This is a genomic window from Aquirufa originis, assembly GCF_042714495.1.
Classification (GTDB): Bacteria; Bacteroidota; Bacteroidia; order Cytophagales; family Spirosomataceae; genus Aquirufa; species Aquirufa originis.
The window spans coordinates 288,357-345,654 of the sequence record NZ_JBBKXY010000003.1 but is presented as its reverse complement, the minus strand read 5'-3'; the positions used below and the strand labels follow the sequence as shown (position 1 = coordinate 345,654).

Below are 57,298 nucleotides of genomic sequence, written 5' to 3'. Positions count from 1 at the left end.
CTGTGTTTCGAGGCTTTGCGTGTTAAACGCTAATTGCTTTATCCGATCCGACTCGAGCCAAAAAGCGGTTTCGATGTTTTGGGCCGGAACAGATATATAGTAATTCGTTAAATCTGGGGTGGTAAAGGCATTGTTCTCGCCGCCTACTTTTTGCAAGGGCGTATCGAAGGACGGAATGTTTTCAGATCCGCCGAACATCAAATGCTCAAACAAATGCGCAAAACCCGTCAAGTTTTCGTCCTCATCCCGGGAACCTACATTGTAGATCACATCTACCACCGCCTTCGTCGTGTCCGGATCTTCGTGCACAATGACTTTAAGGCCGTTAGCGAGGGTAAATTCTTCGAATGAAATCATGTCTTAGGGTTTATAAACAAAAGTAAAAAAATCGACCCAAAAACCACAGAGCTTAACTAAATTTGCAGGCTAAACATTTCACATGATTCGGGTTGCACTCTTACTTTTCCTTTTTCTTTCACTGAGATCGCAGGCCCAAATCCTACAAGATCCCACGGCTAAAGCTCAGATCACCGCTGGACTGACGAATTTATACCAATACGATTTCAAAGAATCCACGGCTATTTTCAATAGTCTCAAAGCCAAATACCCGCGTCATCCAGCCCCCTATTTATTGCTGGCGATGCAGTGGGAACAGCAATACTTTCCGTTAAAGGATCACCCTGCTCAAGGAAAAAACTATTTAGCTCACCTAGAAAAAGCATTTGAATTAGGAAAAGAGATGGCTGAGCGAGATGAGAATGATTTAGAAGCCTCTTTTTTTTGTACGGCTTCCCTTGGATTTCTGGCCGCCTATGAGGCAGATCAACACAACTTCATGCGTGTGGTCTCTTATGCTAAACAGGCTTATAGCTTTTTAAAAATTGGGCTTAAAAACACCGACAAACAACCCGAATTCCTGTATTCCACCGGGATGTATAATTATTACAGCGTCGCCTATCCAGAATTACACCCAGTCTTAAAACCATTTATGTTCTTGTTTCAAGATGGGAACAAACGGGTGGGATTGACTCAACTAGAAGCTGGCACTCGAAAAACCACCTTTGTTAAGAATGAATGTCTGTTCTATATGGGGTACGTGCAGAATAAATACGAGGGGAATCCTTTACGGGCTTTGGCCTATAACCAAATCCTCAGTGACAACTTCCCTAATAACCACTGGTATCTATTGCAAAGAGCTGAATTGCTGACGTTGACCGGAAAATTCGAAGAAGCGGAACCCTTCATTGAAAAAATGGAAGCGCTAAAAACGCCCTATTACACCGGCGCAGCTTATACGCTACGCGGAATGCGGGAAGAAGTAGAACGAAAAGATTTGAATAAGGCGGAGTTTTGGTATACAAAGTCTATCGCCTTCCCTTTTGAAGAGCGACTGACCAAAGACATACGAGGACTCGCCTATTTAGGTCTAACTCGCATTGCGTACCGCGAAAAGAAGCCTCATTTATTTAGAAAATACCTTCGTATCTCTGAAGATTTTATTGAATACAAAAATTCATTAATCGAACACAAACGACTATCCCATGGAAAGTAGAGAAGCTGGAATTGAACGCCTATATCCTAAAATCACGGGCCGCATGTCCGCGCGCTACTACTACCTGATCCAGTTGCGCAAGCAATTAGAACGCGTCATTGCCTTGTATGTCCGGAATTCTCCGCATCAATTGTTAGCGGATTATGGTTGTGGTAACAAACCCTACGAGCCACTTTTCACTCCTTTTGTGGAACAATATATCGGATTGGATTTAGCCTATAATACCAAAGCCGATGTGGTCGTAGACCCAGCTGGCATTATCGACATGCCTGAGGAAAGTGTGGGATTCGTTTTATCTACGCAAGTATTGGAACACGTAGAAGACCCGAAGGCCTATTTGAAAGAGGCGCATCGCATCTTAGAAAAAGAGGGCAAATTGATATTATCTACCCATGGCTATTGGATGTTTCACCCGGATCCGACGGATTTTTGGCGCTGGACTTCGACGGGCCTTCAGAAAATAGTACGCGAAGCGGGATTTGAGGTAGTTTATTTCGAGGGAATTTTAGGGCGCTCCGCGATGGGATTGCAATTATTCCAAGATGGCTTGTTGTTCAAATTGCCTAAGCCGCTACGTTTTTTATTGTCTTTAGTGCTGCAGCCTTTGATCATCTTTTTCGATAAGATTATCACGGCTAAATCGCGTAACGAGGATGCCTGCACTTTTGTGCTCGTGGCTAAGAAAGTCTAGCTTTTTCGTAAGTGATGGTGGCTTCTAAGGCTTGATCGAAGGAGGTAATATCCCAGTTCATTTTCGCCGCTAATTTCGAAGTATCTAAACAGATTCTCTGCACATCCGTCAGCTTCGCGTCTTTGTATTCGACTTGAAATGCGGGTAATTTCGCTTGAATGCGCTGAATAATGGTATTTAAGCTGAGTGATTCGCCTGAACCCACATTGATCGTTTCATTTTTTACACCTGCCTTGATCAAACCATCGATGGCTTGACCGATGTCAGCGGCGTAGATATAATCTTTGGCCTGCGAACCATCTCCCCAAACCGTCATCACCTCTCCTTTCAACGCCTTGCGAACGGCAATATTGATCACGCCCTGTTTAGGCGAGCGATGAAACTCCCCGAATGGATTCGACAAGCGCAAAATCAAGTAGTCGATCTGGTATAATTTCGCATATAATTCAATGTAATGCTCCACGGCTAGCTTGATAATTCCGTAAGATGAAATAGGCTTGCAGGGATAATCTTCTTTCACTTTTTCTTCCGTCACATTCCCGTAAACCGCCCCGCCGGTGGATAAATAAAGTAATTTTGACACCTGGTGCTTCTTCATCATCTCCATCAAACCGATGGTGGGCAACAAGTTAGACTCGATGTCTTGGCGAATGTTTTCGGATGAAATCGCAGGAATAATGGAAGAGGCAAAATGAAATACGCGATCAAAATGATGGGCACTAAATAAGTCGTCCAAAGCTGTCGCATCCGCATAATCCCCCACCACAAAAGTCACGAAAGAGGGAAATTCAACGCCAGCCGGTTTTTCGTGCGCGAAAACTACGACCTCGCTATCTGCACCGTGTTGCTGCAAATAAGCCAGCCAATTCAAGCCCAAAAAACCACTTCCTCCAACGACTAAATTTTTCTCCATGACGCGTATTTGCTGTAAAAATAGCCGAAAAATTTAGCTAATTTCGGTTTTGCATTAAAAATCAGCCCTGAATGCGTTTAATCATTGCCCGTTCTAATTTCTTTTCGTACTCCGAGACCTTTATCGAAGAGCAAATCAATCAATTAGAACCCATTCACGTCCTATACGAGGGCTGGCAACCGAGCCGATTAAAGGCAGGAGGATCCATCTATTCTTTTCCTTTTTCGATTCTTGCCGTTAGAGGTGTTTTACGCCGCATCATTCCTGGACTTTATCAAAAGATTTATACCCATTACCTTAGACGCTTTTTACGCGTCCATAAAGCAGACGCCTTCTTAGCGAATTACGGTCCTTTAGGCACAAATATCTACGAAGCTTGTTTGGCAGAAGGTATTCCTTATTCCGTTGTCTTTTTAGGCTTCGATGCAGCAGAGAAAAAGACGCTGGAGACTTATGGTGCGCGCTATGCGCTCAGTTTACCGCGCGCGAAAGCCATCATTTGTGTGGCTGAATCCATGCGAGCAACCCTAGAAGAAATCGCAGGTCCTTTACCGAATTTACATGTCATTCCTTGTGGTGTCGATACGTCTAGGTTCATCCCTGGTACTCCGAAAGATGGATTCAACGTTATTTCAGTAGCCCGTTTTGCAGAGAAAAAAGGATCCTTGAAAAGCATTCAAGCCTTTGAAATGTTGTTGCGTGATTTCCCTGATTCGCAATTACGCATGGTAGGTGATGGACCTCTTTGGGAAGAGGCGAAAGAATATGTTTCCGCACACGGATTGTCTGAAAGCATCCATTTCTTAGGGGCTATGGGTCAATCCGACTACTTGCCCTTGTTACAGGAATCTAACGTCTTCGTTCAGCATTCGGTCTTAACACCTAGTGGGGATTCCGAGGGAACGCCGGTGGCTATTTTAGAAGCCTCCGCTTGCGGATTAGCTATCTGTTCTACTAGACACGCTGGCATTCCGGATGCGGTCATCGAGGGGAAAACGGGACTTTTGGTAGATGAACATGATGTGGAGGGAATGGCTTCTGCGTTGAAAGAACTAGCTACAGATTCCGCGACGACGCGTGCCTATGGTGTCGCTGCACGCAAACACATGGAGGAAGCTTATGACGTGGTAAAGCTTTCCGCGAAAATCAAAGGTCTTCTCATATAAAGAATGCCCCGCAAAATCGTATTTTTGTAAATTACATTCAAAACAAGGCATGGGGATCGTCATTCGACAAAGTTTAAAGGGTTCAATCGTTACCTATTTGGGTACGGCGATCGGGACTTTTAACGTGATCTTCCTCTACAATAAGTTTCTTTCGCAGGAGCAGGTGGGCTTAATTGCCGGTGCTTTGGTTAGCATTCCCCTTATTTTTGCCTCTTTTACGCAGCTAGGAATTCCCCATATTGCGGTGCGTTTTTTCCCGCATTTCGATGATCCGGCAAATGGCCATAAAGGATTTTTCACCTTTCTGCTCGTCGCACCGCTGTTTGGTTTAGCGCTTTTTGTGTTGGGCTATTTAGCTTTAAAACCGCTGTTTTTTGAGGTATATAGTGCGAATTCACCCTTATTGCCGCAGTATTTCTACTACATTATTCCGCTGACGGCCAGTTACCTCTATATGAGTGTGTTAGAAGCCTATGCACGTGTTCATTTACGTATTGTGGTACCAGCGATTATTCGGGAATTGTATTTACGGGTTTCAAATGGGGTTTTAGTGATTGCGTTTGCTCTCGGCTATTTGACATTTAATCAATTGATTTTAGCGATTACGCTTTCCTATGTAGTCGCTGTAGCGGGTTTATTAGCCTACATTAAGCAGCTGAAGCGCTTTTATACGAAGGTAGATTTTTCCTTTTTACGCACACCGGTTTTCAAAGAAATGCTTTCGTATGGTGGCTGGGTGATTTTAGCGGGGGCGAGTTTTACCCTCATTCAACACATCGAAAAGATCATGTTGCCGGCCTATATGGGCGGATTGAGCACGACGGCGATTTTTGACATTAATTCCCGGATGGCGATTATGATTTCGATCCCTCGGAATGTGATTGCGGCGATTGCGGCGCCCATTTTAGCGCAGGCTTGGAGCCGAAATGATCGCGACAATATTCAGGATATTTACCAAAAATCCTCCCTGAATCTCCTCCTCATCGGCTGCGTTTTATTCCTGTTGATCTGGTGTAATTTGGACTTCATCTACACCATCATCCCTCGCCACGAAATCTATGAGGCAGGACGCTGGGTAGTTCTAATGGTGGGCTTAAGCAAGATCATCGATATGGGAACGGGCCTGAATTCAGAGGTATTGATTAACTCCAAATACTACCGTTACGACCTCATTTTCTACATCATTCTCGCGGTAGGTTTAGTGGTTGGTAATTTGATTCTGATTCCTATTTATTCGTATAACGGTGCGGCTTTAGCTTCCCTATTGGCTTTGGCGGGCTATAATGTATTGAAATTTGGCTTCATCTGGTGGAAACTAGACTTGCAACCGTTTGATTTTAGATCACTGGGGATCCTGATCGTTAGTGTATTAATCTACCTTGTTGTTTCCCAAATCCCGGTCATCGAAGGCAGCCCTTTGATTGCCTGGTTACTCAATGTGGGAATTCGAAGTGCAGCGATAGGTGGATTATTTATCCTAGCCGTCACGAAATTTAAGCTATCTCCTGACATCAGCGAGCTAGTTACTAATTGGTTTAAGAAATGAAAATAATGTCCCTGGCCGGTGGCCTGCCTCACTATTACAACCTAGTCCTAAACAAATTGCAACGCGATTATGGGGTGGAGGTTTGCGTGGTGGTGCCCACAGAAAAAGGGGCAACGCTGGGCGCTGGGGTATATACGTCGGACAAAGGCATCGAATTCAAGGTCTTTCGTCGTGAGGAATACACGACCTATTATGGAAAGAAGTTTTTCCGCGGGTTGAAAGAATTGATTTTGGCAGAAAAACCAGACGTCTTAATGGTCAACTGGCCCTACCAAGCCTCTTTTGTCTTTTATCCTGGCTGGTACCGCTTTCTGCGCAAAAACAATGTGGCGATTATTTCCAAAGAGATTCCTTTCCAAGTACCCCATTATGACAACGCCATCTCCTATTATTTACAAGGTGGCGGCGTAACCGAAAACAACCAAGCGCACCAGTCGAATCCCTCGCTTTTAGCGCGTTTAAAATTCTTCATCGTGCGCGAAACGAGAAAGCGTTTCTCTAATCTGGTAGACGCCCACATCAATTATTTAGATGAGGCGGTTGCTTTACACAGAAGCTATGACGTTCCAGCTGAGAAGGTATTTATCACGGCAAACTCACCGGATACAGATGCACTTTTAGCCACAGCTAACGAGTTGAAAGACGTTGCCGCCAATCCATTCCGACTCTTGCATATCGGACGTCTAGTCAAATGGAAACAAGTCGATTTATTGATCGAAGCGACTATCGCATTACGTGCGAAATACCCGCAGACCGAATTAAGTATTGTAGGTGACGGGCCGGAGCTCGAAGCTTTAAAAGCGCAGGCTTCAGGACATGATTTCATCCAGTTTCATGGCGGTATTTATGACCCAAAAGAACTAGGCAAAATCACCTGCGAATCGGGAATCTATGTCTTAGCCGGCATGGGTGGATTGTCTATTAATGAGGCGATGTGTTTCTCGAAACCCGTCGTATGTTCCGTGGCAGATGGCACCGAAAAACGCTTAGTGCGGGAAGGATATAATGGACATTACTTTGAATCGGGTTCATTAGAAAGTCTGCAGGAGGTAATTGAAAAATTATTCGCTCAACCAGAAAACATTGCCTTGATGGGACAACGTTCAAGAGAGATTATTGAGAAGGAGATTAATATTCATTCGGTGCTGGGGAATTATATGGAGGCGTTTCAGTGGGCAGTGGGCAGTCGCTAGCCGAGAGTAGAGATTATAGAGTATAGATAATAGAGAACAATATCTCTACTCTTTACTCTCTTATCTCTAATCTAAACTTTGTAAATTAGAATTTTAAATAGGTATAAATGAAAGTAATCCAAGTAGTCGGCGCTCGCCCTAATTTCATGAAAGTAGCACCGCTACATCGTGCGATCCAAAAATTAGCCGGATGGACATCGAAGATCGTTCATACGGGTCAGCATTTTGACGCTAAGATGAGTGATGTGTTTTTTACGCAACTGGAATTACCTACACCGGATTTCTTCCTAGGAATTGGGGGTGGAAGCCACACGGAAGTGACTGCCAAGATTATGGTCGCTTTTGAGAAAATTGTAGAAGCGGAACAACCAGACTTGATTATTGTGGTGGGAGATGTTACTTCGACTTTGGCCTGCACCTTAGTTGCCATCAAAATGGGAATCAAAGTGGCTCACGTAGAAGCGGGATTACGCAGCTTTGACCGGACGATGCCAGAGGAATTAAATCGTATCTTGACGGATAGCGTGGCGGATTATTTATTTGTGACAGAAGAAAGCGGATTGCAACACTTGAAAAATGAAGGCGTGGCAGATGAACGTGTATTTTTCTCCGGCAATGTGATGATTGACTCGCTGGTGCGTTACCAAGAGAAAGCGAAAACCACCACCATATTGGAAGACCTCGGACTAGCGACTAGTGACTCCCGACTATCGACTGCCGACTCCGGCCTAGCGACTGCCGACTCCCGACTATCGACTAACAACTACATCGTCATGACCATGCACCGCCCAGCGAATGTGGACACGAAAGAGGGTCTTGAATCCATTCTGGAATTAATTGAATTAAGCAGCAAGGATACGAAAATCATCTTCCCTATCCACCCGAGAACACGGGCGCATATGGAGAAATTTGGCTTAGCGGAACGATTAGATCAGGCGCAAAACTTGATTATGACCGAGCCTTTGGGCTATTTAGAATTCATTCAATTGATGTCCAATGCCACAGCGATATTAACCGATTCAGGCGGCATTCAAGAGGAAACGACCTACTTAGGAGTTCCATGCTTAACCTTCCGTGATTCGACGGAACGGCCGATCACGGTGACTTTAGGAACGAACCAATTATTATCGGATTTAGATCCGAAGAAAACCTATGCTGCCTTGCAAGAGATATTGGCGGGCAAGGTGAAGAAAGGAAGTATTCCTCCGCTTTGGGATGGAAAAGCAGCCGAAAGAATAGCCGCTCAACTAGCTGAAATTTTTGCTTAATGTCTTTTAAAAAGCTACATATCGTCCTCCTCTCCTACCACGACAGCAATGGCGGGGCTGGGATTGCAGCGGGTAGATTGAAAGTAGCTTTGGAAAAAGAAGGGCATCAAGTGGACTATATCGTTCGAGAAAAAGGGAGCACATCCAATGCCAAAAAATTCGGTAACGGCCTAATTTCTTGGTTGAAATTCATTGCAGAGCGCTTGTTCTTTCTGCGATTCGAAAAAGATAAATCGATTCGATTCCTATTCAATCCGGGTGTGTTTGGGAGTGATATTTCAAGACAACCGCTGATTCAACAGGCAGATATTGTGCATTTGCATTGGGTGAATTTTGGCTTTTTATCTGTGAGCGATATTGCTCAACTGACTAAGCTTAATAAACCTGTTTTCTGGACCCTGCACGATATGTGGGCCTTTACGGGAGGATGTCACCACAGTGGGAATTGCGAGCATTTTCAACAAAGCTGTGGAGATTGTAAATTCTTGAAAAATCCAAATCCGACTGATCTTTCGCACCGAATGTGGGAGGCTAAGAAAACGGGGTTTGCGGAGAAAAACCTACACATCATCACTTGCAGCGATTGGCTGGGAAATAGAGCGAGGCAAAGCAGCATTTTGGGAGGTCACTCGATTAAAACCATTCCAAACGCGATTGATACGGAATTCTTCTCACCTACTGCTACTAACTTAGGATTAAATCCGAACAAGAAATATGTCCTTTTCGTGGCGATGCGTGTGAATGCACCCGCTAAAGGGTTTCACTTATTGAAAGAAGCCTTGCAGTATTTAGATGCTGATACAACCGAACTACTCATCGTGGGTGGAGAGTTGACCGAGGAATTACCTTTGAAAGCTCATAATTTAGGGCAGATTTCAGACCCAGCGAAAATGCGCGACATCTATGCGGCGGCAGATGCATTTGTCACTCCCTCTTTGGAAGAAAATCTACCCAATACAATCATGGAAGCGATGGCCTGCGGCACGGCCTGCGTCGGATTCGAAGTGGGAGGAATCCCAGAGATGATTGAACACGAAGTGACAGGGTATGTGGCTCAGGCATTTGACCCAAAAGATTTGGCAAAAGGAATTCAGTGGAGTTTAAACAACAAAAAAGCGGGACCAAAATCCAGAGAACGCGCGCTACAATTATACGACCAAACCATCGTTGCCCAACAACACCTTGCTTATTATGCCCAAGCTTAGTATTATCACCATCACCTACCAGGCTGAGGCCTATATCGAACGTACGTTGAAAAGCGTCTTCGAACAGGGGTGTGCAGAGGAAATCGATTATATCGTGGTGGATGGGGCGTCGAAAGATCAAACGTTGTCCATCATTGAGGCGAATAAAACTCAGATAAACCAATTCATTTCTGAAAAAGACAAAGGGATTTACGATGCGATGAATAAAGGATTGACGTTGGCCAAAGGAGATTATATCCTGTTTTTGAATGCTGGGGATACTTTTGCATCGGCAACGACCTTGAAAAACCTATTGCACGAACTAGCCGGAAATCCCGATGTGTTGTATGGAGAAGCAGTTTTCGTGAATAATGAAGGACAGTCTTTGGGTCTTCGCAGTGAGGTGACGCCTCATCGATTGCCTGCTCAATTAAGCTGGAGAGATTTCAAGAATGGCATGCTTGTTTGCCACCAGGCCTTTATTGCGAAGCGTAGCATTGCTCCCTTCTTTAATCTTGAATATCGTTTAAGTTCAGACATCGATTGGGAGATTCAGGTATTGAAAAAAAGCAGTTCCGTCGTTAGATCCGCAGCTCCTATTTGCACCTATTTAATAGGAGGAGCTTCAGTTCAAAACCTCAAGAGATCCTGGGAGGAAAGATACCAAGTATTAAAATCGCATTTCGGATTTTTACCTAATTTAATCAACCACTTGGTAATCATTACCAGAGGATTGATTTTTGCCCTAAAAAAACAGGGGAAGTATTGGTAAATCTGCTATATTTGTTCCTATGAGATTTCGCTTTGTCCTTCTTTTTATCGCGATTACATTCGTCAGTTTTGGCCAAAAATTCCGCTTTAATTCGAGTGTGGGAACCTCATTCATTTCGTGGCATGAACAACAAATGACCTTAGATTTCGCGGCAGAAATCACGTTCCAAAACCCAGAAAAAAATCGCAAGACATTCATCGCAATGAAAACAATGGGGAATCTAACGGGTACAGCAATAGATCGCCAAACCTATACATTCATTGAACCTCCGATGAACAATTTCAACGAACCTATTCTACTTAATGAAGTATTACAGGCCGGATACCGAGGCGGAGAAGCGGAAGTGGGTCTGATGTGGAATACAAATAAACGCAAATCAAACGTTCATCTAACTCCTATTTTGAGTTTATATAGTAGATCTTTGGCTAGAAAAATTAGCTCTTTAAGGTCTGAATATATCGAGGAAGAAAAATATTCTTTGCACGGAATTAGTGGAGGACTGGGACTAGTTATCCCGGGAAAAACATCCATCCAATTTCAAGCCCAAGTATTTGAACCATTGTATGAGGAGGTAACCTTGTACGGCCGCTATGTGGGCGTTCCATACCAATCCTTAGTTTCTGACAAGCACTTGAATTTCAAGGCTAAAATCCAGGTTATTAAAGGTAAATTTGGCTGGACATTGAACCTTGAAACACTCAATCTAGGCGGTGCAGAAAATCCCAAATCAAAATCGATCAAAGCTTCTCAAGCAATCATTCCTTCTACCTTGCTAACTTATTTCTTCTAAGATGAAGAAATTCTTACTGCTCCTTTTTTGTCTTCCTGCTTTAGCTCAAAAAGATTCTACGAAAGTCCTCGATGAAGTAAAAGTCTATGTTTTTGAGCAAAAACGATCCGCTTTAATTACGCCGGATTCCTATATACGCTCTGCAGATTTGCAACGTTTTAGTTCCACCCAGTTTGTATCTACGCTTAATTCCATGGCAGGCGTTCGAATGGAAGAACGTTCCCCGGGCAGTTATCGAATTGCGATTCGGGGCAGTTCATTGCGTGCACCTTTTGGGGTACGTAATACCAAAGTCTATTGGAATCAAATTCCCTTTACGGATGCCGGAAATAATACTTACATTTCTCTGTTAGAACCGGCTTTATTTTCATCTCTCACGGTTACAAAAGGCCCATCGGCCGGAATTTACGGGGCAGGTACCGGAGGTGCGCTTTTATTTGAAAGTGAACCACGGGGAAAGGCTTTGAGCGCTGAGACGGTTTACCATTCTTTGGGGGGAATGAAAACGGCCATCGATTTATCCGCAGAAAACCACCGACTTTACGCCTCCTTTAACCTGCAAGAGGGTTATCGAGCACAATCTGCGATGAAGAAGCAATGGATCTCCTACGAATTCCACCACAGCTTTACGAAAGATCTTAACCTAGATCTAAGCACCTATTATGTGGATTTAGCGTACCAAACTCCGGGAGGTCTGACAAAAGCACAATTCCTCGCTAATCCTCAGCAAGCTCGACCTGCGGCTGGCGCTTTCAAGAGTGCGCAACAGCAAGGGGCGACCTTTAAAATAAAAAGCTATGGTTTAAGTGCTAGGGCATCTCAAGTGCTGAATAACCTTTGGGCTTGGGATTTGAGTCAGGCGATACAAGTGAATGATATCGAAAATCCGACGATACGGAATTATGAAGTTCGCCATGAACCCAATTATTCCATGCGAGGAGTGTTGCATAGAAAAGGGATTATTAGCAGCGACCTAGGATTTGAATACCAAGCGGGACAGATGAATAGCTCGACTTTTGGGAATCGAAACAGTGTAAAAGACACCTTGCAACTGACCCAAAATACCCATGTCCAGCAAGGAAGCCTTTTCTTACAAAATGAATATGCCGGGTTAACGAATTGGCTCTTTACTTTCTCTTGTAGCTTAAGCAGCTATTGGACAGAATATATAGGAAACGAAGCCATCTTCTCGCCTCGTTTGGCCATCTTACATAAATTAGGAGTACACCAAAGTATCGTCGCCAAAGTCGCCCATGGTTACTCACCTCCCAGCATTTCAGAAATGCGCCCATCCACAGGCGTGATAAACACCTCATTAAAGGCAGAGAAAGGCTGGAACCACGAAATAACTTACCGAGGCAAATACACGAAATTCAACTGGGATTTGAGCATATATCAATTTAACCTAGACGAAACTATTGTGGTTCGAAGAGCCGCTGATGGGTCAGACTATTTTACGAACGCTGGTTCTACGACCCAACAAGGTTTGGAATTAAGTAGTACCTGGATGCTCCACCCTACTTTGACAGTAGAACAATCGCATACCTGGCAAAACTTTCGATTTGCGAATGGGAATTTCTTAACGGGAACAACTCCTTACCAGCAGGCAACTACACTCGTTTGGCGACACCCATCAGGAATAAGTCTGGTGCAAAATTTTCAGTTTGTGGATTATCAATTCCTGAATGACTCAAATACGGAGCAAATGGGATCTTATCGACTTTGGAACACAAAAATAAGTTATGCGCAGAAACGCTGGACACTTTGGGCAGCGGCTGATAATATGGGTGATGAGCGTTATTCGTCAGGACCGGATTTAAACGCCACAGGAGGACGCTTTTACAACCCATCTCCCGGCAGAAACTTTCACATCGGCTTACAACTTAACCTAGCCTATTCGCGTTAAGTCGCTCCATTAATTCAGCTAAATGGGAATCACTCACTGCGATTTCGTAATTACCGATTTTAATGCGTTGCTGCTTAATCGATTCGATCTTCTGAAGATTCACGATAAATGATTTGTGCACGCGCATGAAACCATGTGGCATGACTTTAGCCTCTACACTTTTCATTGTTTGTTTGGTCAAAATAGGAAAACGCTCTCCCTCCACATAAATCTTCACATAATCTTTCAAACCCTCCACATGTGTCACCATGGGAATCGAAATTCGTACGAGTGAATATTCCACATTCACAAAAAAGAAGTCCTCTAGTGGCTCCTTTTCAACCACCGTTTTACCTACAAAAATATGATACGCCTTATTTGCACTTAAGGCAAACCGATCTAAACTCACCGGTTTCATTAAGTAGTCTACAGCGTCCAGATTATAACTTTCCACTGCATAATTCGCATAAGCAGTCACGAAAATCACGAGAGGTTTAACGGCCAAAGAAGACAAGAACGACGTCCCTAACAAGCCCGGCATTTGAATATCCAAGAAAAGTAAATCGACCTGCTCCTTTTGCAGCACTTCCATCGCCTCGAACGCATTCGAACAAGAACCCACTAGATTCAAAAATGGAATTTGCTTCACATTTTCCTCTAGCAACTTGCGGCCCATCACTTCGTCGTCCACGACAACGCAATTCATCTTTACCATCTTATTTCAATGTTAAGTGTAGATCCACCGAGAAATTCGCGTCGTCCTCTTCAATAACTAATTCGTGTTTTTTCGGATATAATAATTCCAAACGACGCTTCACATTCTTCAACCCAATTCCAGAACTAGGGTCTTTGAAAACCTGTTCTTCTTTTCCCTTTTTATTCTTAACCTGAAAATGCAAACCGTGATCGGTCGTTTCTAGCGTAACATAGATAAACGGCTTATCCACTAAACCCACCCCATGTTTTACCGCATTTTCCACAAAAGGGATTAATAACATTGGCTCAATTAAATGACCTGCACCATCTCCATTCACTTGGAATTTAAAATCGACATTCCCGTCAAAGCGCATTTTTTGGAGATCAATATAATTCTCTAAATAGGCAAATTCATTAGTCAATGGAACCATCGTTTGATCGGAATCATACAACATATACCGCATCAGAGAAGACAAACGCATGGTTACATCTTCTGCTTTTTCAGAGGCTTTGGTCCGTATCAAATACACAATACTATTCAGAATATTAAAGATAAAATGTGGACTAATCTGAGAGCGCAAAAACGCTAACTCTGATTTCAACTGCTCATTTTTCTGTTCTTCCTTGTTCGCATCTTGCTCTAAAAACTCTAACAACAAACCATAGGCAGACGCAATCGCGGAAACCATGATGAGCGGGAATACCCCTAAAATCTCAGGGGCTGTACCGTGTTCATGTTCAAACTCTAAAAAAGTATGATGGAACAATGTTTGCATCAAGAAGAATCCCACATTCGTCACAATCAAACTCAATAAAAACAACCATATCCCCTTTTTCTTGAAAACAAACGGTATCAACAAAAGCGTAATCACATAAAACAACGGCATCACCGTAATTAACTCTACCCAGATATGCTCTGAGAATTCTGGATTATCATGCGGATGCGGATGAGCCACCTCGTGCGTTTGGTGGACAGGACTTAACAAAGGCAAACCTACCCACATCCCCCAAAGAATCAGGTTAAACAACACCTGAAAGGTGCGCTTCGTTTTCCTATAATTAATAGCCTGCCACATAGCACAAATGATTTTTACAAATCTAGCCAAATAAGCGGAATCCACCACTTCTCTTCATCGATACAATAAGTCCTTTAATCTGCTAATAAAGCCCATGCATCTAATTAGAAATATCAAAACATTATAATTTGTACTTTCGTAAAAAAATAAACAACATGAAACATTCAATTCGCCTAATTTTATTGCTGTTCATTGGCTTTCATTCAGTTAGCCAGGCCTTTGGCCAAGAAACGGTATTCAAAATAAAGAAGGATACCACGTCTTCGATGAAGACCCTCTTTAAACCACATAAGCTAACCTCTATCGGAGTATCATTTCAATCTCAAATGCTCTTCGGCAAAGGTGGCCCAGAACGTTCCATGGGATTTCAAGTTCATTTGAACAACAAATTATCTCTAGGTATCGCCTCATTTAATTCAAATCCACGCAATGATGACCCTAATCGCTTTGCAGATGAACCACGCCGTCGATTTAACGCTTTGACAATGGAAATCACCCCTATGGCAAATAAGGTATTTCATTTAAGTTTCCCATTAGCCATTGGACGTATTCAGGAGGAGGCTCCGCTTTATAACTACACACACAGTTATATGAGTTCGATGCCACAGCCAGGACCGGGATTTGGTGGTAACTGGGGCCGAAATGATCCTTACGGAAATGGCCCACGAGCCCTAGGTGTACAACCAGGCATCAACCTTGAAGTGAATCTATTCAAATATGTAAAGGTATTCGGTGGGGCAAATTACCGCTTCGCTTTTGGGGAAGAGAAAACACACGGGATGGCAAAAGCAGCCGGTACGATTGGGGTGAAGGTGGGGGTTTTTGATAAACGCATTCGCTCCGCGAATGCTCATTAGATAATAGAGTAGAAATTATAGAGTATAGATTTAAAGCATAGAGCACAAATTAGATTATAGATAATAGAGTAGAGAGCATAGATATAAAGCACAAAGAACAAAGTCGGAATCCGCTGCGCGGATACGTATGTGAAATGTGTTGCTTGTAATCATTAAAAAAGGGAACCCGAAGGTTCCCTTTTTTAATACAAACTTTATTCTTTATAGAGTATAGATAATAGAGTAGAGAGTAAAGATTTAAAGCATTTTCAAAAGTGGTAGTTCGGTATGAAATTTAAGAAAATATCGCGCAGCGCATTTTCGAATTTCATACCGAAATAGCACACATTTTCGAATTTCATACCGAAATAGCACGCATTTTTGAAAATATTTAAAAGTTTCTTTCCCCTGCTTCCCTCTTTCCTAACAACACCGCACCCACCATCGCCACAAAGAACAAGATAGAAACAAGCTCGAAAGGCAATAAGTACTCTGAATACAAGACTTTACCTAGGTTTTCGACCATACCCGTTTGGGAAACAAAACCTTGCTCCTGAGGAGTTTGGAAGTTATTTTGACGAACTAAAGCGATTAAAACCACTAATAGTGAGCCTGCCACAACTGAGCCAGCTAGCTTCGTAAGGTTCGATTTTGATTCTGGTTGATTCTTGCGCAGATCAAACATCATGATTACGAAAAGGAATAAAACCATGATGGCTCCCGCGTAAACGATGATGTTTACGGCCATCAAGAATTGGGCATTTAACAGGACGTAGTGACCTGAGATGCAAAAGAAAGTAAACACTAAGTACAAGACCGAGTGAATCGGGTTCTTAGCTAAAACGACCATTAGGGCGCTTAGTAAAGTTAAACCTGAAAGAAAATACCAAATATTAGAAATCTCCATAAGAATTTATTTCCAGCCCTCACGCAAGTAGCGTTGGTCCATTTTTTCAACTAATTTATCTTTCCCGTAAATTACCTCATCGCGGCTACTGAATACAGGAACCATTTGATCGTGGCGTAAGAAGATCGCCTCTTTAGGGCAAGCCTCCTCGCAAAGACCGCAGAAAATGCAACGAAGCATATTGATCTCGTATACTTTGGCATACTTCTCTTCCCGGTACAATTTCTCTTCGCCCTTCTTGCGCTCCTCAGCGACCATCGAAATGGCCTCCGCTGGACAAGCCACGGCACAAAGACCACAAGCCGTGCAACGTTCTGCACCCTGCTCATCCTTCTTCAAGATGTGGTGACCGCGGTAAATCGGCCCTAAATAACGCGTTTGCTCTGGGTAACGAATGGTCACCGGTTTAGAGAAAAAGTGCTTTAACGTGGTCGCCATACCCCCTACGATGGCAGGAAGATACATACGTTCCGCTAAAGTCATTTCGCCTTGCTCGACTACCTTCGATCGGTTACTTAATTTCATATTGCTATGCTATTTTTTTCTTCACAAATAATTGATCGTACACCACGATGCCCGCGATGAAAACGACCACTCCACCGATTCCAATTAGAATCTGTTGGTCTAATAAAATACCTAATCCGGTTACCACCACATTAAACATCGCTAAAGGAATTAAGCCTGACCAGCCTAAGCCCATTAATTGATCGTAACGGAAACGGGGTAATGTCCAGCGCACCCACATAAAGATAAATACGAAGGCCAAAGCCTTTCCAATCAATGCACCCGCACCGATCAACGTCGCTGCAGTCGCACCTAATTGAGCTGTTACAAAATCGATACCAGGATAATCATAGCCACCAAAATAAAGCGTCGCCATTACCGCTCCCGAAATAAACATGTTGATATATTCGGCGAACAAATAGAAGCCTAATTTCATCGAAGAATATTCTGTATGGTATCCCCCGATTAATTCAGTCTCACACTCCGGTAAGTCAAATGGCGTACGGTTACATTCCGCAAAGGCACAAATCAAGAAGATAATAAAGCCCATCGGTTGGTACAAGATGTTCCAGTGACCGTTTTGTTGTGCTTCTACAATTGCTTTCGTAGAAAGAGAACCCGTCATCATCAAAATCGCGATGATCGAAAGACCCATCGCTAATTCGTAGGAGATGTTTTGGGATGCAGCACGAATCGCGCCTAATAAAGAATACTTGTTATTAGATGCCCAGCCACCAATTAAGATGCCATAAACACCAAGCGAAACGATACCGAATACCCATAAAATACCGATGTTCACATCGATACCTTGCAAGTCAAATGTTACATCTCCGATCGTCACCGTATCCCCAAAAGGAACCACCGCCGAAGTCATCAACGCCGTCAACATGGATAAACAAGGGCCCATAATGAACAGCCACTTGTTAGAGTTCGCCGGAATGAAATCCTCCTTCATGAACATCTTCACCGCATCCGCTAAAGGCTGCAAAATCCCAAAGGGACCCGCTCTATCCGGTCCAATACGGTCTTGCATGAAGGCCGCGATCTTACGCTCGAAATACGTTGAATAGGCTGCAATCCCCAAAGTGATCGCGAATACGATCCCGATGAAAGAAGCTTTGGCCAAAAATACTGAATCAAATAAGTCCATCTATTTCTTTTTAGATTTAGGTAAAGCAGGTTGAATGCCTAAAAAACTACGGTCACGATCATCATTGATTTGCTTGTAATCGCGCGCCGCCTGTAACACTGGGAACGCTGGCTTAATCAAATTCGCACCATATTTATTCGCTGAGATCACCGAATGACGAGACACGTTCGTCGGTCCTTCGATCACCCAATCAGACGTCTTTTTCTTGTCAAAACGACAGCCATTACAAATGAAATCCGTTACTTCGCCCCACATGTTCTTGCGACCCGTCACGCGAATTACTTCCTCACCTTTGTACCAGATCGTAGCTTTCCCAGAACATTTCTCACACTCGCAATGTGCATCGACTGGCTTCGAGAACCACACACGGCTCTTGAAACGGTAGGTTTTATCGGTCAATGCGCCCACTGGACACACATCAATCACGTTACCAGAGAAGTCGTTATCAATCGCTTTCTCGATGTAAGTACTGATTTCCGCGTGATCTCCGCGGTGCATCACCCCGTGAACACGGCCATCTGTAATTTGATCTGCTGTATACACACAACGGTAGCACAAGATGCAACGGTTCATGTTCAGCTGAATGTTTGGACCTAAATCCGTCGGCTCGAATGTATTACGCTCTTCTACTGTACGAGTCGATGAAACACCGTGCTCGAACGAGAAGTCTTGCAAGTGACATTCACCCGCTTGGTCACACACGGGGCAATCCAATGGGTGATTTAATAACAAGAATTCCACGATGCCCTTGCGTGTTTCTAACACGTCTTCGTTCACCGTATTTTCCACGATCATCCCGTCTTGAACGGCTGTAATGCAGGCTGGAACTAATTTAGGCATCGGACGAGGATCTTTTTCAGAACCCGCCGTCACCTTCACTAAACAAGCACGGCATTTTCCACCTGAACCTTTCAAAGGCTCATAATAGCACATAGCTGGCGGAGCAACCTCAGGCCCGATCATGCGAGCTGCCTGCATGATGGTGGTTCCTGGTTCTACCTCAAGGGTGATATTATCTATCGTAACTTTCATATTCGTTAATTTCTGCCAAATTATTTTGTCCAACTAGCCCCCTTGCGCATAAATACCGCGCCTGGTTTTGTCGCTAATTCTGGGTGTTCAATATGCCACTCAAACTCATCGCGGAAATGGCGAATCGCCGCAGCCACTGGCCAAGACGCCGCATCTCCTAATGGACAAATCGTATTTCCTTCAATTTTCTTAGCTACATCGACTAACAAATCGATGTCTTCTTTGCGGCCTTGACCGTGCTCGATGCGGTTTAATACCTTGTCCATCCAACCTGTTCCTTCACGGCATGGAGAACATTGTCCACACGACTCATGGTGGTAGAATTTCGCAAACGTTAAGGTATTGTGAACGATACAAGCTGTCTCATCCATCACCACAAAACCTCCTGATCCTAACATCGTACCGGTAGCAAAACCACCATCCGATAAAGATTCATAAGTCATCAAACGCTTCTCTCCAGCGGCTGTCGTCAAGATTAACTCGGCTGGTAAGATCGGCACAGACGAACCACCGGCTACGACTGCTTTTAATTTATGACCATCGCGAATTCCGCCACACCATTCATCCGAATAGATGAAATCTTCGACCGTAATCCCTAATGGGATCTCGTAAACACCTGGTTTCTTAATGTGACCAGAAGCCGAGATTAATTTCGTTCCTGTACTACGTCCTACTCCAATCGCCGCATAGGCATCGCCACCGTTATTCACGATCCACGAAGTAGCTGCGATAGATTCTACGTTATTCACTACCGTAGGACATTGCCATAAACCTTTCACCGCTGGGAAAGGTGGCTTGTTACGAGGATTACCTCTTTTACCTTCTAATGATTCTAGTAAAGCGGTTTCTTCACCACAGATATAAGCACCACCACCAGGCTGAACAAATAGATCTAGATCGTAACCTGAACCTAAAATATTCTTTCCTAATAATCCTTTATCGTATGCTTCTTGAATCGCTTTCTCTAAGATATTGATCACATACATCAATTCGCCACGTACGTAGATGTACGAGGTATTTGCGCCTAGGGCAAACGAAGAAACAATCATTCCTTCGATTAAAGTATGTGGGGATTTCCACATCAAATAGTGATCCTTGAACGTACCAGGCTCTGATTCGTCCGCGTTGCACACTAAATAACGAGGCACACCCTCAGGCTTAGCCAAAAATGACCACTTCATGCCTACCGGGAAACCAGCGCCTCCACGACCACGTAAACCTGACTTTTTCACTTCTTCCGTGACCTCGTCAGGAGTCATTGTTTTAATCGCTTTTTTGACCGCTGAATACCCACCGTGTTTCATGAACACGTCTATCGTGTCGATGTTAGGTACGTCTATATGTTCGGTTAATATCTTCATCCTAGGCCTTATTTGCTCAGTTCATCTATAATTTCATCCACTTTTTCTTTCGTTAAGTGCATGTAGTATTTTTCGCGGATTTGGAATACAGGACCCCAACCGCAAGCGGCTAAACACTCCACTTCTTTGATGGTAAACTTGCCATCTTTCGTCGTTTCGCCGGTGTTAATTTTCAAACGTTTCTTCAAGTGATCGTATACTTCCACGCCACCCATTAAGCAACAAGGGCCCGTACGGCAATACTCGATCACGTGCTCTCCTACCGGCTCCAAGTGGAACATTGTGTAGAAAGAAGCTACCTCGTACACCTCAATAGGAGAAATGGAAAGTAGGGACGCTACATAATCCATCACCTCTGGTGAGCACCACTTCCACTCTGCTTGCGCTAGGTGAAGAATAGGCAACAAGGCCGACTTCTGCTTTCCATCCGGATAGCGGGCGATAATTTTTTTCACTAATTCCAGCGTTTCTGCTGGGAAAACAATCTTGCTCATGTCTTATGTATCTAACTCTCCTGCAATTACGTTCATCGATGACATCGTTACGATCGCATCTGAAAGGGTGGTTCCCTTGATCATCTCTGGGAAAGCCTGGTAATATATAAATCCGGGACGACGGAATTTCAAACGATAAGGAGTACGACCTCCGTCAGAAACTAAATGGAAACCTAATTCCCCGTTTCCGCCTTCTACTGAGTGATAAACCTCACCTACCGGTGCATCGATCTCCCCCATCACAATTTTGAAGTGGTAGATCAAGGCCTCCATATTGTGGTAGACGTCTTGTTTTTTCGGTAAATAATAGTGGGGAGCATCCGCGTGGTAAGATCCTTCTGGAAGGTTATCCATCGCTTGTTGGATGATGCGCAAACTTTGCCACATCTCCTCTTCCCGCACTAAGAAACGATCATACGTATCGCCTTTTGTACCTACTGGCACATCGAATTCGAAATCTTCATACGAAGAATACGGGTTCATGGCACGAACATCGTAATCAACACCCGCAGCACGTAAGTTAGGACCTGTAAATCCGTAGTTTAAGGCACGCTCAGCTGAAATCCCACCCACGTTTTGAGTACGATCCATGAAGATACGGTTACGCATCACCATGCCTTCGAATTCCTTCAAAGCGGCTGGAAGTTCTTTTAATAATTTTTGGATTTTTTCGATTGCTACAGGCGTAAAATCACGCTCCATACCGCCAAAGCGACCCATATTCGTCGTCAGACGTGCACCGCACATCTCCTCGTAAATCTCGTAGATAAACTCTCTCCATTGGTAAACATATAAGAAACCCGTTAATGCTCCGGTATCTACCGCTAGAATGGAATTACACACAATATGATCCGTTAAACGCGCAAGTTCCATCATGATCACACGCATGTATTGCGCGCGCTTAGGAACTTCGATGCCTAACAATTTCTCTACCGTCATGTGCCAGCCCATGTTGTTAATGGGAGCTGAACAATAGTTCATGCGGTCTGTTAACGTCGTGATTTGATAGAAAGGACGACGTTCTGCGATTTTCTCAAAGGCCCGGTGGATATAACCTACCGTTTGCTCCGCGTCTACGATGGTTTCTCCGTCCATCGTTAAGATGTTTTGGAAGATACCGTGCGTCGCTGGGTGCGTAGGACCTAAGTTTAACGTAGATAATTCATTCACATAAGGTCCCCCTTTTTGTGTTTTATCTAATCCTACATTAGGGCTGTTTACTAAAGCTATTTCAGACATGTCTATTTATTATCGTCCAAACAATTCATCAATCTTATCGTGACGCGTCGCATCCTCTAACGGATATTCTTTACGCATCGGGTGGTAATCCATCTCGTCCATATTCAGGATACGGGTCAAATTAGGGTGACCTTCGAAAATGATACCATAAAAATCAAACGCCTCGCGCTCCATCCAATTTGCCGTAGCAAAAAGGCCGGTGATCGTAGGGAAATTAGGCGCTTCGATAGGCGCATAAGCCTTAATCCAAAGACGCACGTTATTTTCCAAAGAATGTAAGTGGTAAATCACTCCCAATTCTTGCCCTTTCGCGTCTGGAAAGTGAATTCCCGCTAAATCCGTCAAAAACTGAAACTTAAATACCGGGTGAGCATACAAGAAGTGAATCATAGGAACGATATTTTCTACCGCGGTAGTCACCTGCAAAATGCCGTGTGACTCACCTATTCCATATACACCTTCTTCGCCAAACTGCGCTTGAAGCGCCTCGATTATCTTTTCGTTCATCATTATTCGATTCCGTAAGAAGCTAATAAAGCTTTGTATTCTGGTTCGTTACGTCTGCGCGTTGTCTCCTTTTTCGCTAATTCTTGGATCTGCATAAAGCCATCCAAAATTTGCTCCGGACGCGGTGGGCAACCTGGCACATATACGTCTACTGGGATGATACGGTCAATTCCTTGCAGAACAGAATACGTATCAAAAATACCTCCAGAACACGCACAAGCCCCTACTGATAAAACCCAACGTGGCTCAGCCATTTGGAGATATACCTGTTTTACCACCGGTGCCATTTTCTTAGAGATGGTTCCCATCACCATCAAAACGTCCGCTTGACGGGCAGAGAAACTTAAACGTTCCGCACCAAAACGACCTATATCATAATGGGATGCCATTGTGGACATAAACTCAATACCACAGCAAGATGTTGCGAAAGGTAAAGGCCAAAGTGAATTAGCTCGCGCTAAACCCACTAAACTGTCCAAAGACGTAGCAAAAAAACCAGCTCCCTCTATTCCAGCGGGCGCCTCAACGATATTTACTGAAGAATCACTCATTATTTCTCCCACTTTAAAATTCCTTTTTTCAATACGTATAAGAAGCCTACTAATAGCAAGCCCATGAAAACTAACATTTCATAGAAACCGTTCCAAGACAATTGTTTGAAATTAACCGCCCAAGGATACATAAAGACGATTTCTATATCAAATAGCACAAATAGAATGGCTACTAAAAAATACTTCACAGAGATAGGCGTACGCGCATCACCAATCGATTCAATCCCACATTCGAAAGCATCATCTTTCTTTTTAGAGTGTCTTTTAGGACCCAATGCGTGAGTGGCTAACATCGTAGCGACGATAAATGCCAAAGCAGCTGCTAGCTGAACAAAAATAGGAAGGAAATCCTGAGGTTGATAGTTCATTACGAAGGCTTAAAAATTCAAGCCGCAATTTACAGCTAAAAATCTAAATCTGGGAGAAAATTTCAGAAAAGGATTGAATTATTTCAGAAATTTCGTGTAATTTTGTCCTGCAAATAAGGGCACTCATTCAACACCCGGTACAAATTATTTGCTATGCTTGATTCCACTAAATTTCTTTTCGAAGCCTTAACGTACGATGACGTACTTTTGCTTCCCGCTTATTCCGAGGTTTTACCCCGTGAAGTAAGTACTCAATCTCGTTTAACGCGTAACATTTCGCTGAACATTCCCATCGTTTCCGCTGCTATGGACACGGTAACAGAAGCTGATTTGGCGATTGCTTTAGCGCAAGAAGGCGGCATTGGAATCATCCACAAGAACATGACGATCGCGCAACAAGCGGCACAAGTTCGCAAGGTAAAGCGCTCTGAATCAGGGATGATCATCGACCCAGTGACTTTGAAAGACAACTCTACTTTAGGAGATGCACAACGCATCATGAAGGAATTCAAGATCGGTGGCATTCCGGTGATCGATAATGACGGAAAATTAGTGGGTATTTTGACGAACCGTGATTTACGGTTCCAAAAACAAACCGCTCGTCCCGTAAAGGAGATCATGACGAAGGACAATTTGATTACGGCCAAAGAAGGAATCAGCATGGAAGAGGCCGAAAGCATTTTGCAAGAATACAAAATCGAAAAATTACCGATCATCGATAAGAACGGCAAATTGATCGGATTAATTACTTATAAAGATATATTGAAGCGCAAGTCACACCCATTGGCATCGAAAGATCCACTTGGTCGTCTTCGCGTAGGTGCAGCGGTAGGTGTAACACCCGATTTATTAGACCGCGTACAAGCTTTAGTGCAAGTGGGCGTCGACGTTATCAGTATTGATACGGCTCACGGTCACTCGAAAGGCGTCATCGATGCCTTGAAATCAGTGAAGAAAGCATTCCCTACCTTGGATGTGATCGTGGGTAACATCGCCACAGGCGATGCGGCCGTTGCCTTAGCGGAAGCAGGAGCAGATGCGGTGAAAGTGGGTGTAGGCCCAGGAAGTATTTGCACGACGCGTATCATCGCTGGTGTAGGTATGCCACAATTGACGGCGGTGTATGAAGCGGCCAAAGCTTTACAAAAATACGATGTCCCAGTCATTGCTGACGGAGGTATTCGCTATTCAGGTGATGTGGCTAAAGCCATCGCAGGAGGCGCTAGCACCGTCATGATGGGTTCTCTTTTAGCAGGAACGGACGAAGCTCCAGGTGAGATGATCATTTTGGAAGGACGTAAATTCAAATCATACCGCGGAATGGGCTCTTTAGAGGCTATGGAAGACGGATCGAAAGACCGTTACTTCCAAGACGCAGAAGACGACATCAAGAAATTAGTTCCAGAAGGAATCGTAGGTCGCGTACCGTTCAAAGGTTCAGTAACAGAGATTTTATACCAAATGGTAGGCGGATTAAAAGCCGGAATGGGCTACTGCGGAGCTTCATCGATCGAAGCGATGCAACAAGCGAAGTTCGTGAAAATCACTTCAGCCGGTGTGAAAGAAAGTCACCCACACGATGTGAGCATCTCGAAAGAAGCGCCTAACTATTCGGCGAAATAAGATTTTCACTTATTCGTAAAAAAAGCCTCGTTCATCGCGAGGCTTTTTTTTATGCTTGATAATTCTGAATCGTATCCACAAAACACTGAACCTTATCTGGATTAATGTCGGGATAAACACCATGACCTAGGTTCGCAATATAACGCTGCGTCCCAAATTGATCAATCATCCTCTTGGTCTCTGCTTCCACCGTCTTGAAGTCACCATATAAAGCACAAGGATCTAAATTTCCTTGCAATGTTTTGTTAGGCCCCACTAATCGACGCGATTCCGCGATATCCATATTCCAGTCTAAACCAATTGTCGCACAATTAAGTGCCGCCATTTCCTCGCGAGCGAAGAATGCGCCTTTGGCAAAAAGCGTCACCGGAACCTCCGTCACTGCATCACAAATTTGCTTTAAATAAGGAGTTGAAAACACCGAATATTGCGCTGGCGACAAAATCCCCGCCCATGAATCAAAAATCTGAACTAAATTAGCCCCAGCCGCGACCTGTGCTTTCAAATACGAAATCGTAGAATCTGTAATCTTTTGCAACAAAGCGTGCGCTAGTTCAGGCTCGGCATATAACATCTTTTTGGCCTGAGAAAACGTCTTCGACCCTTTCCCCTCTACCATATAACAGAAAATCGTAAATGGCGCGCCGGCAAAACCAATCAAAGGCACCTTACCAGCCAACTCCTTCTTCACGATCTTAATCGCATCTAATACATATTTCAAATCCTGTTCCGGATTTGCATCCCGAATCTTCGCCAAATCCGCTTTCGACCGAATCACCTCCGGAAAAACCGGACCCTTCTGCTCCTCCATCACATAAGGCAAACCCATTGCCTCCGGCACCACTAAAATATCCGAAAAGATAATCGCCGCATCCACCCCAAAACGCGTCACCGGCTGAATCGTCACCTCCGCCGCCATTTCTGGATGCGTTGCTAGACCAATAAATGAACCCGCTTTCGCGCGCACCGCTCTATATTCAGGTAAAATCCTCCCCGCCTGACGCATCACCCAAACCGGGATTCGCTCCACAGTTTGACCCTGTGCGGCACGAAGAAGAAGATCGTTTTGTAGTTTTTCCATATCTGACACAAAGTTAAGGTAAAATAGTCCGAAGGGAAAGAGTCCGGAGGGAAAAAGTCCAGAGAGGAGTAGTCCGTAAGGAAAGAGTCCGGAGTCCGAAGGGAATTAGAGATACTTTACTTCGTTCCGGTTTAGCGACCGCGATAGACCATTTAACATTTTTGAAATTTCAATTAGTTGATTATTACATTCATTATATTCTTCGATTGAAATATAGTTCAATTTAAATCCTAAATAATTCATAGACCGCACTTCACTTGCGGAACCTAACGCAATAAATAAAAATCTTTTAAACTCTTTGTCTGAACTTCGATCAAACCCCTCTGCAATATTATTAGCTATAGAAACTGAGGCTCTTTGAATTTGATTTTTAAAACCCCAATCTAGATTTTTTGCATAATATCTATATATTAAAAGAGATTGATTAATTGATTTTTGCCAAACAAGTAGATCCTCAAATCTAGAAACTCGCATATAGTTTATTTCCTAAACGATTTTTAGGATATCTATTGCATCAGCAATCTGATAAACCCTTACGGACTCTTTCCCACCGAACTTCGGACTCTTTCCCTTCGGACTCAGGTCCTCCGGACTTCGGACTCTTTCCCTTCGGACTATTTTCCTTACCTTTGTCATTCATTAACACACGCCCCATGGCTCAGATTAACGCTAAATTCGTTACCAGTAACACCGACTTTAAGAATTGCCCTCCAGCAAGATTTCCTGAATTTGCCTTTATTGGCCGTTCGAATGTGGGAAAATCATCTTTGATAAATTCGTTGACCTTCCATAAAGGTTTAGCGAAAACTTCACAGACACCTGGAAAAACGCAATTGATTAATCACTTCATTATTGACGAGAAGTGGTATTTAGTGGATTTACCGGGTTATGGTTTTGCCAAAGTCAGCAAGGAAAAACGTAAGGAATTCGAGAAAATGATCTTTGATTACTTGATCCATCGTGAGAATTTGACCTGTTTGTTTGTGTTAGTGGACATTCGTTTGAAGCCGCAGGCGGTGGATATTGAATTTATGAGCCGGATGGTAGAGGATGAAATTCCGTTTTATATTGTATTTACGAAAGCGGATAAGTTATCTCAAAAGCAAGTGAACGAAAGTGTGGACTTATACAAAAACTTCCTATTAGAAATGTGGGATGAATTACCTCCTCTATTTATTACCTCGGCGGAAAAGCACGTAGGTCGCGAGGATATTTTGAAGTCCATCGATGAATTAATTCAAACATCCCCTTACAGAATAGGGAAATAGTACTAATTTTGCCCCCATAACAAGCGAAAAAACATGGATTTATTGAATGAAGTTGCCCATATCTCGGGAAAAAGTGGATTGTACAAAGTGTTAAAACCTACGCGCACAGGTGTGATTGTAGAGACTTTGGACGCTGCAAAACAAAAATCAGTCGTAGGTGGCCAGACACGTATTTCCGTGTTAAAAGACATCTCGTTGTATTTAGATGATCACCAAGATAGCACTTTACCCTTAGCTGATTTGTTCTTACAAATCCACGCTAAATTCAATGGCGTTTTACCTATCGAAGCAAAAAAAGCAAGTGATGCTGAATTATTTAGCACTTTAGCAACCGTAGTTCCAAACTACGATACGGATCGCGTTTTCGCATCAGACATTAAAAAAATCTTGAGTTGGTATTTAATTTTGGTAGCCAATTCGCCCGAATTATTCCCAGCAGCAGAGAAAGCTCCTAAGGCAGAAAAGGCTCCAGCTGAAAAAGCAGAGAAAAAGCCAGCCGCAAAGAAAGCCGCAAAATAATTAGCATGGATATTCGGCCCATTGAATCCGGAGATAATGAAGCACTGGCGAAAGTAATTCGTACGGCTTTGGCGGAATTTGGGGCGAATAAGCCGGGTACGGTCTATTTTGATCCGACGACAGATGCCCTATTTGAATTGTTCCGGACTCCTGGCTCCTATTATTACGTAGCCATCCAAGACGAAAAAGTCATAGGCGGTTGTGGAATCTTTCCCACGGAAAATTTACCACAAGGAACCTGCGAACTGGTTAAGCTCTATGTGGCGAAAGAAGCAAGAGGCACTGGCATAGGAAAACAATTGATGGAGCAATCGATGAGTTGGGCAAAAGAAAACGGCTATACGCATGTGTACCTAGAATCAATGCCTGAATTAAAAAAAGCGGTTTCCATCTATGAAAAAGTGGGATTTGCATCACTTGATCATCCTTTGGGAAACAGTGGACACGATGGATGTGATATCTGGATGCTGAAAGAATTATAAAACAAAAAAGCCCTCAATCAAATTGAGGGCTTTTTTATGCTATTAGATCAATTATTTCAACGAGTTGATATACTTCGCTAATTTAACTGCATCTTCTTTAGGCACGTTAGTCATAGGCGCCATTGGAGGGTAACCTGGCCAGTTAGAAGGTTGTGGCTTTGCAATTAAGGCAACAATCTTATCTACTGAATATTTCTTCTTAGCTACATCTTTGTAAGCCGGACCCACTAAACGCGTATCAGGTTTGTGACAAGCAAAGCAAGTATATTTAGTCATTAAAGGCTTGATGTCTGCTGGAAAATCTTCCGCTTTTGCTTGAAAGCCAAAAGCCATTGTTCCGAACACGAACGTTAAAATAAGTTTAGATACGTTTTTCATAAGAGGTATTTGATTATTAATTCTACAAATTAAGGGATTAAAGCGCTATTATCCCAATTTATTTTGCTTGAATTGCATCTACTGCATTTCGTACGCTGCCATGTTTTTCTAAAAGTTCCGCTGCCACCTCATCACTTACCCCAGTTGCCTCGCGAACCATACGGATCGCGCGCAACACTAACTTGTGATTACTTAACTGCATATCCACCATTTTGTTCCCTCTCACGCGACCTAATTGGATCATAACGGCGGTGGATAACATGTTCAAAACGAGTTTTTGAGCCGTTCCCGATTTCATTCGGGTACTTCCAGTCACGTATTCAGGACCTACCACGACTTCGATAGGGTATTTCGCTTCTGCTGCCACAGCACTCCCAGCGTTGCAAACAATGCAACCCGTTAAAATGCCATGAGCGTTTGCCTCGCGTAATCCACCAATCACATAGGGCGTTCTTCCGGAAGCGGCAATACCTACCACCGTATCAAGTGAATCGATACCATGAGCTTTCATATCAAGCCAAGCCTGTTTCTCATCATCTTCCGCATTTTCTACCGCCTTGCGAATGGCAGAATCTCCACCGGCGATTAATCCAATGACCCAGTCATGAGGTACTCCATAGGTAGGTGGACATTCAGAGGCATCGACTACGCCTAAGCGACCTGATGTTCCAGCACCGATGTAAAACAGACGACCGCCTTGCTTCATTCGCTTGACAATTTCGTGTACCAAAGCCTCCATTGAGGGAATCACTTTCTCTACTGCCAAAGGCACCGTTTTATCCTCTGCATTGATTTGACGCAAGATCGTATCAACCGTCTGTTGCTCCAGATTGTCATACGTAGAGCTAGATTCTGTTGCTAGAGCACTTAAATTTTCAGACATATTATTTCGATAATGACGCGAAGTTTTTAAAGAAATGAGGAATCGTTTCAATCCCTTTGTAAAAATTAAATAGACCATAATGCTCATTAGGAGAATGAATATCATCTGAATCTAGGCCAAAGCCCATCAATATCGATTTAATCCCTAATTCTTTCTCAAATAAGGCCACAATGGGAATACTTCCGCCGCCACGAGTAGGCACAGGTTCTTTACCAAAAGTGGTGGTCATCGCCTCCGAAGCCGCCTGAAAGGCGATACTATCCGTAGGCATTAGATAACCCTCTCCACCGTGGTGTGCTGTTACTTTCACTTTTACTCCTTTAGGCGCAATCGCTTTAAAGTGTTCCGTAAATAGACGTGTAATCTCTGCTGAAGACTGGTTAGGCACAAGTCGCATAGAGATTTTGGCATAAGCTTTAGATGGTAATACTGTTTTCGCTCCTTCACCTGTATAACCTCCCCAAATGCCATTTACATCTAACGTAGGGCGAATCGAAGCGCGTTCTAATGTCGTAAAACCTTTCTCACCGTGCACGGTGTCTATGCCTAAATCTTTTTGGTAAGCGTCTAAATCAAATGGAGTCTGTGCCATCGCTGCTCTGTCAGCCGCGCTCACTTCCATCACCCCATCATAAAAACCGGGGATGGTGATGTGATTGAATTCATCGTGCATCGAGGAAATCATTTGGCACAATATATTAATTGGATTTGCTACCGCTCCGCCATATACACCAGAGTGTAAATCACGGTTAGGGCCCTGTACTTCCACTTCCATATAGCTCAATCCACGCAAACCCACATCGATGGAAGGAATATCATTCGCAATAATAGATGTATCTGAAATCAAGATCACATCTGCTTTTAATAAGTCTTTATTCGCAGCCACGAAATTACCCAGATTATCCGACCCAATTTCTTCCTCGCCCTCGATCATAAACTTCACATTACAAGTCAAATTACCGGAGGCTAACATGGACTCGAATGCCTTCACGTGCATAAATACCTGACCTTTATCATCACAAGCTCCACGCGCATATATCACCTCATCCTTAATCACAGGTTCAAAAGGAGGATTATCCCAAAGCTCCAAAGGATCTGCCGGTTGCACATCGTAATGTCCATACACCAATACCGTAGGGGCAGCTGGATCCACCATTTTCTCACCATACACGATGGGATGACCTGGTGTTTCTTCTAAGCGAACGTGATCTGCGCCAGCCTGGCGTAAGTTCTCTGCAACCCATTCCGCGGCTTTGCGCACATCACCCGTATAGGCTGGGTCTGCAGAAATCGAAGGAATACGTAATAAGTCCAAAAGCTCCGCCAGAAACCGATCCTTGTGGGCGGCAATAAATTCGTGTGTTGATTGCATAATAAATGAAGATAGAAAGACTACAAGCGTCCTTTTCGAGGGATAAGATACATCCGATTTTCCGTTCCTGAAATGATTCGACCGATATTTTTACGGTGCGTAAAGATCACTAAAAAGGAGATGATGAATCCAAAATAAATTAAAATAGGCAACTCTTTGCCGAATACGCCAAATTGAAGCAATAGTGGAAATACTAAAGAGGTTACCATAGAACCTAAAGAAACGTAATGCGAGATCGCAAATACAAGTAAAAAAACGAGACTACTCACCAAGGCTGCCTGCGGATGTAAGGCTATGACCATACCTAAGGTCGTTGCCACACCTTTGCCCCCTTTGAAATCACAAAAAACGGGAAGTAAATGGCCAATGATGGCTAAGAAACCAAACAAGATCTTCAACGTTACGCACGTTTGCCAATCCACTAAGCCAAATGAAAATAAAACGGTTGCTAAACTAGCAGCTGCAAATCCCTTCAAAGCATCTACAAACAAAACGATCGATCCGGCCTTTTTACCTAACACACGAAAGGTGTTGGTTGCTCCTGCATTACCACTCCCATGTTGGCGAATATCAATTCCGTGATAGCGATCACCATACCAAATTGCCGTAGGGATAGACCCTAACAGGTAACTTAATAAAGACAGGCCCACAAGAATTAAAAGCATAATACATTAGTTGTAACCTTGTAAATATAGGGCGTCAAGTTTATGAAATCAAATGCAACAAAAACATTCTTGAAATGTTTAAACTTTCGTCTTTATAATGTTCTAAAAAGAGAAATTAACCGATGCCATTAACCTGAAACGCTGAGGATTACCGTGATCTAAATAGGTCAAACGATGGAAGGCTTGTACACGTAAAATCTTAAAAATATTATCGATTCCATAACCTACCTCTGCAAAAGGCTTGTTCGGATCCAAGGAATCAAACGAGTATTGATCTAAGAATTTAGAGCGTAAGGGACTGTTTACATCTTTCATAATTTCACGATTCGCAGATCGTTGACTTCCCAGCAAAATATTACCTGAGGCAATAAAACGCCATTTTAATTTCTTAATCAACGGAATGCGATTAAACAATAAACCCTCAAAATTGTGATTATATTGTAACGAAGCATATTGATCACTCACGAATTCAAAATAATTCATGGTGGAATAGGCCGATCGAACGAAGAAAAAAGTCTCATTTCCTAAGTGAGGAAACAAGAGCGGTGCAGGTAAATTAGATGGTGTATAACCTGCTGTAAACGTATAATCCGAGCGACCTAAGGTTCCTAAACGGAAGGTTTGGTAAGCCTTCAATGTGACGCGGTCATAAGTAAAGTCTCCCCCTAAGAAGCCTTTGAATCCGTGTTGGTATTTCAAGGTAACCACTGGGATACGTTTCGTGGCTAAAGTAATTCGCTCATTCCCATTCATGATGAAGGTTTCGTTTTTGGCAAAACGAAACTCCACCGTCGCAAAAGTCTCTTGGTAGTAATCCTGCACCGCTGAGGCGCGACCTAATTCCGGATTTAATCGGTATTGAAAACGGAACAAAGGATCGAATGAACGCGTATTTAAAGAGGTTGTTACGGTTAAACCTTTGTAGAATTCGGACGAGAAAAAGGCCTCCGATTCCCTTCTAAAGAAGGCACCAGAAAAAGCCCCCCAACGGGTGAAAGAATAGAATAATTTATTATCCCCAATCAATTCAGGCGTTAAACCCACCCGTTCAATGTCATACGAATGACGAAGTCCGGCGACTGTCCACTTCTTTTTAGAGAAAAGGTAATTCACCTCCGCGGAATATTTAGGCACTAAATCTTTCGTCCCAAAACCAACGTTTCCCCTTAAAATCCAGTGCTTATCAAAGTTTGCATTCGTCCTAAAACCTAAACGTAAACGCGCACCTTCAATTTTATTCACCGCAAAGCTGGACACATATGGACCCACTTCGATGTCATTGAATTTCTTGTAGCCACTGAGAATAATCTCTGCGATTTCGACGTAGGTTCGAACGATAGGCAGATTCTGCACGGAATCAATCAAGGCGGATGCCATTAAATCTTGTGTACTCAGAGGTTCGTGACGGGCATACTTCCAAAACTCCGGATTAGGCTGCATCGCATCTTCCGCGACCTCCGTGGTGAAATCATAAAAGCCCAATTCATGTGGCTTGTTGACCACGAAATCTTTGTTCGAAATGTACATTTTCAATAACATCCCGGCACTGCCTTTGGTAATTTCTTCTAAGTCGATCAGGAATCGGGTTCTAGCTGGAAGCCAAGCTCCTGAGCTGGTTTGTTCTAGTTCCTGAGAGATTTTAATTTTATCAATGAAATTCAAATTAGCTCCTTTGTCTACAGCTGCATCAATTTGCACCAATGCGAAGGATGTCGTGTCAATCCACATTTGGCCTCTAAAAACCAGATCCATCGGGTTCTTCGGATCAAAATCCATCTGGTAACACACATGGCCATCCACATTTACGGTATCACCTAAAAAATAGCTATAACTTCCTTTCCAGTTATCCCCAATCGGGCTAGCAAAGTCCTTGCCAAAAAAGCCGACATAGTTCTGATAGAAATTATAATTAGCCACTAAATTTCCTCCCACTAACTGTGAAATTAACGAACCATCTTTGACTCCCACACCCTTGATGTTGGTCTTCGTAATGGTTTCCTTCTTACGTTGTGGACTTTCTAAATAATAAAACTTCCCCACAGACTCCGAGATGTACGTAGGAATAACGAGCTTACCATCTTCTCCAGCTATTTTCTCAAACTTCTTGATTGCCTGAGCAATGTCTTTCATCACCTTTTTCTCCTTGAACTTATCTGAGATATTATCCACATCGAGTTCCATCTTCGCATAGGAATCATATTCGTATGCAGATAGCTTCGATCGATCATTCTTTTCGCGGTTGCGAATTACTCCTCGCAGGATTTTAAAAGCCGGATTTTCACCTGAATACACAATCACCTCAGCCATTTCACGTCCCGAGGGTTCTAACTGAAAGTCAACTTCTTGTAATTTAGCCCCGCGCGTAATTTTTTTCACGCGCTTTTTATAGCCTACAAAGGAGGCAAAAAGGCTATCGGCAGAATATTTTGAATTAAGGGTAAACTCTCCTTGAAAGTTTGTGGTGGCACCTTGACTGACGCCTACTAGCCCTACAGAAGCAAAAGGAATGGGGTCTCCGTTCTTTGAATCGGTCACTCTACCTTTGATCACAAACTGACCAGCAGACGAGAAAACCGTAAAATATAAGAAAAAAGCCAGCAATAGGCTGAATTTCAATTTCATCGAGGGAGTTTTAAATTGCAAACGTTACAAAAATAGCAAGCTAAGCGAATATTTCGCTATTCGTCGGCACATTTCTGTGTTTCGTCTAAGAAGTTTTTGAATTTCTCCAAAGCACGCGCCCGGTGGGCTATTTTATTCTTCTCAGCCAAGGTCATTTCGGCAAAGGTGCGGGTTTCCATTTCCGGTTGAAAAATAGGATCATAGCCAAAACCCTGTGTGCCGCGGGGCAACTCCACTATCGACCCTTGAATCTCTCCTTCAAACGAATGGTAAGTACCCGCTGCAAAATAAGTCAAAACCGTAACGAAGCGCGCACGCCGATTCGAATTACCGCGCAGGTTTTGTAATAGTAATTGGAGGTTTGCTTGATCATCTTTGGGTTCACCTGCATAACGGGCAGAATAGACGCCAGGATCACCACCTAAAGCTTCTACTTCTAAACCGGAATCGTCTGCCAAACAAGAAACTTGGAATTTCTCGGCGATATACCGTGCTTTTTGAAGGGAATTCTCAGTAAGCGTCTTACCTGTTTCAGGGATCTCTTCAGTAAGCGCAAGTGAACTTAAATCCAGGACACTAAAGTGATCCTGAAGCAAAGCCGTTAGTTCTTCGACTTTGTGCTTGTTTTGGGTAGCTAAATAGAGAATAGGGCGCATTATTGTGCAGAGACTACTTCGATCTCAAAATACAAAGGAGAGTAACCAGGAATTGAAGAATTGCCGGCAGCGCCATAAGCAATCGTATAAGGTAAAATTGCTTTTGCTTTCTCCCCTACTTTCATTTTCAATACTGTCTCTTCAAATCCAGGAATTAATTGGCCTGCTCCAGCTGTAAAGGTCAAGGTACCAGAACCGAATTTAGAATCATATACTACCTTATTGGTCGCATCCGTTTGAATATATCCATAGCCTAAACGACCTGTATAATTCACTTTTATCATCTGCCCGGTCGTAACTGCTGCACCTGTGGGGTTTTCTACTACTTTTTGAAACACTAATCCTGAGGTTGTTTTCTCAGGAGCAGTGAAACCATACGTACTTTGCATGGCAGTAATTTGGTCCGCTTGGTTCTTAACGGAAACTACTTCAATTTCTGCTTTAATGACTGAATAAGCAGGCACATTCCCAAAGGTATTGGCACCAAAAGCTAAGGAAGAGGGTAACAAAAAAGTCCCCTTATCCCCCGCTTTCATTAACGAAACAGGTAGTGAAAAGAGACTCTGAGAAACACCGAAAATAATGGATTTGGATTGACCTGCCACCTTGGAAGTAGAATCAACGAAGGTCCCGTCTAATAAAGTCAATTTGTAATGTAAAGTAACTAAATCAGCTACGGCAGGAGCGCTTGCAGCACCGGCAGAAGTGATGGAATAATACATGCCATCTACCGTACTTTGGTAGGTAAGATTACGTTGCTTTAAGTAGTTTTGTATATCTGTATTATTCTTTGAAACTTCCTGTTCCACAGGATTATCCACCGAACAACTTGTTAAACCCATCGCAATAGCGAAAAATAAAACCACATACTTCATCATACTTATTCAATTTTAGCCACGTAGATTTCGAAACTTAAAGGTGTATAACCAGGAATACTGCTGTTTCCATTAGCCCCATAACCCAGAGCAGAAGGGAAAACGATCACTGCTTTTTCGCCTAAACGCATTTTCTCGATGCCCATTTGGAAACCAGGAACAGTTTGCGTCCCACCTATGGTCACGCTCAAACTGTCTGTGCGAGCCATATTGCCATCAAAAGCTTTAGAACTCAAGAAACGTCCTGTGTATTTAATTTTAACCACTTTGCCTTGAGCTGGAATATCACCCGTTCCGGCTTGCAAACGTATGTAACGAAGACCGTCTGTTTGGGTGTCTGTCACCGTATATCCATTGCGAGTAATGTATTCACGAATAAGATCATCTTGTGTGCGAACCACATACGACTTGATTTTCACCTTCATAGGCGTGTAAGCTGGCAAATCTGGGAATGCTTGAGCAGTACCAGGAATCACCAAAGTGGCTTGTTCGCCCTCTCTCAGCGCTGTCAACAAAGAAACGAAAACGGGATTACCATTGCCGTACCGTAAAAAATAAGGAGAATTAGTCGCCCGATTTGTACTATCAAGTACCTTGCCCGTTGCCAGGTTTGAGAACTCATAATGTACATAGAGTGAATCACCCTTCGTCGCTAATTCCCCCGATGGATTCGATTTAGTCACAAAATAATAGCCTCCATCAGCCAGGGCAGATGGGCTTTGATTTTGACCAGCAAAATAGGCTAAAATCTGTGTTTGATTTTCTTTCGCTCTCACCTCATCTTCCAATGCAATATCAGAGAGACATGAAAACGTAAAAAGGGCAATAAATAGGAATCCGAAAACTTTCATTCAATTATTTCTTAGACAATACTTCTAATTCAAATACTAAAATAGCATTTGCAGGGATACGTGGCGCTGCACCTTGAGCACCATAGCCTAACGCTGACGGGATCACAAAAGTACCTTTACCTCCTTTTTTCAATAACATTAAGGCTTCGTTGAAGCCTGGAACTAATTGACCTACTGGAGGCATAGCCACACCAGCACCTTTGTCGAATTCTTTTCCATCCAAGAATGTTCCAATATAGTTTACTTCCCAAGACTCACCCATTTTAGGGCCTTCACCCACACCTGGATTAGAGATGGATACGTACAAACCAGTAGAAGTCTTAGTGAATTTTTTACCTGAATTAGCTACGTACGCTTCGATTAATTTCGCGTCTTTACCTGTTTGCTCCGCTGATAATTTCGTCATCTCTTTTTCAAATTCTGCACGAGATTGAGATTTCTTGATCTTAACGATGAAGCGAACATCTGTACCACGCTTCAAGAACGGGGGAACTGGCTGGTTTGCATCCTTGAATAAGCTATCAACAGGAACGAAGATGGTTGCGCTATCGCCTACCGCTAATAAACGCAAACCGTTCTCAAAAGAACCTTTGAACGCTCCTGCAGGCGCAGCTGGAGGAACTAGATCTTGTAATGGCTTGCCTTCTTTGCGTGAATCTTTGATCGTAGAATCGGCATCGTTTTTAATCACTAAATCAAACGTAATGATATCACCTTCTTTTAATTTAGCGGCGCTATCATCATGTTCGTGTTTTTGAATTTTAACTCCGTCTACTACTTCGACATTATTACACGAAGCTAGTGCCATTGCCGCTACTAAAATTACTGCTAGTTGTTTACGCATGATTTTGATTTTATAAATTTTTAACTCGATTTATTTCAGAAAGATACAAAGGTAACACTTCCATTAGTTTTTTCTTCGCCTCCACTAAACTTCCCCCAGAAAAACGTCCACCGGAGGCATTTTTATGCCCGCCACCTTCAAAGTATTTCGAAGCAAATTCGTTCACGGCAAAAGGTTCGATAGATCTAAAAGATAGCTTTACGCCATCTGGACGCTCAATCATTAGGATGGACCATACACAGCCGGTGATTTGCAAACCGTAATTCACGATTCCTTCTGTGTCCCCTGCTTGAGAATTAAATTTTGTTAAATCCTCTGCCGTGATCCACATGAAAGCTAGGTGATATTCGGGTAGGTAGTCCATTCTTTGGCCTAACACATGACCAATAAACTTCAAACGATCGATACTGGATGAATCAAATACCTTGCGATGCACCTCGTTTGTATTCACCCCTACATCAATCAAGGCCGCCACAACGGTATGCACATGAGCGGTCGTGTTAGGATGACGAAAAGAGCCTGTGTCGGTCATAATGCCGGAATACAAGCAGGATCCGATCGATGGGTCTAGGAGATTTTCATCGCCCCACTCCAGGATCAAATCATAGATTAATTCACAAGTCGAAGCCGCTATGGTTCGGTGGTAATAATAATCGCCAAAGTCTTCCGGATCCAAGTGGTGATCTATCACCACCTTTTTTGCCCGCGACTTGCGTACTAAAGGCGCCATATTGTGCAACCTTTGAATGCCCGAGAAATCCAAACAGAAAATAAAATCAGCTTCCTCGACCAGCGCATCGATTTGTACCTTGTGAAGTAGCTCGTCATAGGTTAAAATATCCGCTGCTCCCGGCATCCATTTTAGGTTAGCGGACAAGGCTGATGGCACCGCTACCGTCGCTTGAATACCTTTTTTGGCCAAATATCCTTGAAAAGCAAGGGTCGAACCAATCGCATCCGAATCCGGATTATAATGTGCGGTGATCACAGCTTTTGTGCCTGGAATAAGTTGGGCTTTTAACTCAGAAATGGAGGTCATAAAATAGGTGTGCCAGAAATAAATTTGGGCGAACGCAAAGTTAGAGATAAATTTGTTCAAAATTATGCCAATGTCAACAAATAGAACTTTTACCATGATTAAGCCGGATGCGGTCGCAGACGGTCACACAGGTCCCATCATTCAACAAATCGAAAAAGCTGGTTACAAAATTGTAGCCATTACGAAATTAAAAATGAGCCCAGAGCAAGCGGGTCAATTTTATGCTGTTCACAGCGAGCGTCCTTTTTATCAAAGCCTTTGCGACTATATGTCGAAGAGCGAGATTATCCCGATGATTTTGGAGAAAGAAAACGCGGTAGCTGATTTTCGTACCTTCATCGGTTCCACGAATCCGGCTGAAGCTGCAGAAGGAACTATTCGTAAGCAATTTGCCAAATCCTTAGAGGCTAACGCCATCCACGGATCTGATTCGGATGAAAATGCAGCCATCGAAGGCGCGTTCTTCTTCCCAGGAGTTTAAATCTTAGCGGTGCTTGTAGAATAAGAATCCGTTCTCTTCTTTTAGGAAGATCAAGTTCGGATGGTATTTAAACTTATCTTCTGCATCCGCTTTCAGGATGAAATAAGCCGGTCTATCCAGCTTTTTCGCCGCCAATAATTCATCGCCCGCGGGACTTCCTGCGGGCTTTTGAAAATACAAGAGGTGCGCGTAGGACTTGAATCCAACAGGCTCGACGTAGACTTTTTGGCCCATCTTTGCGATATAAAAATCAATCACAGTCGCCTGCGTATACCCTTCTATTTTAGGCACCACGATGGCCATATAGGCCATAATCGTCACCAAGGACGCTGCCATCAAGGTATGTAACTTCTTTGTGAACAGGTAATATATCACGGCTACAGCAAATACCAAGCCGATCAAAAACTCCCAACCCGCCCAAAACACGGGTGCTTGCAAATTACCTTGCACGAATACGTCTTGAATGTAAGGAGCGATGAGGCCCGCGTTTTGGCCTATCAATGGAACCGCCGTCAACACCGTCGCTAATACTAATCCCACAAAGCCTATCGCCGTATTGTATTTCCAATTAAAGCGAAATCCACCTGCCTGCCATTCCTGCAAAACCACCGCCGAGAAATAGGTCAACGGAATCCAGCACATGGACGAATAGTGTACAATTTTCGTCTTCACAATACTGAACAGAATCAAGACCACCCAAAACAACACTTTCATCCAGTTCGAAAAATCCAATTCCTCCCGCTTCCAGCGAAACAATCGAGCTCCCGCCCAAATCGACACCGGAAAACATCCAATCAAAAGAACCACAAAGTGGTAATAAAAGGGTTGCCCGTGCCCGGCATCCCCCGTTGTCATCAAGCGTACTTGGTAGGTAAAGAAATCCTCAATGATCTGCCATCCAAATTTGTAAGCAATCAAACCATACCAAACCACAAAGAAAAACACGGAGATCAATCCCGCCACAACGGCGCCTGAAAACAAACGACCATTTACTCTCGAACGGTACAAAATCCCTACGAAAAAGAGGGTTAATGCCCAAAGGAGCAATGCCGCTGGACCTTTGGTCAACAAGGCTAAACCAATCGAAATCCCAGCGAATACGACATTTCTAAAGCGCGTCGAATCCTGAAAGAACTCCGAAAAGAAATAGACACCTAAAAAAATCAACAAGTTGAATAGCGGATCGATAATCCCGGAACTCGCATACACGTGTGGTGTTATCGCGACCAGATAAGAAAATGCCCATAGATTACCAAAATTAGCACCCCAGGTCTTCTTCCCTATCGCATAAAGCGCCCACAGCGTAGCGATTCCAATGATCGCATTAGGAAAACGCGCAGCAAATTCCATCGAAATGTCTGATTGACCCGAAAACGAATCAAAGACCATAAAACTCAGTGCCTGCAGCCAAAGAAACAAAGGCGGCTTCTCCCAGAACGGTTGAAAGTTGATTTGGACGCTTAAAAAATCCCCCGTCACAATCATCTCCCTCGCCGATTCCGCAAAATTCACTTCATCCCAATCGAACAAATGCGTCGACCCCAAAAAAGGGATATACACCGCCGCTCCCACGAGCGCCCAGAAAAGGTAAGGTTTACTTTGAACTGCTTTTAGCATAATGGATCGAATAAAATAAGGCAGATGAGCCTACTCCAATGGCCGCTCCCACGAGGGTATCCACCGGAAAATGTTGAAATAAATAGACTCTAGAATAGGCAACGCCTACGGCAATTAAACCAGCTAATGCTCCCCAGAACCAGCGACGCAACAGCACCGCCACCCAAAAGAACATAAAAAAGGCCGCCCCGGTATGTCCTGATGGCATGGAATTAAATTCACTGATTAAAAGCCCAGGAATGATATGCCATTTAATACCTGAACTGGCAAAATAGGCCAAAGGTCGCAGCGCGTCAGTAAACACCAGATGTTTTAATCCCTGAATCAAACCGGTAGATAAGGCATAGGAATACACATAAGGCAAAGCGTAGGCTTTCTGAAACCGGATTAGATAGAGTAAGAGTAAAATAGGCAGAACAACTTCAGCCGTGGCAGTCAACGCCTGAAAGGTCATGTCTGCTAAAGGGGAGTTATTTCCGTTGATGAGCTGAAGCTGATCGAGACGCTGGTAGGCGCTAATAAAAATCCAGCCTACTACTTCGTAAAAAATAAAAATCCCCAAAAATGCTTTTACAGCCGGACTCCAATGCTTCATGCCTCGAAATTACGAATTTGTTCAGCGCAACTATTGCTGTTTTCGAATATTTTCGTAATTTCGCATTCTTTTTTACCCAAGAGTGAAAATGAACGTCTTAGAAGCATACCAGATACCGATACTTTCTTTAGAAGATAAAGTATACCCGTATTCCTTCACCGGGAACGACGAATTTTTCGCTGCTTTCGAGCAAGAATGGGTCCAAAAGGGCGAATTTAACGCAAAAGCGACGTTAGATAAATCGCCGACCATGATTCAGGTTAGACTGGAGATTGACGGCTTTTTGAAATTAATTTGCGATAGATCAAATGAGGAATTTGAATTCCCTATTCACCTAGATGAGAAGATTATTTACAAATATTCGGATCACAATGAAGATATGGGAGATAATTTATTCTTGTTAGATAGAAAGTCGCCTAAATTAGATTTATCGCAAGATTTATTTGATTTCATTGCCTTACAGGTGCCTATGAAAAAGTTGCACCCTAGGTTTGTGAAACCTCTAGAAGAGCATGTAGATGGCGAGTTGATTTATACAACAGACCCAGAAGACGAAAATAAAGCCGATCAGGAGCCAGAAATGGATCCGAGATGGGCAGCATTAAAAAAATTAACAGACAATAATTAATAAATAACAATACAATGGCACATCCTAAAAGAAAAATCTCTACTACTCGTCGTGATACAAGAAGAGCGCATGATTTCGGAACTCCAAGACATTTAGGAGTTGATCCACAAACAGGCGAAACTCACCTTTATCACCGTGCTCACGTACATGAAGGTAACTTGTTCTACAAAGGAAAAATGATCGTAGAAGGATTCACGGTTAAGTAATTCCCTGGTAGACTGCAGCTTTACGCTGTTTTTTCAGCACAACTGAAAAAATCCCGTTAAAATGCTATTTTTTGACTAAATTTAATGCTATTTTTGCCAAAAGCTTTAGTAATTAAACATAATTAAATGAAAATAGCCGTTGATGTGATGGGCGGGGATTATGCCCCAGAAGCTGTAATTGAAGGAATACTTTTAGCGTTATCTAGTCTTTCAAACGACGACACTATATTAGCCGTAGGTCCACAGGGCACCATCGAGCAATTATTAGCGAAACACGGGTATGCAGGCAAGCAAATTGCCATCATTCACGCGGATCAGGTAATTGAAATGGGTGAACATCCGACTAAGGCATTATCTCAAAAACCCAATTCCAGCATCGGAGTTGGGTTTCATCTTTTAAAAGAAGGCAAAGCAGACGTCTTTGCTTCAGCAGGAAATACCGGCGCTATGATGGTCGGATCTTTATTTTCTGTCAAAACCATCGAAGGAATTTCTCGACCAGCAATTGCCGGATTCGTTCCACAAGAGGACGGCACCTATGCCCTAATGCTAGATATTGGCGCGAATGCAGATTGCAAACCAGAGATGCTAGATCAATTTGCTTTGTTAGGCTCTGTGTACTTTGAAGCGACAACTGGTAAGAAAGCACCACGCGTAGGTTTAATGAACATAGGCGAAGAAGAGCAAAAAGGAAACATCCTTTCGCTAGCGACACATGCCCTTTTAAAGGAAAACAAGAAAATCAACTTCATCGGTAACATCGAGGGGAAAGACTTCTTTAAGAACAAAGCAGACGTTATTGTGACGGACGGATTTACGGGAAACATTATTTTGAAGATGGGGGAATCTATCTACAAGATCATGAAAGACCAAGGAATCACGAATGACTTTGTGGAGAATACGAATTACGAAAAATACGGCGGTAGCCCGATCATCGGGATTAATGGGAATGTGATTATTGCACACGGGGCGTCTAGTCCTTTGGCAATCAAAAACATGATCAAACTTTGTAGATCCGTTGTAGAATCAGATGTGTGCGGAAAGATTAAGGCCGCCATCGAGAACCAATAATGAATATGAGCCAAAAAATAAGTGCAGCCATCACCGGAGTCGCAGGATATGTACCGGATTATGTGCTGACGAATCAAGAATTAGAAAAAATCATTGATACAAACGACGAGTGGATCACTTCTCGCACCGGCATCAAAGAAAGACGTATTTTGAAAGGCGAAGGTCTGGGAACGTCTTTTATGGGGGCGAAAGCGGTGGAGGATCTCTTGAAGAAAACCAATACTAAGCCAGAAGAAGTAGACATGCTGATCTGTGCTACGGTGACTCCAGATTACTTTTTCCCTTCCGCTTCGAACTTGATTTGCAAGGCAGTAGGCATCCGTGAAACGGCTTCCTTTGACTTAGCAGCGGCTTGTTCTGGTTTCTTAAATGCCTTAGGTGCAGGTACCGCCTTCATCGAATCAGGTCGTTACAAGAAAATCGTGGTTGTGGGTGCGGATAAAATGTCTTCGATTGTAGACTATACGGATCGTACGACGTGCATTCTTTTTGGGGATGGAGCGGCAGCGGTGATGTTAGAACCAAATTTTGAAGGTTTAGGCGTACAAGACTTCATCTTGAAATCAGATGGAGAAGGATGTGAATCCTTAATGCAAAAAGGGGGCGGTAGCGCCTACCCTCCTACGGTAGAATCAGTAGAATCAAAATGGCATTACATTCGCCAAGAAGGTCAATCCGTATTTAAATTTGCGGTGACGCGTATGGCAGATGTTTCGGCAGAAATCATGGAGCGTAATCACTTGACGGGAGATGATATCAAGTACTTGGTTCCGCACCAAGCGAACAAACGCATCATCGATGCGACAGCAAATCGCATGGGTGTGAGTGAAGATAAGGTGATGTTGAACATCCAGAAATATGGAAATACGACGGCGGCGACTATTCCGCTTTGTCTTTGGGATTACGAAAACAAACTAAAAAAAGGAGATAACCTGATCTTAGCGGCCTTCGGTGGAGGTTTCACATGGGGATCAGCTTACGTTAAATGGGCATACGACCCTAAATAATTAGAAATGGCAACTACAGCAGACATTAAGAATGGATTAGTGATTAAATACAATGACGACTTATACTCGATCATTGAATTCCTTCACGTAAAACCAGGAAAAGGCCCGGCTTTCGTTCGGACGAAATTACGTTCATTAAGCTCAGGAAAAGTATTAGATAATACGTTCAACTCAGGCGTGGCAATCTATCCCGTACGTGTGGAGCGCAGAAAATTCCAATTTATCTACAAAGACGAGTTTGGTTTTAACTTCATGGACCAAGAGTCATTCGAGCAAATTCTATTAAACGAGAATTTATGCGTGATGGCGGACTTGATGAAAGAAGGCCAAGAGGTAGAGATTTTGATCAATACAGAAAACGATGCGGCTTTGTCATGTGAATTACCTCCATTCGTAGAGTTAAAGGTAACCTACACAGAACCAGGTGTTCGTGGCGATACGGCTAACTCTCCTAAGAAACCAGCAACGGTGGAAACAGGAGCGACGATCACCGTGCCTATTTTCATCGAACAAGATGAAGTGATTAAAGTAGATACAAGAACCTATTCATACGCTGAGCGTGTAAAATAATTAGCTACCTTTGTAGCGTTTAATTAACAAAAAAGAATGGATACTAAAGAAATTCAACGATTACTCGATTATATCGCGAAATCTCCACTAGCGGAGGTTAGCATCGAAACAGAAGGTTTAAAGGTTTCTGTTAAGAAACACGGAGAAGCAGCACCGGTAGTAAGTGTGGTTTCTGCAGCACCAGCAGCGGCTCCAGTAGCGGCAGCTCCAGCAGCAGCGCCAGCGGCTCCAGCAGCACCGGCACCCGTAGCAGATAACTTATATACAGTTAAGTCACCTATGATCGGTACATTCTACCGTGCTCCAGGTCCAGATAAAGATAACTTCGTAGAAGTAGGAACAGAAATCGCTCCAGGTAAAACAGTTTGTGTGATCGAAGCGATGAAATTGTTTAACGAAATCGATTCAGAAATCTCTGGAAAGATCGTTAAAATCTTAGTTGATAATGCAAGTCCTGTAGAATTTGATCAACCTTTATTCTTGGTTGAAAAAGCGTAATCTATGTTTAAAAAGATATTAATAGCGAATCGCGGGGAAATTGCCTTGCGTATTATTCGGACTTGTAAAGAGATGGGCATCAAAACGGTGGCCGTTTTCTCTACCGCCGATCGCGACAGTTTACACGTTCGCTTTGCGGATGAGGCCGTATGTATCGGACCTCCGCCCAGCAGACAATCCTACTTGAGTATTCCGGCGATTATTTCGGCTGCAGAAGTGACTGGAGCTGATGCGATCCACCCGGGTTACGGTTTCCTTTCTGAGAATGCAGAATTCTCTCGTATTTGTTCAGAACATGGGATCAAGTTCATCGGTGCTTCGGCAGAGATGATTAATTCGATGGGGGATAAAGCCACAGCGAAAGAGACGATGAAGCGTGCAGGAGTTCCGGTTATCCCGGGTTCTGACGGCTTAATCGACACCGTAGAAGAAGCAAAAGAATTAGCGAAAGCCATCAAATACCCGGTAATCATCAAAGCGACAGCTGGTGGTGGTGGCCGCGGGATGCGTATCATCCGGGAGGAGTCAGAATTTGACAAATTATGGGAAGATGCGAAGATGGAATCAGCGGCGGCTTTTGGAAACGATGCGATGTACATGGAGAAATTCGTGGAAGAGCCTCGTCACATTGAAATTCAGATCGTGGGAGATAAATTTGGCAAAGCTTGTCACTTATCAGAACGCGATTGCTCGATTCAACGTCGTCACCAAAAATTGTGCGAAGAAACGCCATCCCCTGCCCTTTCGGACGAATTGCGCAAAAAAATGGGTGAGGCAGCTATCGCAGGTGCTACCGCTATCGGGTACGAAGGCGCGGGTACGATTGAGTTCTTAGTGGACAAAAACGGAGATTTCTACTTCATGGAGATGAATACCCGTATCCAAGTAGAGCATCCAATCACAGAAGAGGTAACAGATTTCGATCTAATTAAGGAGCAAATTAAGGTAGCAGCGGGCATCGCGATTTCGGGCCAAAACTACTTCCCTAAATTATATGCCTTAGAATGCCGTATTAATGCGGAAGATCCAGCGAACGGTTTCCGTCCATCACCAGGTAAGATCACAAATCTTCACCTACCAGGTGGCCACGGCGTTCGTATTGACTCTCACGTGTATTCTGGCTATACTATTCCACCGAATTACGATTCAATGATTGCGAAAGTAATCGTTTCAGGCCAAAGCCGTGAAGAAGTATTACTTCGTATGAAGCGTGCTTTGCAAGAATTCGTCATTGAGGGCATCAAAACCACGATTCCTTTCCACATTAAGTTGATGGATGATCCTACGTTCCAGTCAGGTCAATTCACGACGGCTTTCATGGAAAGTTTCGATTTGAGCGATTTATAATTTGACCTAAAAAGGTAGTGAAAAAGGAGGCTTGTAGGCCTCCTTTTTTTGTTCTAAAACATTTTCTTTTAGACACTTGCATATCAAATCAAGATTTTATAAATTTGCACTCCCATTTTTCGATTGAATGCCCGTTTGAAAGATAAAATAGGTCATAATCAATTCCTTTAGACAAATTCCGTGGTCTAGGTGGAAACGATTCAAACAGTTAAATTATAAACAAGTGGATACTTTAAGTTACAAAACCATCTCCGCAAACAAAGCTACTGTACAGAAAGCTTGGTTTGTTGTAGATGCAGAAAATCAAGTTTTGGGACGTGTTTGTTCTGAAATTGCGAAAATCATTCGTGGAAAGCACAAGCCTTCTTACACTCCACACGTTGATTGTGGCGATCAAGTTATCGTTATCAACGCGGACAAAATTCGCTTAACTGGTAAGAAAATGACAGACAAGGTGTATATCCGTCACACGGGTTACCCAGGTGGTCAACGTTTCGCAACTCCACGTGAGGTTTTAGCTAAAAACCCAAGAGGTGTTGTCGAATCAGCAGTAAAAGGTATGTTACCTAAAAACCGTTTAGGTCGTGTTTTATTCAACAACCTATTCGTTTATGCAGGATCAGAACATCCTCACGCAGCTCAACAACCAAAAGAAATTAAGTTTTAACGGACACTAAGAAAATGGCAGAAATAACAAGTAAAATCGGTAGAAGAAAGACGGCAGTAGCTCGTATTTCTATGACACCAGGTAAAGGCCAGATTAAAATCAACGGCCGTGTATTAGCTGATTACTTCCCATCTGAAATTCTTCAGATTGTTGTTAATCAACCTTTCGCTCTAACGAACACAGTAGGTTCTTTTGATGTAACAGCTAACGTAGATGGCGGTGGTATCAAAGGTCAAGCTGAAGCACTTCGTATGGCGATTTCACGTGCACTTCAAACGCAAGATGCTGAATTACGTTCTCCTTTGAAAAAAGAAGGCTTCTTAACTCGTGACCCACGTATGGTGGAGCGTAAGAAACCAGGACGTGCGAAAGCTCGTAAGAGATTCCAATTCTCTAAGCGTTAAGATTTGTTCGTGGAAAAGGCTTGTCTGTTGCCGATGCCTTTTCCACCTTTTTATTATTCACATTTTTAAACAACCAAAATGGCACAATTAAGCTACAACGACTTGCTTGACGCAGGCGTTCACTTCGGTCACTTGACACGTAAGTGGGATCCTAAAATGGCTCCATATATCTTTATGGAGAAAAATGGTATCCACATCATTGATCTAAATAAAACGATCTCTTCTTTAGAAGAAGCATCAGCAGCTCTTCGTTCAATTGTACGTTCAGGCCGTAAGGTAATGTTCGTTGCAACTAAGAAACAAGCACAAGAAATTGTGACGACAGAAGCAGATAAATTAAAAATGCCGTACGTAACTGACCGTTGGTTAGGTGGTATGTTGACTAACTTCGCGACTGTACGTAAGTCTATCAAGAAGATGTCTAGCATTGATAAAATGTTAAAAGACGAAGTTATCGTTAAGACAATCGCTAAGCGTGAGCGTTTAATGTTAACTCGTGAAGAAGAAAAATTAAAGCGTGTTTTAGGTGGTATCACTGACTTAACTCGTCTTCCAGCGGCATTGTTCGTAGTAGACGTTAAGCGTGAGCACATCGCGGTTTCTGAAGCTAAGAAATTAGGTATCCCAGTTTTCGCTATGTGTGATACGAACTCTAACCCAGATTTAGTTGATTATCCAATCCCAGCGAATGATGATGCATACAAGTCTATCTCCATCATCATCACTGCCATTTCTAAAGCGATCGAAGAAGGTTTAGCAGAAAGAAAACAAGATAAGGATGATGCTCGTGAGGCGGAAGAAGTAGAAGCTAAAAAAGCAGCGGACGACGATTCACAAGAGGCAGCTAAGGTAGCGGCTAAATACGAAAAAGAAGCAGAACAAGAATAAATATTCATACATATGTCAATTACAGCAGCAGACGTTAACAAGTTACGTCAAATGACCGGTGCAGGAATGATGGATTGCAAGAAAGCTTTGACTGAAGCCAATGGTGACTTCGAAGCAGCAGTAGATATCCTTCGTAAAGCAGGTCAAAAAGTAGCAGCGAAACGTGCGGACAATGAAACTAATGAAGGTGTTGTATTAGTAGCACTTAATGCAGATCACTCGAACGGTAAATTAATCGCTTTAGCTTGTGAAACTGAACCAGTTTCTAAAGTAGCTGACTTCAATAATTTAGCTAAAACAATCATTGACAAAGCAGCAGCGTCTCACGCTCCTTCAGCGCATGATTTATTAGCTGAGCCGTTAGCAGATGGACGTTCGGTAGAAGGTCACATCATCGAATTAACTGGTAAAATTGGAGAGAAAATCACGTTAGCAGCTTACGAAAACGTAACAGCTGAGAAAGTGGTTTCTTACATTCACTCTAACAACAAAATCGGTGTTTTAGTAGCATTCGAAAACGTTCAAGGAGTAGATGTATCTGAAGTAGGAAAAGATATCGCGATGCAAATCACGGCTATGAAACCTGTCGCTTTAGACAAGGATGGTGTAGATTCTGAGACTATTGAAAGAGAAATCGAAATCGGTAAAGATCAAGCACGTCAAGAAGGTAAGCCTGAGGCGATGTTAGAGAAAATTGCAGTAGGTAAATTAGAGAAGTTCTACAAAGAACAAACTTTATTAAACCAACAATTCGTAAAAGACTCATCGATCACGATTCGTCAACTATTAGAGCAAACGCAAAAAGGTTTAACGATTTCATCGTTCAAACGTATCGCTTTGGTTTAATACCACTCGAATTCTTACGAAAGACCCACCCGAAACGGTGGGTCTTTTTTTTGTCAGTAAAATTCCGACCAGATGCTCAATTTGAGTTGATAGAATGCGCGACATTTTCTAACTTGTAGTTCAATTTAATTTCGAATAATTTTAAGTCAAGCATGGCGTTAATCAGCATCTTAGGTGGAGGAGAAAGTGGTGTAGGGGCCGCTCTATTGGCTAAATCAAAAGGATTTGACGTGTTTTTGTCTGATGCTGGTGCATTGAAAGAAAACTACCAACAAACCTTACGTGACAATGAGATTGAATTTGAAACAGGTGGCCATAGTTTAGAGCGAATTTTAAGCTCTCAAGAGATCATCATTAGCCCCGGAATTCCAGAAAAAACAGACATCGTAAAGGCCATCAAGGCGAAAGCCATTTCGCTTGTGTCGGAAATCGAATTCGCAGCACGATATACGAATGCGAAAATCGTGGCCATCACAGGTTCGAATGGAAAAACGACTACCACCCTACTGACGTACCATTTCTTGAAATCAGCTGGCCTTAAAGTGGGTTTAGCGGGAAATATAGGCCAAAGCTTTGCTAAGCAGGTCATGGAAGATAAACATGACGTATATGTCCTAGAGATTTCCAGCTTTCAATTAGATCGCTGCTTTCAATTTAAGCCAGACGTGGCCGTGTTATTGAACATCACTCCTGATCACCTAGATCGCTACGAATACCAATTTGAAAATTATATCGCATCGAAGTTCCGTATTTTCCAAAATGCGGATGCGAGCACGAGCTGTGTCTTTTGGGCAGATGACGAAGTGATTCAATCTAACCTAGCTAAAATACCTGCAAGTGCAACGTTCAAAACCGTTAGCTTTCAGCAAAAAGCAAACGCCTACATTACGGCTGAAAAGATTCAATTCGATGGAGCTACGCTAACTTTAGCTGACGCACCATTGAAAGGGCCACACAATGCCATCAATATGGCCGTGGCCATGTTAGCGGCACATGAGGCAGGAGTGTCCTTCTCGCAAATCCTTCAGTCCTTACCCTTCTTTGAAAATGCTCCACATAGATTAGAACCGTGTGGCGTATGGAATGGCGTAGAATTTATCAATGACTCCAAAGCCACCAATGTAGATGCGGTCTTTTATGCCTTAAATAGCTACAAGCAACCATTAATCTTGATGATGGGTGGTGTGGACAAAGGAAATGAATACGAGGTATTGGATCCCCTAGTAAAGGAGAAAGTCAAAGGACTTATATGTCTGGGAACAGATAACGCGAAGTTAGAAGCACATTTCGGCGGTATTGTTCCGCAACTTTTTGCGACAAATTCATTAGAGGATGCCGTGCTGAAAGCAAAAGAGTGGGCGGTCGATGGCGATGTCGTATTACTATCACCAGCTTGTGCTAGTTTTGATTTATTTAAGAATTACGAAGATCGAGGAGATCAATTTAAAAACACTGTTAAACGTTTGATCCATGGATAGTAAGATCAGAGCCTTCTTTCAGGAGCACCTGAAAGGGGATTATAAGATTTGGTTAATCGTGTTTATTTTAAACGCGTTCGGATTGTTAATTCAATTCTCCGCGAAGGCGAAGTTAACGATGGATGGCCCGTTTGAGCCCCTTTCGAGCTTCATTAAAACCTTGGTGATCTTAGGGATCTCTTTCTATTTAATGTCCTATTTCTCCAAATCCAATTACAGCCGCGTCGCTAAATTTAGTGATTTGGCGCTGTTTTTGTCTTGGGGATTAGTCATGGTGGCTTATGTTTTTGGAGCAACTAAAGGGGGGGCGAATCGCTGGGTTCAGTTAGGCCCCATCTCCTTTATGCCTTCGGATATGGTAAAATTATGCCTAATTACGAGCTTAGCGAAGGATTTCTCCTCTAAACAAGCAGATCCGGAATCCTACAATATGGTAATGTTTATTCGTATGTTGTTCAAGATTGGTATTTCTTGCTTCTTGATCATGTTATCGAATTTCTCCACTAGTGTGTTGATTTTCTTAACGAGTATAATCCTGATGTTTTTTGGCCGTGTTCCCGCTAAGCAAATTGCGATGATCGTGGCTGCCGTGGCTATGCTGGCGGTGACGGTGGTCTCTTTGGGTATTGGCCAAAGAGCGCAAACCGTAAAAACCCGTATCGAAAACTATGTTCAGCGGATTGGCAAGAACGAGACGAGAGTAAACAAGGCTAAGAACGAGGATTATCAAATCACCCGAAGCCTTTATGCCATCGCCACCGGTGCCATTCACCCGAAAGGTCCCGGCAAAAGTCAGCAACGTTACATCCTATCTCAAGCTGAATCCGATTTCGTCTATGCCATTATCATCGAAGAATACGGCATCGTGGGAGGTCTCGCCATACCGCTACTCTTCCTGATTTTTATGTACAGGGGGGCGAAGGCCATTCAGTATAGTAACAAGCCTTTTGGCGGCTTATTATCAGCCGGATTAACATTCTCCATTGTCTTCCAGGCATTCATCAATATGCTTGTAGCCGTGGACGCCGGCCCTGTAACAGGTCAGCCGATGCCCATGATCTCTGCTGGTGGAACATCCTTGATTTTTACGGCCATTTCGATTGGCCTCATTTTAGCAGTTAGTAAGGACAAAGATCCTGAACCTGTTCAACAACCTGCCGTTGCCTAATGTCTATTAAACGTGTGATCATTTCTGGAGGAGGAACCGGTGGACATATTTACCCAGCCATTTCGATCGCCAATGCGATGAAGGAAATCGATCCTGCCTTGGAATTCTTATTTGTAGGAGCGGAAGGAAAAATGGAGATGGAGAAAGTACCCAAAGCGGGCTTTAATATCATCGGTCTTCCTATCGTAGGCATTCAAAGAACGCAGGTATGGAAGAATCTATTTTTCCCATTCAAGTTGATCAAAAGCCTTTGGCAATCAGTTAAAATCCTTCAAGATTTCAAACCTGATGTGGCTGTAGGTGTAGGAGGCTATGCGTCAGGACCGCTATTATTAGCTGCCAGATTCTTAGGCATCCCCTATTATATTCAAGAACAAAATTCCTTTGCAGGCATTACGAATAAGGCCTTAGCCGCAAAGGCGGAGCATATTTTTGTAGCCTATCCAGGCATGGAAAAGTTCTTCCCCGCGGAGAAAATCACCCTGAGTGGAAATCCAGTCCGCAAAGACCTAATCAATGCGGCAGATAAGAAAGCACAAGCTGCAGCACATTTCCATTTAGATCCTGCTAAAAAAACGATTTTAATCATCGGTGGAAGTCAAGGGGCGCGTAGCATCAACCAGGGAATCTTAAGCGGATTAGACCGATTAACTGACGCTGGGGTGCAGGTGATTTGGCAGACTGGAATTGCTTTTGAATCTACGGCCAAGCAGGCGGTGGCTGGAAATGCGAGCACCTACGTTTCTGCCTTTATTTATGAAATGGATTTAGCGTATGCGATGGCCGATTTAGTGATTTCTAGAGCTGGAGCGTCCTCCGTTTCCGAAATTTGCCTTATCGGTAAAGCCAGCATCTTAGTTCCACTACCAAGCGCTGCAGAAGACCACCAAACAGAGAATGCGAAAAGCCTCGTTTCCCAAAACGCCGCGATTCTGGTTCGCGACGTAGACGTGAAAGAAAAATTAATCACGGAAGCATTAGCCGCGCTGCAAACTGATTTAAGTACCCTTGAAAAAAATAGCCTTCGTTTAGCTAAGCCAAACGCAGCACATGAAATAGCCCAATCCATTTTAAGCCGATGAAAAAAGAATTAAGCCTGAGCGATTTAAAACAAGTCTATTTTTTAGGAATTGGTGGCATCGGTATGTCGGCCATCGCGCGCTGGTTCTTGCACAATGGGTTTCCGGTGGCAGGTTACGATAAAACAGAGAGTCCCTTGACAAAGAAATTAGCGGAGGAGGGAATGGTGATTCACTATGAGGATTCCATCGACCTGATTCCGGCGGCTTGCCTATCAGACATTGAACATAGCTTATTTATCTATACGCCGGCCATCCCGAAGGATCATGTAGAGATGAATTATTTGCTTTCCAAAGGCATACGCCTCTACAAGCGTTCGGAAATTTTAGGCTGGATTACCCAACAAATCCCTACCCTAGCCGTGGCGGGAACCCATGGAAAAACGACAACTTCGTCGCTTTTAACCCATCTACTCATCAGTGCTAAGAAGAATGTGACCGCATTTTTAGGTGGTATAACCGTCAATTACGGTACGAACTTCATACCAAACCATTCGAAAGAAAACATCGTTTGTGTAGTAGAGGCAGACGAATACGATCGTTCTTTCTTGACACTACATCCACAAGCGGCGGTGGTGACCTCCACAGATGCGGATCACTTAGATATCTATGGCGATGGGGATTCAGTTTTAGAGAGTTTCCAATTGTTTGTGAACCAAATCAAGGCAGACGGTTTCTTCATCCAAAAAAAGGGATTGAGTTTACATTCTGACTTGGGTGAATCGACTTTTGGGATTGATAAGGGAGACTTCAAGGCACATAACATCCGCATCGAAGATCACCGGATGATTTTTGACATGAGCTATCCAGATGGCGAGGTACTTGATATACCGATGCGCATTCCAGGTTTTCATAATATTGAAAATGCCTTAGCTGCCGCTGCTTTAGCGATGCAGGTAGGTGTGACCGGTGAAGAGATCAAAGTAGGTATTGCTTCTTTCCTAGGTGTTAAACGCCGTTTCGAGTACCACGTGGAATCAGATGAACATGTGATGATCGATGATTACGCGCACCACCCGACTGAAATTGCGGCATGCTTGAACTCGGTAAAAGCACTTTACCCAGGCGAGAAAATTACGGCCGTTTTCCAGCCGCATTTATTCTCTAGAACCAGGGACTTTATTGATGATTTTGCCAAAAGCCTTGCCATCGCTGACGAGCTCTATTTATTAGACATTTATCCGGCGCGTGAATTACCAATGGAAGGAGTTACTTCGGATTGGTTATTGAACAAAATCGATTTAAAAGACAAACAGGTCATCTCTAAAGCGGACCTTCTACAAGTGATCGACACGAAAAAACCGAAACTTTTAGTGACGATGGGCGCAGGAGATATCGATCTTCTTTTGAATGATTTAAAATTGAGCTTATCTTAGTATAATTTTTCAAAATGAAGGCAAACGCGACATTAATCAAGCAAGTAATCGGGATGGTGATTTTATTCACCCTCATCCTGTCTGCTGTCGTTTTTGCAGAAATCAGCTTTGATGAAGTTGTTTGCAAGGGAGTGGAAGTAAGTCTCGATTCTGAGAATGAAAAGGCTCTATTAAGCAAGAAAGACATTAAATTAATGGTGTCTGAACAGGGTACAGACTATTTCTTAGACAAACCCATCACCCAGATTTCCTTACGTCAAATCGAAGAACGCGTCAAGCGCATTCCGTTAGTAAAATCTTGTGAAGCTCATCATGATTTTAGTGGCGTGGTTACGGTATCTGTCAAAGAATACAAACCCATTGCACGTATTGTTCGTTCGACCATAGGCACTTCCCCATTCCCAGATCAATACATTTCAGAAGACGGGAAGTTTATCGGCACTAGTCCCTTATTTACGCCCCGTATTATCGTGACAGGAGGCCCTTATTTCGATGGCAAAAGAGACCTGCAAGATAAGCGCGGAAAGACGTTGCTTCCATTCTTTCAGTTTATTGAAAATAATGAGTTTTGGAAAGCACAAATCTCCCAAATTATCGTCGCTAAAGACGGTGGAATTGTGTTGATTCCGACGATCGGGACGACGCGCATCGACTTTGGCCTACCGATGAATATCGAAAACAAATTCAAGAAATTATTCATATTCTACCAAAAAGTCATCCCGAATAAAGGCTGGAATAAATACAGCTGGGTGCAGCTGAAATATAAGAATCAGGTTATTTGCGAATAATAGCCAAATGTTTTAATTTAATATCCGTTCTACAAAAAAACTATAATGCGTAACGACTTAATTATCGGTTTAGATATTGGTAGCTCTCACGTGAGAGCCATTGCAGGAAAGCAAAACGACCGAGGCAGATTAGAGGTTTTAGCGACAGGATCCGCTGTAAACAACAATAATGTGCTAAATGGTGAGATTGTTAATATCAACAAAACCACCGCTGCGATTTCAGAGGCGATGAACCAAATTTCACACGTCTTAGACGGTAAAAATTCGGAACATTTCTTCGCTTCCAATTTGTCCGGTTCGCACATTAAAGTACAGCCTTTCAGCTTGTCTAAGCTACGCAAAAACGAAAGAGAACCCGTTTCCAATAATGAGGTGATGAGTCTTTTTGAGGAAGCAAAACGCACGTTTTCAGACAAAAATCCTTGCGTTTTACATACCTTACCTATTGGTTTTAAAGTGGGTAATTTGCCTGAAACGTTGGATCCCATCGGTCAAATCGGTCAAAAAATCCAGGCTGATTTCGTCTTTATTTCAGCGAATCCTAGCAAAAACGACTTGTTAACGCAATGTTTGAAATCAGCAGAGACGAAGCACTTGAAGAAAGGGAATGTCTATTTCAGTTCTTTAGCAACGGCTAGCTCGGTTTTAAATAAAGAAGAGAAACAAGAAGGAGTCGTTTTAGTCGATCTAGGAAGTGGAACGACTGAGATCAGCATTTTCCAAAATAACCGTTTAAAGCACGCTACCGTATTAAATTGGGGTGGCGATTTAATTTCGGATGATATTCAATCTGGACTAGATATCTCTCGTGATCACGCAGAGACGTTGAAAGTTCGTTTCGGATCAGCTATTCAAAAAGACATTCCGGTAAGTGAAGTTGTCATGATTCCGGGTATCGCAGGCCGTAAGGCTACGCCCGTTTCTGTGAAGAACCTAGCCATTATCATCGAAGAGCGTTTGAAAGAATTAGCAGCGATCGTGGTGGCAGAGATTTCAAAGCACACCGATATCAAGAACTTAAAAGCCGGTTTAGTATTAACGGGTGGTGGAGCTCAGCTTCCGTATATCGATGAATTATTCCAAAAATTCACCGGCCTAGACGCACGCATCGGAGACCCGAACGCGACATCTACTAACCCAGCGATTGCTACAGAGATCAAAGATCCTTCTTTCGCGACCGTCATCGGTTTAGTACAGGTTTATTACGATCAACAAGAGACAGCTGAAGCAGATGAGGCTGCTATGGCTAGTGCTCCCGTAAAAGAGATGGCAAAGGAGACCGGTTATACCGATTCCAAACCTTCGAAACCAGCACCGCGTATTGGCGACCTATTCCGCAAAATGGTGGATGTGGTAATGGGTGATGATGATGGAGGAGACGCCTCGTATTAATTAGAAAAGTTTCGATTCAATCAATTGAATCAATATGTGGATCACTTTGATGTGGATTTCTTGAATGCGATCTGCGTAACCAAAGTGGTCCACTCTTATTTCATGGCAACCATAGGCCGCTAATTGACCGCCGTCTTTGCCCGTTAAGAGAATCACTTCCATTCCTTTTGCTTGAGCGGCCTTCACTGCCTCTATGATATTCGCCGAATTACCAGAAGTAGAAATACCTACCAGCACATCGCCTTTGTTTCCTAAGCCTTCGATGAAGCGAGAAAAGATATAATTGTACCCAAAGTCATTACTCACACAAGTTATGTGAGATGGATCTGAAATCGCCATCGCCGCTAAAGCCG

Annotated in this window: 62 protein-coding genes (2 of these 62 only partly in view); 33 read left to right on the top strand and 29 right to left on the bottom strand. The window is 43.2% G+C overall.

What is annotated here, in order from left to right; genetic code table 11:
* Window positions 1-357 carry the 5' portion of a M16 family metallopeptidase gene (locus tag SKC35_RS09940; RefSeq protein ID WP_377979225.1) on the bottom strand. The gene continues 885 nt to the left of window position 1, outside the view, so 357 of the gene's 1,242 nt are visible here — the first part of the coding sequence; its start codon is at window positions 355-357; its stop codon lies beyond the left edge, outside the window.
* 82 nt (window positions 358-439) lie between these two features.
* Here SKC35_RS09940 and SKC35_RS09935 point away from each other — a divergent pair, with 82 nt between their 5' ends.
* Both SKC35_RS09935 and SKC35_RS09930 read left to right on the top strand, forming a co-directional pair.
* Window positions 440-1,552: a hypothetical protein gene (locus SKC35_RS09935; RefSeq protein WP_377979224.1), complete on the top strand. Its 1,113-nt coding sequence runs from the start codon at window positions 440-442 to the stop codon at window positions 1,550-1,552.
* On the top strand, window positions 1,542-2,243 hold the full coding sequence (locus SKC35_RS09930; RefSeq protein WP_269001521.1) for a class I SAM-dependent methyltransferase: 702 nt from the start codon (window positions 1,542-1,544) through the stop codon (window positions 2,241-2,243). Before SKC35_RS09935 ends, SKC35_RS09930 begins: the two co-directional genes overlap by 11 nt.
* Here SKC35_RS09930 and SKC35_RS09925 read toward each other — a convergent pair.
* Complete coding sequence (locus SKC35_RS09925) at window positions 2,230-3,156, bottom strand: NAD-dependent epimerase/dehydratase family protein (protein WP_377979223.1); 927 nt, start codon at window positions 3,154-3,156, stop codon at window positions 2,230-2,232. The two genes, SKC35_RS09930 and SKC35_RS09925, sit on opposite strands and share 14 nt — an antisense overlap.
* 71 nt (window positions 3,157-3,227) lie before the next feature.
* Between SKC35_RS09925 and SKC35_RS09920 the strand changes: the two genes are divergently transcribed.
* The 8 genes from SKC35_RS09920 to SKC35_RS09885 all read left to right on the top strand — a co-directional run bounded on the left by SKC35_RS09920 (window position 3,228) and on the right by SKC35_RS09885 (window position 12,981).
* Entirely contained in the window at window positions 3,228-4,322 is a 1,095-nt protein-coding gene (locus SKC35_RS09920) for a glycosyltransferase (protein WP_377979222.1), read from the top strand.
* 49 nt (window positions 4,323-4,371) lie between these two features.
* Entirely contained in the window at window positions 4,372-5,868 is a 1,497-nt protein-coding gene (locus SKC35_RS09915) for a lipopolysaccharide biosynthesis protein (RefSeq protein ID WP_377979221.1), read from the top strand.
* Window positions 5,865-7,061, top strand: a complete 1,197-nt coding sequence (locus SKC35_RS09910) for a glycosyltransferase family 4 protein (protein ID WP_377979220.1) — start codon at window positions 5,865-5,867, stop codon at window positions 7,059-7,061. The genes SKC35_RS09915 and SKC35_RS09910 overlap by 4 nt, the downstream gene beginning before the upstream one ends.
* A gap of 107 nt (window positions 7,062-7,168) precedes the next feature.
* Complete coding sequence (gene wecB, locus SKC35_RS09905; RefSeq protein WP_377979219.1) at window positions 7,169-8,329, top strand: non-hydrolyzing UDP-N-acetylglucosamine 2-epimerase; 1,161 nt, start codon at window positions 7,169-7,171, stop codon at window positions 8,327-8,329.
* A complete protein-coding gene (locus tag SKC35_RS09900; protein ID WP_377979218.1) occupies window positions 8,329-9,534 on the top strand; it encodes a glycosyltransferase in 1,206 nt (401 codons plus the stop codon). The genes wecB and SKC35_RS09900 overlap by 1 nt, the downstream gene beginning before the upstream one ends.
* Window positions 9,521-10,285: a glycosyltransferase family 2 protein gene (locus SKC35_RS09895; protein ID WP_377979217.1), complete on the top strand. Its 765-nt coding sequence runs from the start codon at window positions 9,521-9,523 to the stop codon at window positions 10,283-10,285. Before SKC35_RS09900 ends, SKC35_RS09895 begins: the two co-directional genes overlap by 14 nt.
* A gap of 19 nt (window positions 10,286-10,304) precedes the next feature.
* Window positions 10,305-11,075: a hypothetical protein gene (locus SKC35_RS09890; RefSeq protein ID WP_377979216.1), complete on the top strand. Its 771-nt coding sequence runs from the start codon at window positions 10,305-10,307 to the stop codon at window positions 11,073-11,075.
* Window position 11,076: 1 nt separating this feature from the next.
* Window positions 11,077-12,981, top strand: a complete 1,905-nt coding sequence (locus SKC35_RS09885) for a TonB-dependent receptor (RefSeq protein ID WP_377979215.1) — start codon at window positions 11,077-11,079, stop codon at window positions 12,979-12,981.
* Here the strand turns inward: SKC35_RS09885 and SKC35_RS09880 are convergent.
* Entirely contained in the window at window positions 12,959-13,666 is a 708-nt protein-coding gene (locus SKC35_RS09880; RefSeq protein ID WP_377979214.1) for a LytR/AlgR family response regulator transcription factor, read from the bottom strand. The genes SKC35_RS09885 and SKC35_RS09880 overlap by 23 nt on opposite strands.
* Before the next feature lie 10 nt (window positions 13,667-13,676).
* Complete coding sequence (locus tag SKC35_RS09875; protein WP_377979213.1) at window positions 13,677-14,732, bottom strand: sensor histidine kinase; 1,056 nt, start codon at window positions 14,730-14,732, stop codon at window positions 13,677-13,679.
* Window positions 14,733-14,887: 155 nt separating this feature from the next.
* Between SKC35_RS09875 and SKC35_RS09870 the strand changes: the two genes are divergently transcribed.
* Window positions 14,888-15,589, top strand: coding sequence for a hypothetical protein (locus SKC35_RS09870; RefSeq protein WP_377979212.1), 702 nt, complete (start codon window positions 14,888-14,890; stop codon window positions 15,587-15,589).
* A gap of 370 nt (window positions 15,590-15,959) precedes the next feature.
* On the opposite strand, the gene SKC35_RS09865 is transcribed toward SKC35_RS09870, so the two are convergent.
* Genes SKC35_RS09865 through SKC35_RS09820 form a run of 10 tightly spaced genes read right to left on the bottom strand, consistent with a single transcriptional unit; the run spans window position 15,960 to window position 23,681 of the window.
* Window positions 15,960-16,475 (bottom strand): NADH-quinone oxidoreductase subunit J family protein, encoded by a 516-nt coding sequence (locus SKC35_RS09865; protein WP_377979211.1) that lies wholly within the window; start codon window positions 16,473-16,475, stop codon window positions 15,960-15,962.
* Window positions 16,476-16,481: 6 nt separating this feature from the next.
* Window positions 16,482-17,000 carry a NuoI/complex I 23 kDa subunit family protein gene (locus SKC35_RS09860; RefSeq protein WP_130922897.1) on the bottom strand — a complete coding sequence of 173 codons (519 nt, stop codon included), beginning with the start codon at window positions 16,998-17,000 and terminating at the stop codon, window positions 16,482-16,484.
* Between the two features lie 4 nt (window positions 17,001-17,004).
* A complete protein-coding gene (gene nuoH, locus SKC35_RS09855) occupies window positions 17,005-18,129 on the bottom strand; it encodes an NADH-quinone oxidoreductase subunit NuoH (RefSeq protein ID WP_377979210.1) in 1,125 nt (374 codons plus the stop codon).
* Complete coding sequence (locus tag SKC35_RS09850; RefSeq protein ID WP_377979209.1) at window positions 18,130-19,161, bottom strand: NADH-quinone oxidoreductase subunit G; 1,032 nt, start codon at window positions 19,159-19,161, stop codon at window positions 18,130-18,132.
* 20 nt (window positions 19,162-19,181) lie between these two features.
* Window positions 19,182-20,522 (bottom strand): NADH-quinone oxidoreductase subunit NuoF, encoded by a 1,341-nt coding sequence (gene nuoF, locus SKC35_RS09845; protein ID WP_377979208.1) that lies wholly within the window; start codon window positions 20,520-20,522, stop codon window positions 19,182-19,184.
* An 8-nt stretch (window positions 20,523-20,530) separates the two neighbouring features.
* A complete protein-coding gene (locus SKC35_RS09840) occupies window positions 20,531-21,016 on the bottom strand; it encodes an NADH-quinone oxidoreductase subunit NuoE family protein (RefSeq protein ID WP_130922893.1) in 486 nt (161 codons plus the stop codon).
* Window positions 21,017-21,019: 3 nt separating this feature from the next.
* A complete protein-coding gene (locus tag SKC35_RS09835) occupies window positions 21,020-22,255 on the bottom strand; it encodes an NADH-quinone oxidoreductase subunit D (RefSeq protein WP_377979207.1) in 1,236 nt (411 codons plus the stop codon).
* 9 nt (window positions 22,256-22,264) lie between these two features.
* Window positions 22,265-22,768, bottom strand: a complete 504-nt coding sequence (locus SKC35_RS09830; RefSeq protein WP_377979469.1) for an NADH-quinone oxidoreductase subunit C — start codon at window positions 22,766-22,768, stop codon at window positions 22,265-22,267.
* Window positions 22,765-23,313, bottom strand: a complete 549-nt coding sequence (locus SKC35_RS09825) for an NADH-quinone oxidoreductase subunit B (RefSeq protein ID WP_377979206.1) — start codon at window positions 23,311-23,313, stop codon at window positions 22,765-22,767. The genes SKC35_RS09830 and SKC35_RS09825 overlap by 4 nt, the downstream gene beginning before the upstream one ends.
* Complete coding sequence (locus tag SKC35_RS09820) at window positions 23,313-23,681, bottom strand: NADH-quinone oxidoreductase subunit A (protein ID WP_223131237.1); 369 nt, start codon at window positions 23,679-23,681, stop codon at window positions 23,313-23,315. The genes SKC35_RS09825 and SKC35_RS09820 overlap by 1 nt, the downstream gene beginning before the upstream one ends.
* 153 nt (window positions 23,682-23,834) lie before the next feature.
* On the opposite strand from SKC35_RS09820, the gene guaB reads away from it, so the two are divergent.
* Window positions 23,835-25,304, top strand: coding sequence for an IMP dehydrogenase (gene guaB, locus SKC35_RS09815; protein ID WP_377979205.1), 1,470 nt, complete (start codon window positions 23,835-23,837; stop codon window positions 25,302-25,304).
* A 49-nt stretch (window positions 25,305-25,353) separates the two neighbouring features.
* Here guaB and hemE read toward each other — a convergent pair whose 3' ends face one another.
* Both hemE and SKC35_RS09805 read right to left on the bottom strand, forming a co-directional pair.
* Window positions 25,354-26,385 (bottom strand): uroporphyrinogen decarboxylase, encoded by a 1,032-nt coding sequence (gene hemE / locus SKC35_RS09810; RefSeq protein ID WP_377979204.1) that lies wholly within the window; start codon window positions 26,383-26,385, stop codon window positions 25,354-25,356.
* A gap of 105 nt (window positions 26,386-26,490) precedes the next feature.
* A complete protein-coding gene (locus SKC35_RS09805) occupies window positions 26,491-26,859 on the bottom strand; it encodes a four helix bundle protein (protein WP_377979203.1) in 369 nt (122 codons plus the stop codon).
* Window positions 26,860-27,038: 179 nt separating this feature from the next.
* Here SKC35_RS09805 and yihA point away from each other — a divergent pair, with 179 nt between their 5' ends.
* The 3 genes from yihA to SKC35_RS09790 are packed head-to-tail and all read left to right on the top strand — an operon-like array spanning window position 27,039 to window position 28,654.
* Entirely contained in the window at window positions 27,039-27,653 is a 615-nt protein-coding gene (gene yihA, locus SKC35_RS09800; RefSeq protein ID WP_377979202.1) for a ribosome biogenesis GTP-binding protein YihA/YsxC, read from the top strand.
* 33 nt (window positions 27,654-27,686) lie between these two features.
* Complete coding sequence (locus SKC35_RS09795; RefSeq protein WP_377979201.1) at window positions 27,687-28,172, top strand: DUF5606 family protein; 486 nt, start codon at window positions 27,687-27,689, stop codon at window positions 28,170-28,172.
* Window positions 28,173-28,177: 5 nt separating this feature from the next.
* Window positions 28,178-28,654 (top strand): GNAT family N-acetyltransferase, encoded by a 477-nt coding sequence (locus SKC35_RS09790; protein ID WP_377979200.1) that lies wholly within the window; start codon window positions 28,178-28,180, stop codon window positions 28,652-28,654.
* 51 nt (window positions 28,655-28,705) lie between these two features.
* Here SKC35_RS09790 and SKC35_RS09785 read toward each other — a convergent pair whose 3' ends face one another.
* The 10 genes from SKC35_RS09785 to SKC35_RS09740 form a co-directional block, all read right to left on the bottom strand.
* Window positions 28,706-28,987 carry a c-type cytochrome gene (locus SKC35_RS09785; RefSeq protein ID WP_377979468.1) on the bottom strand — a complete coding sequence of 94 codons (282 nt, stop codon included), beginning with the start codon at window positions 28,985-28,987 and terminating at the stop codon, window positions 28,706-28,708.
* Window positions 28,988-29,090: 103 nt separating this feature from the next.
* Window positions 29,091-29,915 carry an N-acetylmuramic acid 6-phosphate etherase gene (gene murQ / locus SKC35_RS09780; protein ID WP_377979199.1) on the bottom strand — a complete coding sequence of 275 codons (825 nt, stop codon included), beginning with the start codon at window positions 29,913-29,915 and terminating at the stop codon, window positions 29,091-29,093.
* A gap of 1 nt (window position 29,916) precedes the next feature.
* Window positions 29,917-31,287, bottom strand: a complete 1,371-nt coding sequence (locus SKC35_RS09775) for a dipeptidase (protein ID WP_377979198.1) — start codon at window positions 31,285-31,287, stop codon at window positions 29,917-29,919.
* A 20-nt stretch (window positions 31,288-31,307) separates the two neighbouring features.
* Entirely contained in the window at window positions 31,308-31,952 is a 645-nt protein-coding gene (gene plsY / locus SKC35_RS09770) for a glycerol-3-phosphate 1-O-acyltransferase PlsY (protein ID WP_377979197.1), read from the bottom strand.
* Window positions 31,953-32,054: 102 nt separating this feature from the next.
* Window positions 32,055-34,574 (bottom strand): DUF5686 and carboxypeptidase-like regulatory domain-containing protein, encoded by a 2,520-nt coding sequence (locus SKC35_RS09765; RefSeq protein ID WP_377979196.1) that lies wholly within the window; start codon window positions 34,572-34,574, stop codon window positions 32,055-32,057.
* A 56-nt stretch (window positions 34,575-34,630) separates the two neighbouring features.
* Window positions 34,631-35,230, bottom strand: coding sequence for an RdgB/HAM1 family non-canonical purine NTP pyrophosphatase (gene rdgB, locus SKC35_RS09760; RefSeq protein ID WP_377979195.1), 600 nt, complete (start codon window positions 35,228-35,230; stop codon window positions 34,631-34,633).
* Window positions 35,230-36,108: an FKBP-type peptidyl-prolyl cis-trans isomerase gene (locus tag SKC35_RS09755; RefSeq protein ID WP_377979194.1), complete on the bottom strand. Its 879-nt coding sequence runs from the start codon at window positions 36,106-36,108 to the stop codon at window positions 35,230-35,232. Before SKC35_RS09755 ends, rdgB begins: the two co-directional genes overlap by 1 nt.
* A 2-nt stretch (window positions 36,109-36,110) precedes the next feature.
* Entirely contained in the window at window positions 36,111-36,956 is an 846-nt protein-coding gene (locus tag SKC35_RS09750; protein ID WP_377979193.1) for an FKBP-type peptidyl-prolyl cis-trans isomerase, read from the bottom strand.
* Between the two features lie 4 nt (window positions 36,957-36,960).
* The gene (locus SKC35_RS09745; RefSeq protein ID WP_377979192.1) at window positions 36,961-37,800 is read right to left on the bottom strand and encodes an FKBP-type peptidyl-prolyl cis-trans isomerase; all 840 of its coding nucleotides are present in this window, start codon (window positions 37,798-37,800) and stop codon (window positions 36,961-36,963) included.
* A 10-nt stretch (window positions 37,801-37,810) separates the two neighbouring features.
* Window positions 37,811-38,899 carry a DHH family phosphoesterase gene (locus SKC35_RS09740; protein ID WP_377979191.1) on the bottom strand — a complete coding sequence of 363 codons (1,089 nt, stop codon included), beginning with the start codon at window positions 38,897-38,899 and terminating at the stop codon, window positions 37,811-37,813.
* 10 nt (window positions 38,900-38,909) lie between these two features.
* Between SKC35_RS09740 and SKC35_RS09735 the strand changes: the two genes are divergently transcribed.
* Window positions 38,910-39,320: a nucleoside-diphosphate kinase gene (locus tag SKC35_RS09735; protein ID WP_130922878.1), complete on the top strand. Its 411-nt coding sequence runs from the start codon at window positions 38,910-38,912 to the stop codon at window positions 39,318-39,320.
* 3 nt (window positions 39,321-39,323) lie between these two features.
* Here the strand turns inward: SKC35_RS09735 and SKC35_RS09730 are convergent, their stop codons facing one another.
* Both SKC35_RS09730 and SKC35_RS09725 read right to left on the bottom strand, forming a co-directional pair.
* Entirely contained in the window at window positions 39,324-40,937 is a 1,614-nt protein-coding gene (locus tag SKC35_RS09730; RefSeq protein ID WP_377979190.1) for an ArnT family glycosyltransferase, read from the bottom strand.
* Window positions 40,915-41,532 carry a phosphatase PAP2 family protein gene (locus SKC35_RS09725; RefSeq protein ID WP_377979189.1) on the bottom strand — a complete coding sequence of 206 codons (618 nt, stop codon included), beginning with the start codon at window positions 41,530-41,532 and terminating at the stop codon, window positions 40,915-40,917. Before SKC35_RS09725 ends, SKC35_RS09730 begins: the two co-directional genes overlap by 23 nt.
* Before the next feature lie 88 nt (window positions 41,533-41,620).
* Here SKC35_RS09725 and SKC35_RS09720 point away from each other — a divergent pair, with 88 nt between their 5' ends.
* The 17 genes from SKC35_RS09720 (at window position 41,621) to ftsA (ending at window position 56,945) form a co-directional block, all read left to right on the top strand.
* A complete protein-coding gene (locus SKC35_RS09720) occupies window positions 41,621-42,160 on the top strand; it encodes a YceD family protein (protein WP_377979188.1) in 540 nt (179 codons plus the stop codon).
* A gap of 14 nt (window positions 42,161-42,174) precedes the next feature.
* Window positions 42,175-42,366, top strand: coding sequence for a 50S ribosomal protein L32 (gene rpmF / locus SKC35_RS09715; protein WP_377979187.1), 192 nt, complete (start codon window positions 42,175-42,177; stop codon window positions 42,364-42,366).
* A 126-nt stretch (window positions 42,367-42,492) separates the two neighbouring features.
* Window positions 42,493-43,437 carry a phosphate acyltransferase PlsX gene (gene plsX, locus SKC35_RS09710; protein ID WP_377979186.1) on the top strand — a complete coding sequence of 315 codons (945 nt, stop codon included), beginning with the start codon at window positions 42,493-42,495 and terminating at the stop codon, window positions 43,435-43,437.
* A gap of 5 nt (window positions 43,438-43,442) precedes the next feature.
* Window positions 43,443-44,444, top strand: coding sequence for a beta-ketoacyl-ACP synthase III (locus SKC35_RS09705; protein ID WP_377979185.1), 1,002 nt, complete (start codon window positions 43,443-43,445; stop codon window positions 44,442-44,444).
* Between the two features lie 6 nt (window positions 44,445-44,450).
* A complete protein-coding gene (efp, locus tag SKC35_RS09700; protein ID WP_377979184.1) occupies window positions 44,451-45,014 on the top strand; it encodes an elongation factor P in 564 nt (187 codons plus the stop codon).
* Between the two features lie 36 nt (window positions 45,015-45,050).
* Window positions 45,051-45,512, top strand: coding sequence for an acetyl-CoA carboxylase biotin carboxyl carrier protein (gene accB / locus SKC35_RS09695; RefSeq protein WP_377979183.1), 462 nt, complete (start codon window positions 45,051-45,053; stop codon window positions 45,510-45,512).
* A gap of 3 nt (window positions 45,513-45,515) precedes the next feature.
* Window positions 45,516-46,859 carry an acetyl-CoA carboxylase biotin carboxylase subunit gene (gene accC / locus SKC35_RS09690; protein WP_377979182.1) on the top strand — a complete coding sequence of 448 codons (1,344 nt, stop codon included), beginning with the start codon at window positions 45,516-45,518 and terminating at the stop codon, window positions 46,857-46,859.
* Between the two features lie 223 nt (window positions 46,860-47,082).
* The gene (gene rplM, locus SKC35_RS09685) at window positions 47,083-47,526 is read left to right on the top strand and encodes a 50S ribosomal protein L13 (RefSeq protein ID WP_377979181.1); all 444 of its coding nucleotides are present in this window, start codon (window positions 47,083-47,085) and stop codon (window positions 47,524-47,526) included.
* Between the two features lie 14 nt (window positions 47,527-47,540).
* Window positions 47,541-47,930, top strand: coding sequence for a 30S ribosomal protein S9 (rpsI, locus tag SKC35_RS09680; RefSeq protein ID WP_130895016.1), 390 nt, complete (start codon window positions 47,541-47,543; stop codon window positions 47,928-47,930).
* Between the two features lie 78 nt (window positions 47,931-48,008).
* Window positions 48,009-48,818, top strand: a complete 810-nt coding sequence (gene rpsB / locus SKC35_RS09675; protein WP_130895015.1) for a 30S ribosomal protein S2 — start codon at window positions 48,009-48,011, stop codon at window positions 48,816-48,818.
* Between the two features lie 12 nt (window positions 48,819-48,830).
* Window positions 48,831-49,664 (top strand): translation elongation factor Ts, encoded by an 834-nt coding sequence (gene tsf / locus SKC35_RS09670; protein WP_377979180.1) that lies wholly within the window; start codon window positions 48,831-48,833, stop codon window positions 49,662-49,664.
* A 152-nt stretch (window positions 49,665-49,816) separates the two neighbouring features.
* The gene (gene murD, locus SKC35_RS09665; protein ID WP_377979179.1) at window positions 49,817-51,142 is read left to right on the top strand and encodes a UDP-N-acetylmuramoyl-L-alanine--D-glutamate ligase; all 1,326 of its coding nucleotides are present in this window, start codon (window positions 49,817-49,819) and stop codon (window positions 51,140-51,142) included.
* Window positions 51,135-52,310, top strand: a complete 1,176-nt coding sequence (locus SKC35_RS09660; RefSeq protein WP_377979178.1) for an FtsW/RodA/SpoVE family cell cycle protein — start codon at window positions 51,135-51,137, stop codon at window positions 52,308-52,310. Before murD ends, SKC35_RS09660 begins: the two co-directional genes overlap by 8 nt.
* On the top strand, window positions 52,310-53,392 hold the full coding sequence (murG, locus tag SKC35_RS09655) for an undecaprenyldiphospho-muramoylpentapeptide beta-N-acetylglucosaminyltransferase (protein ID WP_377979177.1): 1,083 nt from the start codon (window positions 52,310-52,312) through the stop codon (window positions 53,390-53,392). The genes SKC35_RS09660 and murG overlap by 1 nt, the downstream gene beginning before the upstream one ends.
* On the top strand, window positions 53,389-54,765 hold the full coding sequence (murC, locus tag SKC35_RS09650; protein WP_377979176.1) for a UDP-N-acetylmuramate--L-alanine ligase: 1,377 nt from the start codon (window positions 53,389-53,391) through the stop codon (window positions 54,763-54,765). Before murG ends, murC begins: the two co-directional genes overlap by 4 nt.
* Before the next feature lie 14 nt (window positions 54,766-54,779).
* On the top strand, window positions 54,780-55,553 hold the full coding sequence (locus SKC35_RS09645) for a cell division protein FtsQ/DivIB (protein WP_377979175.1): 774 nt from the start codon (window positions 54,780-54,782) through the stop codon (window positions 55,551-55,553).
* Window positions 55,554-55,598: 45 nt separating this feature from the next.
* The gene (gene ftsA, locus SKC35_RS09640; protein WP_377979174.1) at window positions 55,599-56,945 is read left to right on the top strand and encodes a cell division protein FtsA; all 1,347 of its coding nucleotides are present in this window, start codon (window positions 55,599-55,601) and stop codon (window positions 56,943-56,945) included.
* On the opposite strand, the gene lpcA is transcribed toward ftsA, so the two are convergent.
* Window positions 56,946-57,298 carry the 3' portion of a D-sedoheptulose 7-phosphate isomerase gene (gene lpcA, locus SKC35_RS09635; RefSeq protein ID WP_377979173.1) on the bottom strand. Its footprint extends 220 nt past the window's final position, so the window shows 353 of its 573 coding nt (coding positions 221-573); the start codon falls outside the window, past its right edge; it ends in the stop codon at window positions 56,946-56,948. It abuts the gene before it with no gap.

Coding starts and splice junctions, on each gene's coding strand:
- SKC35_RS09645 (WP_377979175.1), top strand. CDS start 54,780: ATGAAGGCAAACGCGACATTAATCAAGCAAGTAATCGGGATGGTGATT.
- rpmF (WP_377979187.1), top strand. CDS start 42,175: ATGGCACATCCTAAAAGAAAAATCTCTACTACTCGTCGTGATACAAGA.
- SKC35_RS09900 (WP_377979218.1), top strand. CDS start 8,329: ATGTCTTTTAAAAAGCTACATATCGTCCTCCTCTCCTACCACGACAGC.
- yihA (WP_377979202.1), top strand. CDS start 27,039: ATGGCTCAGATTAACGCTAAATTCGTTACCAGTAACACCGACTTTAAG.
- SKC35_RS09850 (WP_377979209.1), bottom strand. CDS start 19,161: ATGAAAGTTACGATAGATAATATCACCCTTGAGGTAGAACCAGGAACC.
- hemE (WP_377979204.1), bottom strand. CDS start 26,385: ATGGAAAAACTACAAAACGATCTTCTTCTTCGTGCCGCACAGGGTCAA.
- SKC35_RS09790 (WP_377979200.1), top strand. CDS start 28,178: ATGGATATTCGGCCCATTGAATCCGGAGATAATGAAGCACTGGCGAAA.
- murQ (WP_377979199.1), bottom strand. CDS start 29,915: ATGTCTGAAAATTTAAGTGCTCTAGCAACAGAATCTAGCTCTACGTAT.
- nuoF (WP_377979208.1), bottom strand. CDS start 20,522: ATGAAGATATTAACCGAACATATAGACGTACCTAACATCGACACGATA.
- SKC35_RS09820 (WP_223131237.1), bottom strand. CDS start 23,681: ATGAACTATCAACCTCAGGATTTCCTTCCTATTTTTGTTCAGCTAGCA.
- rpsI (WP_130895016.1), top strand. CDS start 47,541: ATGGCAGAAATAACAAGTAAAATCGGTAGAAGAAAGACGGCAGTAGCT.
- SKC35_RS09930 (WP_269001521.1), top strand. CDS start 1,542: ATGGAAAGTAGAGAAGCTGGAATTGAACGCCTATATCCTAAAATCACG.
- nuoH (WP_377979210.1), bottom strand. CDS start 18,129: ATGGACTTATTTGATTCAGTATTTTTGGCCAAAGCTTCTTTCATCGGG.
- SKC35_RS09725 (WP_377979189.1), bottom strand. CDS start 41,532: ATGAAGCATTGGAGTCCGGCTGTAAAAGCATTTTTGGGGATTTTTATT.
- SKC35_RS09920 (WP_377979222.1), top strand. CDS start 3,228: ATGCGTTTAATCATTGCCCGTTCTAATTTCTTTTCGTACTCCGAGACC.
- murC (WP_377979176.1), top strand. CDS start 53,389: ATGAAAAAAGAATTAAGCCTGAGCGATTTAAAACAAGTCTATTTTTTA.
- SKC35_RS09860 (WP_130922897.1), bottom strand. CDS start 17,000: ATGAAATTAAGTAACCGATCGAAGGTAGTCGAGCAAGGCGAAATGACT.
- SKC35_RS09895 (WP_377979217.1), top strand. CDS start 9,521: ATGCCCAAGCTTAGTATTATCACCATCACCTACCAGGCTGAGGCCTAT.
- murD (WP_377979179.1), top strand. CDS start 49,817: ATGGCGTTAATCAGCATCTTAGGTGGAGGAGAAAGTGGTGTAGGGGCC.
- SKC35_RS09805 (WP_377979203.1), bottom strand. CDS start 26,859: ATGCGAGTTTCTAGATTTGAGGATCTACTTGTTTGGCAAAAATCAATT.
- SKC35_RS09865 (WP_377979211.1), bottom strand. CDS start 16,475: ATGGAGATTTCTAATATTTGGTATTTTCTTTCAGGTTTAACTTTACTA.
- SKC35_RS09735 (WP_130922878.1), top strand. CDS start 38,910: ATGTCAACAAATAGAACTTTTACCATGATTAAGCCGGATGCGGTCGCA.
- SKC35_RS09705 (WP_377979185.1), top strand. CDS start 43,443: ATGAGCCAAAAAATAAGTGCAGCCATCACCGGAGTCGCAGGATATGTA.
- SKC35_RS09915 (WP_377979221.1), top strand. CDS start 4,372: ATGGGGATCGTCATTCGACAAAGTTTAAAGGGTTCAATCGTTACCTAT.
- SKC35_RS09720 (WP_377979188.1), top strand. CDS start 41,621: ATGAACGTCTTAGAAGCATACCAGATACCGATACTTTCTTTAGAAGAT.
- rpsB (WP_130895015.1), top strand. CDS start 48,009: ATGGCACAATTAAGCTACAACGACTTGCTTGACGCAGGCGTTCACTTC.
- SKC35_RS09890 (WP_377979216.1), top strand. CDS start 10,305: ATGAGATTTCGCTTTGTCCTTCTTTTTATCGCGATTACATTCGTCAGT.
- SKC35_RS09785 (WP_377979468.1), bottom strand. CDS start 28,987: ATGGCTTTTGGCTTTCAAGCAAAAGCGGAAGATTTTCCAGCAGACATC.
- tsf (WP_377979180.1), top strand. CDS start 48,831: ATGTCAATTACAGCAGCAGACGTTAACAAGTTACGTCAAATGACCGGT.
- rdgB (WP_377979195.1), bottom strand. CDS start 35,230: ATGCGCCCTATTCTCTATTTAGCTACCCAAAACAAGCACAAAGTCGAA.
- ftsA (WP_377979174.1), top strand. CDS start 55,599: ATGCGTAACGACTTAATTATCGGTTTAGATATTGGTAGCTCTCACGTG.
- SKC35_RS09765 (WP_377979196.1), bottom strand. CDS start 34,574: ATGAAATTGAAATTCAGCCTATTGCTGGCTTTTTTCTTATATTTTACG.
- SKC35_RS09825 (WP_377979206.1), bottom strand. CDS start 23,313: ATGAGTGATTCTTCAGTAAATATCGTTGAGGCGCCCGCTGGAATAGAG.
- SKC35_RS09775 (WP_377979198.1), bottom strand. CDS start 31,287: ATGCAATCAACACACGAATTTATTGCCGCCCACAAGGATCGGTTTCTG.
- plsX (WP_377979186.1), top strand. CDS start 42,493: ATGAAAATAGCCGTTGATGTGATGGGCGGGGATTATGCCCCAGAAGCT.
- accC (WP_377979182.1), top strand. CDS start 45,516: ATGTTTAAAAAGATATTAATAGCGAATCGCGGGGAAATTGCCTTGCGT.
- SKC35_RS09870 (WP_377979212.1), top strand. CDS start 14,888: ATGAAACATTCAATTCGCCTAATTTTATTGCTGTTCATTGGCTTTCAT.
- SKC35_RS09750 (WP_377979193.1), bottom strand. CDS start 36,956: ATGAAAGTTTTCGGATTCCTATTTATTGCCCTTTTTACGTTTTCATGT.
- SKC35_RS09745 (WP_377979192.1), bottom strand. CDS start 37,800: ATGCGTAAACAACTAGCAGTAATTTTAGTAGCGGCAATGGCACTAGCT.
- accB (WP_377979183.1), top strand. CDS start 45,051: ATGGATACTAAAGAAATTCAACGATTACTCGATTATATCGCGAAATCT.
- SKC35_RS09660 (WP_377979178.1), top strand. CDS start 51,135: ATGGATAGTAAGATCAGAGCCTTCTTTCAGGAGCACCTGAAAGGGGAT.
- wecB (WP_377979219.1), top strand. CDS start 7,169: ATGAAAGTAATCCAAGTAGTCGGCGCTCGCCCTAATTTCATGAAAGTA.
- SKC35_RS09885 (WP_377979215.1), top strand. CDS start 11,077: ATGAAGAAATTCTTACTGCTCCTTTTTTGTCTTCCTGCTTTAGCTCAA.
- SKC35_RS09795 (WP_377979201.1), top strand. CDS start 27,687: ATGGATTTATTGAATGAAGTTGCCCATATCTCGGGAAAAAGTGGATTG.
- SKC35_RS09755 (WP_377979194.1), bottom strand. CDS start 36,108: ATGATGAAGTATGTGGTTTTATTTTTCGCTATTGCGATGGGTTTAACA.
- guaB (WP_377979205.1), top strand. CDS start 23,835: ATGCTTGATTCCACTAAATTTCTTTTCGAAGCCTTAACGTACGATGAC.
- SKC35_RS09935 (WP_377979224.1), top strand. CDS start 440: ATGATTCGGGTTGCACTCTTACTTTTCCTTTTTCTTTCACTGAGATCG.
- SKC35_RS09730 (WP_377979190.1), bottom strand. CDS start 40,937: ATGCTAAAAGCAGTTCAAAGTAAACCTTACCTTTTCTGGGCGCTCGTG.
- efp (WP_377979184.1), top strand. CDS start 44,451: ATGGCAACTACAGCAGACATTAAGAATGGATTAGTGATTAAATACAAT.
- SKC35_RS09835 (WP_377979207.1), bottom strand. CDS start 22,255: ATGTCTGAAATAGCTTTAGTAAACAGCCCTAATGTAGGATTAGATAAA.
- SKC35_RS09880 (WP_377979214.1), bottom strand. CDS start 13,666: ATGAATTGCGTTGTCGTGGACGACGAAGTGATGGGCCGCAAGTTGCTA.
- murG (WP_377979177.1), top strand. CDS start 52,310: ATGTCTATTAAACGTGTGATCATTTCTGGAGGAGGAACCGGTGGACAT.
- SKC35_RS09910 (WP_377979220.1), top strand. CDS start 5,865: ATGAAAATAATGTCCCTGGCCGGTGGCCTGCCTCACTATTACAACCTA.
- plsY (WP_377979197.1), bottom strand. CDS start 31,952: ATGCTTTTAATTCTTGTGGGCCTGTCTTTATTAAGTTACCTGTTAGGG.
- SKC35_RS09840 (WP_130922893.1), bottom strand. CDS start 21,016: ATGAGCAAGATTGTTTTCCCAGCAGAAACGCTGGAATTAGTGAAAAAA.
- SKC35_RS09925 (WP_377979223.1), bottom strand. CDS start 3,156: ATGGAGAAAAATTTAGTCGTTGGAGGAAGTGGTTTTTTGGGCTTGAAT.
- SKC35_RS09875 (WP_377979213.1), bottom strand. CDS start 14,732: ATGTGGCAGGCTATTAATTATAGGAAAACGAAGCGCACCTTTCAGGTG.